60 protein-coding genes and 1 tRNA gene (2 of these 61 running past the window's edge) are annotated in these 54,266 nt (G+C 62.2%); 41 read left to right on the top strand and 20 right to left on the bottom strand.

Going from position 1 to position 54,266, the window contains the following annotated elements; translation table 11 throughout:
- Positions 1–717, bottom strand: partial view of a hypothetical protein gene (locus NO932_RS17830; protein WP_309208727.1) — the 5' portion only. 24 nt of this gene lie to the left of the window's left edge; only the first 717 of its 741 coding nucleotides appear in the window; it begins with the start codon at positions 715–717; the stop codon falls past the left edge of the window.
- A 372-nt stretch (positions 718–1,089) separates the two neighbouring features.
- Here NO932_RS17830 and NO932_RS17825 point away from each other — a divergent pair, with 372 nt between their 5' ends.
- From NO932_RS17825 to NO932_RS17805, 5 genes are all read left to right on the top strand, one after another.
- On the top strand, positions 1,090–3,384 hold the full coding sequence (locus NO932_RS17825) for an EAL domain-containing protein (protein WP_309208726.1): 2,295 nt from the start codon (positions 1,090–1,092) through the stop codon (positions 3,382–3,384).
- Positions 3,385–3,493: 109 nt separating this feature from the next.
- Positions 3,494–3,784, top strand: coding sequence for an STAS domain-containing protein (locus tag NO932_RS17820; protein ID WP_309208725.1), 291 nt, complete (start codon positions 3,494–3,496; stop codon positions 3,782–3,784).
- 7 nt (positions 3,785–3,791) lie between these two features.
- On the top strand, positions 3,792–4,151 hold the full coding sequence (locus NO932_RS17815) for a response regulator (protein ID WP_309159775.1): 360 nt from the start codon (positions 3,792–3,794) through the stop codon (positions 4,149–4,151).
- 39 nt (positions 4,152–4,190) lie between these two features.
- Positions 4,191–6,371 (top strand): chemotaxis protein CheA, encoded by a 2,181-nt coding sequence (locus tag NO932_RS17810; RefSeq protein ID WP_309208724.1) that lies wholly within the window; start codon positions 4,191–4,193, stop codon positions 6,369–6,371.
- A gap of 41 nt (positions 6,372–6,412) precedes the next feature.
- Positions 6,413–6,901 carry a chemotaxis protein CheW gene (locus NO932_RS17805; RefSeq protein ID WP_309159777.1) on the top strand — a complete coding sequence of 163 codons (489 nt, stop codon included), beginning with the start codon at positions 6,413–6,415 and terminating at the stop codon, positions 6,899–6,901.
- Between the two features lie 69 nt (positions 6,902–6,970).
- Here NO932_RS17805 and NO932_RS17800 read toward each other — a convergent pair whose 3' ends face one another.
- Positions 6,971–7,324: a hypothetical protein gene (locus NO932_RS17800; RefSeq protein ID WP_309208723.1), complete on the bottom strand. Its 354-nt coding sequence runs from the start codon at positions 7,322–7,324 to the stop codon at positions 6,971–6,973.
- A 269-nt stretch (positions 7,325–7,593) separates the two neighbouring features.
- Between NO932_RS17800 and NO932_RS17795 the strand changes: the two genes are divergently transcribed.
- The 10 genes from NO932_RS17795 to NO932_RS17750 all read left to right on the top strand — a co-directional run bounded on the left by NO932_RS17795 (position 7,594) and on the right by NO932_RS17750 (position 16,572).
- The gene (locus NO932_RS17795) at positions 7,594–8,109 is read left to right on the top strand and encodes a chemotaxis protein CheD (protein ID WP_309208722.1); all 516 of its coding nucleotides are present in this window, start codon (positions 7,594–7,596) and stop codon (positions 8,107–8,109) included.
- A 95-nt stretch (positions 8,110–8,204) separates the two neighbouring features.
- On the top strand, positions 8,205–9,791 hold the full coding sequence (locus tag NO932_RS17790) for a methyl-accepting chemotaxis protein (RefSeq protein ID WP_309208721.1): 1,587 nt from the start codon (positions 8,205–8,207) through the stop codon (positions 9,789–9,791).
- A 64-nt stretch (positions 9,792–9,855) separates the two neighbouring features.
- Complete coding sequence (locus tag NO932_RS17785) at positions 9,856–10,698, top strand: protein-glutamate O-methyltransferase CheR (RefSeq protein WP_309208720.1); 843 nt, start codon at positions 9,856–9,858, stop codon at positions 10,696–10,698.
- Complete coding sequence (locus tag NO932_RS17780) at positions 10,695–11,747, top strand: chemotaxis response regulator protein-glutamate methylesterase (protein WP_309208719.1); 1,053 nt, start codon at positions 10,695–10,697, stop codon at positions 11,745–11,747. The genes NO932_RS17785 and NO932_RS17780 overlap by 4 nt, the downstream gene beginning before the upstream one ends.
- Positions 11,748–11,839: 92 nt before the next feature.
- Positions 11,840–12,229: a response regulator gene (locus tag NO932_RS17775; protein WP_309159783.1), complete on the top strand. Its 390-nt coding sequence runs from the start codon at positions 11,840–11,842 to the stop codon at positions 12,227–12,229.
- 110 nt (positions 12,230–12,339) lie between these two features.
- A complete protein-coding gene (locus NO932_RS17770) occupies positions 12,340–12,708 on the top strand; it encodes a methylglyoxal synthase (protein ID WP_309159784.1) in 369 nt (122 codons plus the stop codon).
- Between the two features lie 94 nt (positions 12,709–12,802).
- A complete protein-coding gene (locus NO932_RS17765) occupies positions 12,803–13,588 on the top strand; it encodes an ABC transporter ATP-binding protein (protein ID WP_309208718.1) in 786 nt (261 codons plus the stop codon).
- On the top strand, positions 13,585–14,289 hold the full coding sequence (locus NO932_RS17760; RefSeq protein WP_309208717.1) for an ABC transporter ATP-binding protein: 705 nt from the start codon (positions 13,585–13,587) through the stop codon (positions 14,287–14,289). The genes NO932_RS17765 and NO932_RS17760 overlap by 4 nt, the downstream gene beginning before the upstream one ends.
- Before the next feature lie 4 nt (positions 14,290–14,293).
- On the top strand, positions 14,294–15,292 hold the full coding sequence (locus NO932_RS17755; protein ID WP_309208716.1) for a branched-chain amino acid ABC transporter permease: 999 nt from the start codon (positions 14,294–14,296) through the stop codon (positions 15,290–15,292).
- On the top strand, positions 15,289–16,572 hold the full coding sequence (locus NO932_RS17750; RefSeq protein ID WP_309208715.1) for a branched-chain amino acid ABC transporter permease: 1,284 nt from the start codon (positions 15,289–15,291) through the stop codon (positions 16,570–16,572). Before NO932_RS17755 ends, NO932_RS17750 begins: the two co-directional genes overlap by 4 nt.
- 75 nt (positions 16,573–16,647) lie before the next feature.
- Here NO932_RS17750 and NO932_RS17745 read toward each other — a convergent pair whose 3' ends face one another.
- Entirely contained in the window at positions 16,648–17,856 is a 1,209-nt protein-coding gene (locus tag NO932_RS17745; protein WP_309208714.1) for an ABC transporter substrate-binding protein, read from the bottom strand.
- A 239-nt stretch (positions 17,857–18,095) separates the two neighbouring features.
- On the opposite strand from NO932_RS17745, the gene NO932_RS17740 reads away from it, so the two are divergent.
- The 4 genes from NO932_RS17740 (at position 18,096) to pyc (ending at position 24,997) form a co-directional block, all read left to right on the top strand.
- The gene (locus NO932_RS17740) at positions 18,096–19,163 is read left to right on the top strand and encodes a glycine betaine ABC transporter substrate-binding protein (RefSeq protein ID WP_309208713.1); all 1,068 of its coding nucleotides are present in this window, start codon (positions 18,096–18,098) and stop codon (positions 19,161–19,163) included.
- 192 nt (positions 19,164–19,355) lie between these two features.
- A complete protein-coding gene (locus NO932_RS17735; RefSeq protein ID WP_309208712.1) occupies positions 19,356–20,885 on the top strand; it encodes an EAL domain-containing protein in 1,530 nt (509 codons plus the stop codon).
- Positions 20,886–20,991: 106 nt separating this feature from the next.
- Positions 20,992–21,414 carry a TIGR01244 family sulfur transferase gene (locus NO932_RS17730; RefSeq protein WP_309208711.1) on the top strand — a complete coding sequence of 141 codons (423 nt, stop codon included), beginning with the start codon at positions 20,992–20,994 and terminating at the stop codon, positions 21,412–21,414.
- A gap of 142 nt (positions 21,415–21,556) precedes the next feature.
- Positions 21,557–24,997 (top strand): pyruvate carboxylase, encoded by a 3,441-nt coding sequence (gene pyc / locus NO932_RS17725; protein ID WP_309208710.1) that lies wholly within the window; start codon positions 21,557–21,559, stop codon positions 24,995–24,997.
- Positions 24,998–25,102: 105 nt separating this feature from the next.
- On the opposite strand, the gene NO932_RS17720 is transcribed toward pyc, so the two are convergent.
- Both NO932_RS17720 and NO932_RS17715 read right to left on the bottom strand, forming a co-directional pair.
- A complete protein-coding gene (locus NO932_RS17720; protein WP_309159794.1) occupies positions 25,103–25,264 on the bottom strand; it encodes a DUF3309 family protein in 162 nt (53 codons plus the stop codon).
- A gap of 81 nt (positions 25,265–25,345) precedes the next feature.
- Entirely contained in the window at positions 25,346–25,654 is a 309-nt protein-coding gene (locus NO932_RS17715; protein ID WP_309159795.1) for a DUF1232 domain-containing protein, read from the bottom strand.
- A gap of 114 nt (positions 25,655–25,768) precedes the next feature.
- Between NO932_RS17715 and ispG the strand changes: the two genes are divergently transcribed.
- The gene (gene ispG, locus NO932_RS17710) at positions 25,769–27,013 is read left to right on the top strand and encodes a flavodoxin-dependent (E)-4-hydroxy-3-methylbut-2-enyl-diphosphate synthase (RefSeq protein ID WP_309159796.1); all 1,245 of its coding nucleotides are present in this window, start codon (positions 25,769–25,771) and stop codon (positions 27,011–27,013) included.
- Entirely contained in the window at positions 27,014–27,448 is a 435-nt protein-coding gene (locus NO932_RS17705) for an NUDIX domain-containing protein (protein ID WP_309208709.1), read from the top strand. It abuts the gene before it with no gap.
- Here the strand turns inward: NO932_RS17705 and NO932_RS17700 are convergent.
- Together NO932_RS17700 and NO932_RS17695 are read right to left on the bottom strand one after the other, a co-directional pair.
- Complete coding sequence (locus tag NO932_RS17700; RefSeq protein WP_309208708.1) at positions 27,421–27,969, bottom strand: GNAT family N-acetyltransferase; 549 nt, start codon at positions 27,967–27,969, stop codon at positions 27,421–27,423. The genes NO932_RS17705 and NO932_RS17700 overlap by 28 nt on opposite strands.
- Positions 27,970–27,971: 2 nt before the next feature.
- Entirely contained in the window at positions 27,972–28,862 is an 891-nt protein-coding gene (locus NO932_RS17695) for a farnesyl diphosphate synthase (RefSeq protein ID WP_309208707.1), read from the bottom strand.
- A 121-nt stretch (positions 28,863–28,983) separates the two neighbouring features.
- On the opposite strand from NO932_RS17695, the gene NO932_RS17690 reads away from it, so the two are divergent.
- From NO932_RS17690 to NO932_RS17675, 4 genes are all read left to right on the top strand, one after another.
- Positions 28,984–29,643, top strand: a complete 660-nt coding sequence (locus tag NO932_RS17690) for a biosynthetic peptidoglycan transglycosylase (protein ID WP_375142896.1) — start codon at positions 28,984–28,986, stop codon at positions 29,641–29,643.
- Between the two features lie 158 nt (positions 29,644–29,801).
- On the top strand, positions 29,802–29,984 hold the full coding sequence (rpmF, locus tag NO932_RS17685) for a 50S ribosomal protein L32 (RefSeq protein WP_309159801.1): 183 nt from the start codon (positions 29,802–29,804) through the stop codon (positions 29,982–29,984).
- Positions 29,985–30,101: 117 nt separating this feature from the next.
- On the top strand, positions 30,102–31,502 hold the full coding sequence (gene fumC / locus NO932_RS17680; protein ID WP_309208705.1) for a class II fumarate hydratase: 1,401 nt from the start codon (positions 30,102–30,104) through the stop codon (positions 31,500–31,502).
- 101 nt (positions 31,503–31,603) lie between these two features.
- Complete coding sequence (locus tag NO932_RS17675) at positions 31,604–32,008, top strand: hypothetical protein (protein WP_375142781.1); 405 nt, start codon at positions 31,604–31,606, stop codon at positions 32,006–32,008.
- A gap of 1 nt (position 32,009) precedes the next feature.
- Here the strand turns inward: NO932_RS17675 and NO932_RS17670 are convergent, their stop codons facing one another.
- Positions 32,010–32,186 (bottom strand): hypothetical protein, encoded by a 177-nt coding sequence (locus tag NO932_RS17670; protein WP_309159803.1) that lies wholly within the window; start codon positions 32,184–32,186, stop codon positions 32,010–32,012.
- A 303-nt stretch (positions 32,187–32,489) separates the two neighbouring features.
- Here NO932_RS17670 and NO932_RS17665 point away from each other — a divergent pair, with 303 nt between their 5' ends.
- A complete protein-coding gene (locus NO932_RS17665) occupies positions 32,490–32,975 on the top strand; it encodes a CAP domain-containing protein (RefSeq protein ID WP_309159804.1) in 486 nt (161 codons plus the stop codon).
- Here the strand turns inward: NO932_RS17665 and NO932_RS17660 are convergent.
- Positions 32,956–33,618, bottom strand: coding sequence for a PilZ domain-containing protein (locus NO932_RS17660; protein WP_309208704.1), 663 nt, complete (start codon positions 33,616–33,618; stop codon positions 32,956–32,958). The two genes, NO932_RS17665 and NO932_RS17660, sit on opposite strands and share 20 nt — an antisense overlap.
- Before the next feature lie 129 nt (positions 33,619–33,747).
- On the opposite strand from NO932_RS17660, the gene NO932_RS17655 reads away from it, so the two are divergent.
- Positions 33,748–34,008, top strand: coding sequence for a sulfurtransferase TusA family protein (locus NO932_RS17655; protein WP_309208703.1), 261 nt, complete (start codon positions 33,748–33,750; stop codon positions 34,006–34,008).
- Here NO932_RS17655 and NO932_RS17650 read toward each other — a convergent pair.
- Positions 34,005–35,126, bottom strand: a complete 1,122-nt coding sequence (locus tag NO932_RS17650; protein WP_309208702.1) for a D-alanyl-D-alanine carboxypeptidase family protein — start codon at positions 35,124–35,126, stop codon at positions 34,005–34,007. The genes NO932_RS17655 and NO932_RS17650 overlap by 4 nt on opposite strands.
- 209 nt (positions 35,127–35,335) lie before the next feature.
- Here NO932_RS17650 and NO932_RS17645 point away from each other — a divergent pair, with 209 nt between their 5' ends.
- Positions 35,336–35,728 carry a helix-turn-helix domain-containing protein gene (locus NO932_RS17645; protein WP_309159808.1) on the top strand — a complete coding sequence of 131 codons (393 nt, stop codon included), beginning with the start codon at positions 35,336–35,338 and terminating at the stop codon, positions 35,726–35,728.
- A gap of 7 nt (positions 35,729–35,735) precedes the next feature.
- Here NO932_RS17645 and NO932_RS17640 read toward each other — a convergent pair whose 3' ends face one another.
- Positions 35,736–36,650 carry a hypothetical protein gene (locus NO932_RS17640; protein ID WP_309208701.1) on the bottom strand — a complete coding sequence of 305 codons (915 nt, stop codon included), beginning with the start codon at positions 36,648–36,650 and terminating at the stop codon, positions 35,736–35,738.
- Positions 36,589–37,338: a GNAT family N-acetyltransferase gene (locus NO932_RS17635; RefSeq protein ID WP_309208700.1), complete on the bottom strand. Its 750-nt coding sequence runs from the start codon at positions 37,336–37,338 to the stop codon at positions 36,589–36,591. The genes NO932_RS17640 and NO932_RS17635 overlap by 62 nt, the downstream gene beginning before the upstream one ends.
- A 139-nt stretch (positions 37,339–37,477) precedes the next feature.
- Between NO932_RS17635 and NO932_RS17630 the strand changes: the two genes are divergently transcribed.
- A complete protein-coding gene (locus tag NO932_RS17630) occupies positions 37,478–38,926 on the top strand; it encodes a CHAD domain-containing protein (protein ID WP_309208699.1) in 1,449 nt (482 codons plus the stop codon).
- A 9-nt stretch (positions 38,927–38,935) separates the two neighbouring features.
- Here the strand turns inward: NO932_RS17630 and NO932_RS17625 are convergent, their stop codons facing one another.
- Both NO932_RS17625 and NO932_RS17620 read right to left on the bottom strand, forming a co-directional pair.
- Positions 38,936–39,544, bottom strand: a complete 609-nt coding sequence (locus tag NO932_RS17625; protein ID WP_309208698.1) for a DedA family protein — start codon at positions 39,542–39,544, stop codon at positions 38,936–38,938.
- Between the two features lie 37 nt (positions 39,545–39,581).
- A tRNA-Leu gene (locus NO932_RS17620) sits at positions 39,582–39,668 on the bottom strand.
- A 162-nt stretch (positions 39,669–39,830) separates the two neighbouring features.
- On the opposite strand from NO932_RS17620, the gene NO932_RS17615 reads away from it, so the two are divergent.
- Positions 39,831–40,343: a disulfide bond formation protein B gene (locus NO932_RS17615; RefSeq protein WP_309208697.1), complete on the top strand. Its 513-nt coding sequence runs from the start codon at positions 39,831–39,833 to the stop codon at positions 40,341–40,343.
- A gap of 5 nt (positions 40,344–40,348) precedes the next feature.
- On the opposite strand, the gene NO932_RS17610 is transcribed toward NO932_RS17615, so the two are convergent.
- From NO932_RS17610 to NO932_RS17600, 3 genes are all read right to left on the bottom strand, one after another.
- Positions 40,349–40,906: an HNH endonuclease gene (locus NO932_RS17610; protein WP_309208696.1), complete on the bottom strand. Its 558-nt coding sequence runs from the start codon at positions 40,904–40,906 to the stop codon at positions 40,349–40,351.
- 156 nt (positions 40,907–41,062) lie between these two features.
- On the bottom strand, positions 41,063–41,728 hold the full coding sequence (locus NO932_RS17605; RefSeq protein WP_309208695.1) for a prolyl oligopeptidase family serine peptidase: 666 nt from the start codon (positions 41,726–41,728) through the stop codon (positions 41,063–41,065).
- 24 nt (positions 41,729–41,752) lie between these two features.
- The gene (locus NO932_RS17600; RefSeq protein WP_309208694.1) at positions 41,753–42,442 is read right to left on the bottom strand and encodes a DNA-3-methyladenine glycosylase; all 690 of its coding nucleotides are present in this window, start codon (positions 42,440–42,442) and stop codon (positions 41,753–41,755) included.
- Here NO932_RS17600 and gluQRS point away from each other — a divergent pair.
- On the top strand, positions 42,441–43,298 hold the full coding sequence (gluQRS, locus tag NO932_RS17595) for a tRNA glutamyl-Q(34) synthetase GluQRS (RefSeq protein ID WP_309208693.1): 858 nt from the start codon (positions 42,441–42,443) through the stop codon (positions 43,296–43,298). The two genes, NO932_RS17600 and gluQRS, sit on opposite strands and share 2 nt — an antisense overlap.
- Here the strand turns inward: gluQRS and NO932_RS17590 are convergent.
- Positions 43,295–44,236, bottom strand: coding sequence for an NAD-dependent epimerase/dehydratase family protein (locus NO932_RS17590; RefSeq protein ID WP_309208692.1), 942 nt, complete (start codon positions 44,234–44,236; stop codon positions 43,295–43,297). The two genes, gluQRS and NO932_RS17590, sit on opposite strands and share 4 nt — an antisense overlap.
- Positions 44,237–44,354: 118 nt before the next feature.
- Here NO932_RS17590 and NO932_RS17585 point away from each other — a divergent pair, with 118 nt between their 5' ends.
- The 3 genes from NO932_RS17585 to NO932_RS17575 all read left to right on the top strand — a co-directional run bounded on the left by NO932_RS17585 (position 44,355) and on the right by NO932_RS17575 (position 46,426).
- Positions 44,355–45,287 (top strand): LysR family transcriptional regulator, encoded by a 933-nt coding sequence (locus tag NO932_RS17585; protein WP_309208691.1) that lies wholly within the window; start codon positions 44,355–44,357, stop codon positions 45,285–45,287.
- Between the two features lie 36 nt (positions 45,288–45,323).
- Positions 45,324–45,533 (top strand): twin transmembrane helix small protein, encoded by a 210-nt coding sequence (locus NO932_RS17580; protein WP_309208690.1) that lies wholly within the window; start codon positions 45,324–45,326, stop codon positions 45,531–45,533.
- 299 nt (positions 45,534–45,832) lie between these two features.
- On the top strand, positions 45,833–46,426 hold the full coding sequence (locus NO932_RS17575; RefSeq protein ID WP_309208689.1) for a cob(I)yrinic acid a,c-diamide adenosyltransferase: 594 nt from the start codon (positions 45,833–45,835) through the stop codon (positions 46,424–46,426).
- Positions 46,427–46,646: 220 nt separating this feature from the next.
- Here NO932_RS17575 and NO932_RS17570 read toward each other — a convergent pair whose 3' ends face one another.
- A complete protein-coding gene (locus NO932_RS17570) occupies positions 46,647–48,107 on the bottom strand; it encodes an ATP-binding protein (protein WP_309208688.1) in 1,461 nt (486 codons plus the stop codon).
- A gap of 157 nt (positions 48,108–48,264) precedes the next feature.
- A complete protein-coding gene (locus NO932_RS17565) occupies positions 48,265–49,410 on the bottom strand; it encodes an FAD-dependent oxidoreductase (RefSeq protein WP_309208687.1) in 1,146 nt (381 codons plus the stop codon).
- Positions 49,411–49,506: 96 nt separating this feature from the next.
- Here NO932_RS17565 and NO932_RS17560 point away from each other — a divergent pair, with 96 nt between their 5' ends.
- The 7 genes from NO932_RS17560 to NO932_RS17530 form a co-directional block, all read left to right on the top strand.
- A complete protein-coding gene (locus tag NO932_RS17560) occupies positions 49,507–50,064 on the top strand; it encodes a TetR family transcriptional regulator (RefSeq protein WP_309208686.1) in 558 nt (185 codons plus the stop codon).
- A 393-nt stretch (positions 50,065–50,457) separates the two neighbouring features.
- Complete coding sequence (locus NO932_RS17555) at positions 50,458–51,102, top strand: outer membrane beta-barrel protein (RefSeq protein ID WP_309208685.1); 645 nt, start codon at positions 50,458–50,460, stop codon at positions 51,100–51,102.
- Positions 51,103–51,218: 116 nt separating this feature from the next.
- Positions 51,219–51,851, top strand: a complete 633-nt coding sequence (locus NO932_RS17550) for a cysteine hydrolase (protein ID WP_309208684.1) — start codon at positions 51,219–51,221, stop codon at positions 51,849–51,851.
- Positions 51,852–51,915: 64 nt separating this feature from the next.
- Positions 51,916–52,596: a rhomboid family intramembrane serine protease gene (locus NO932_RS17545; RefSeq protein WP_309208683.1), complete on the top strand. Its 681-nt coding sequence runs from the start codon at positions 51,916–51,918 to the stop codon at positions 52,594–52,596.
- Positions 52,597–52,660: 64 nt separating this feature from the next.
- Entirely contained in the window at positions 52,661–52,849 is a 189-nt protein-coding gene (locus tag NO932_RS17540; protein WP_309159829.1) for a putative motility protein, read from the top strand.
- Positions 52,850–52,852: 3 nt separating this feature from the next.
- Positions 52,853–53,044 carry a hypothetical protein gene (locus NO932_RS17535; RefSeq protein WP_309208682.1) on the top strand — a complete coding sequence of 64 codons (192 nt, stop codon included), beginning with the start codon at positions 52,853–52,855 and terminating at the stop codon, positions 53,042–53,044.
- 109 nt (positions 53,045–53,153) lie between these two features.
- Positions 53,154–54,266, top strand: the 5' portion of a protein-coding gene (locus NO932_RS17530; protein WP_309208681.1) for a GNAT family N-acetyltransferase. The gene runs 81 nt beyond the window's last position; 1,113 of the gene's 1,194 nt are visible here — the first part of the coding sequence; its start codon is at positions 53,154–53,156; the stop codon falls past the right edge of the window.

The following is a 54,266-nucleotide window of genomic DNA, read 5'->3' as shown; positions in this document are numbered from 1 at the left end:
ATTGCGGGCTGCCGCTGCCGCAGCCAGGGCGCCCAGCGGAACCGAAGCCATGCCGAAGAGAGTGTCGAGCTCCTCGGCCGTGGTGCGCATGAAAGGATAGCGGGCGACGACGCTTTCGCGCACGGCGCAATAGTTTATGCCCATGAGGCTGAGCTGCTTGTTCATGCCATGGTAGACGCGGGGCGGACACAAGGGCCGCAGGCCGAACAGGCGCTTGTAGAATGCCTGGTGCTCGAGCCGTACCGAGGCAAGCCCCAGATCGGCGGCGTAATATTCAGACGCCAGGAAGCCCAGCCGCGCTGTGACATAGGGCAGTTCGGGATGACGCCCACTCATGGCCGGATGCACCGCGAACCGGGTGGGATCGACGATGGTGCTGCCCTTGTCGATCTCGGGCATCAGCATTTCGGGAAAGGCATCGACCGTCGGTGAGTGAGCCATGCCGGGGCTGGCGACGTGCACCCGGATGGTGCTGGCGATTTCGCCATCCATGTAGATGCCGAAGACATGGACGTTGTCCATCTCGTCATAGGCATCGGTCAGCCGCTTTTCGAAGGCGATGGAGATCATCCCCTCGCGGACATAGGCTTCATATCGCAGGTTGAATGCCTGCTCGCGCTCGGCCGGCTCTTCGAGGCGGCGATATTCGATCCTGTCAAGAAAATCGATCAGACGTTGTGAAAACGAGACCCCCGAACCGGGTGCAACGGAACTCATGGCTTGCCCTCCAAACCGTATAAGGGCAATTTTTAATTAAAATTTAACCAAGGTCAATTGTCTTCGGCACGTCTTCTGCGCCGAAGTATTATTCGTTAACGTTTTAGTAATCGTTTAGATCTTTGTTTCTTGAAACGTTCATATTTCAGCAACCATAAAGGTAAACACAATGTGGGCGTGGTGGTCGCTGGCAGGCCTTGCGTGCATTATGCTGGCGGAAGGATTTGTGCCTCTTTGGACGCGCGCGCTTGCCGGCTAATCATTTGCAAACGATCTGCTAAGCGCTGCTCTCAAAGTTGAAGAGGTTAAAAGAATACATTTTAAGTTTTTGCCGTCTATAAAGCAGACTGCCTCATGTTAGACAGAGTGGCCATGCGTCCGCAGTCTCGGGAAAATACGCCGAATTTGCCGGCAGAAGTCTACATTTCCTCGGTGACCGCCCTTTATAAGGACCGGCGCTCGCTGTTTTCGGGTACGGGCAGCGCCATTGCAGCGGCACTGGTCACCGGCTGGATGAGCGGCTCGATGTGGATCGCGGGCTGCGCCATTCCCTTGGGCCTCACCGGGTTCGTGCGCTGGATGGACATGAACGCCTATGAGCGCGCCATGCCCGGGCCCCAGGCGCTGGCCGAGGCGCGGCGCTGGGAGAAGCGCTACATCCTGGGGTCGAGCACCTTTGCGGTGTTTTTGAGCCTCTGGTGCTTCCTCACCTTTCTTCTCACCCAGGATCCTGCGGTTCATCTTGTGAGCTTTGCGGTGTGCCTGGCCTATATGATCGGCATTACGGGCCGCAACTACGCCTCCGACCAGCTCGTGACCTTCACCACCATAACGGCCGCTGTGCCCATGGTGGCGGGGCTGCTTCTGCAATACGAATTCGCCTATGTGTTTCTCGCGCTGCTGCTCGTGCCCTTCTTCATGAGCGTAAGAAACATTGCGACGCGCTTGCGCCATACCCTGTTCGACGCCGTGGTCGCGTCCCATGACCTGCGGGCGCTGGCCTCCCATTTCGATACCGCCGTCAACAACATGCCGCACGGGTTGTGCATGTTCGATGCCGACCAGCGCTTCGTGGTCTGCAACGAGCGCTTCCTCACGCTTTTAGGTTTGCCGACCGGGGGCCGCTGGAAAGGGCGCAAGGCCGTGACCCTGCTCGCGCGCACGCTCGAAGCCAATTCGGTGCCCAAGGAAGGGCGGCAAAAGGTGATCGAATCCTTCCAGGACTGGTTCGCCGCCGGATGCAGCGGGGCTCTCGTGCTCGAAGCGGCGGGCGAGAAGATCCTGGAGCTGACCTTCCAGCCCATCGAGGCGGGCGGCTGCGTGATGCTGGTCGAAGACATCAGCGAAAAGCGGAGGGCCGAGGCGCGGATCGAGCATCTGGCGCGCTATGATGCGCTGACCGGCCTGCCCAACCGCAGCTATTTCCAGGAGCAGTTCGAAGCCGTCGCCGCCCGCGGGCAGGCATGCGCGCTGCTGTTTATCGATCTCGACCAGTTCAAGGTGGTGAACGACACCTTGGGCCACCCATGCGGCGATGCGCTGCTGTGCCAGGTCGCCGCCCGGCTGCGCCGCGTTCTGCGGCCGTCCGACGTGATTGCCCGTTTCGGCGGTGACGAATTCGTGGTCCTGCGGCCCTTGCGGGGTGGCGATGCCAAGGAGGCGAGCCTTACTGCCCGCCGGATCGTCAGCGCGCTCAGTGAAGTGTTCACGGTCGAAGGGCACCAGATCGTCATTGGAGCCAGCATCGGCATTGCCATCGAGCCCACGGATGGCGAGACGTTCGATCAGGTGCTCAAGAATGCCGATCTGGCGCTCTATTGCGCCAAGTCCGACGGGCGCGGGGTGTGGCGGTTCTTCGAACCGGACATGGATGTGCGGGCCCAGGACCGGCGGGCTCTGGAAATCGCCGTTCGCGACGCGCTCGAAAACGGCAATTTCGAAGTGTTCTTCCAGCCCATCATCAACCTCAAGACCGGCCAGACCACCGTATGCGAGGCGTTGGTGCGCTGGCGGCATGCCGAGCGGGGCATGATCTCGCCGGCCGAATTCATCCCCCTGGCAGAGGAAACCAACGTCATCATCGAGCTTGGCGACTGGATCCTGCATGAGGCGTGCCGGCAGTGCGCGTCCTGGCCGGGAGAGGTCGGGGTTGCCGTCAACATCTCGCCCATCCAGTTCCGGCGCGGGGATGTGGTGCGCTCGGTGATCTCGGCCTTGGAGCGTTCGGGCCTGCCCGCGCACCGGTTGGAGCTCGAGATCACCGAATCGGTGCTCATGGAAAACACCGAAGTGACCCGGACCGTGCTCGAAAACCTCAAGCGGTTGGGGGTGCGGATATCGCTCGACGATTTCGGCACCGGTTATGCGAGCTTGAGCTATCTGCATCATTTCCCGCTCGACAAGGTCAAGATCGACCGCTCGTTCCTTCAGGACGTCGAGGCGGACAGCCGCTCGCGCAAGCTTTTGGTGGGCGTGGCGCGGCTGACGGCGGATCTGGGCATGTCGGTGGTTGTCGAAGGGGTCGAGACCCGGCCGCAACTGACGCTGCTGATGCGCCAATCGAGCATCGAAGAGGTGCAGGGATTCCTCTTTTCACCTCCGCGTCCCGCCAAGGACATCCCGAGCCTGCTCGAAGCGGGCAAGATCGATTTCGATCAGGTTGCCTGAGGTCCGAACCGGCCCATTTTTATATGGCGCCACCTGCGCTTAGGACTTCTTAAACGCTTGGCAGACAAACTCCCGCCACTGCAATCAATGGGCGGGGAAACGGCCTCAAATGCCAAAATCGCAAGCTCAGTCCGTGGCCTTGCCGCGGGTTGTCGATCTCGATGCGCTCGATGAGATCCGCGAAACCTTGCTCGATGCACTCCATGCCGGTCCGGTCGATGTCGATGGCTCGGCCGTCGACCGTGTCTCGACCAATGCGCTGTTCATGCTCCTGAGTGCCTCGGAAACGGCGAAAAAAGCCGGTTTCTCCTTCACAATTTCGGATGCGAGCACGGTGGTTACCGGCGCAATCGAAAAGCTCGGACTCGGTCCGGTCTTTAAACCCGTTCTCAAGGGATAATCCTCTTATGCGCGTTCTGACAGTCGATGATTCGCGAACCATCCTCGCCATGCTGCACCACACCCTCACCAATGCGGGTTTTGAGGTGCTGCAGGCCGAAAACGGACAGGTCGGGCTCGACGTTCTGGGCCGCGAGGATGTCGATGTGGTGATCACCGATATCAACATGCCGGTGATGGACGGGATCGAGTTCATCAAACAAGTGCGTTCGACCGGCAAGCATCAGAGCTTGCCGATCCTCATCCTCACCACCGAAACCAGCCAGGACAAGCGCGACCAGGGGCGCGCTGCCGGCGGGACGGGCTGGATCGTCAAACCGTTCGATCCCGAAAAGCTTATCAGCGTCATCAACAAGGTCGTCCACTAGACATCTCGGGCGCGCGCACAGGGGGCTGTGGCTGGCAAAATGAGTGACCTCGACGAATTCAAGGCCACATATTTCGATGAATGTTCCGAATTGCTGCTCGAACTCGAGGAGCAGTTTTCGGCGATCCAGGAGGGCGACAGAAGCCCCGATCGCCTGAACGCGGTGTTCCGCGCCATTCATTCGATCAAGGGCGGGGGCGGGGCTTTCGGGTTCGATGCGCTGGTGCGCTTCGCCCACAGCTTCGAGACGCTGCTCGACTATGTCCGGGACGGACGAGTGGAGCTCGGCGAGGACGTGGTCGTCCTCTGCATCCGTTCGGTCGACATCGTTGCCGATTTCGTCGCCGCGGCACGCAATGGCGAGACGCTGGCTGCCGATTATGGCGCCGTGGAAAAGGCGCAGTTCGACGCGCTCAGCCGCGGCGATGCGGTCGAATTGGCCCAGCCCGAGGATGGCGAGGAAGCGATGGATGAATTCGATATCGATTTCACCCCCGTCGTGGTGAACCTCGATGCGGCCCCGTCCACGGTTCAAGCCGCTGGCGGCGCGACCGTCTGGACCATCCGGTTTACGCCCTTTGCCACTCTCTATGAGCGCGCCAACGATCCGCTGCTGCTGTTCCGAGAACTAGGGCTGCTGGGCACGATGACGGTGACGCCAGAGCTTGCGAAAATGCCGCTCCTGGCCGATTTCGATCCTTTCGGGGTCTATTGTTCCTGGACCATCGAACTGGTCTCGGACAGGGCAAGCGAAGAGGCGATCCGCGAAGTCTTCGAATTCGTCGATGGCGATTGCGCCATTTCGATCGAAAGGAGCGAGGCCGCGCCCCTGGCGATGGACGAGGAGATGCCGAGCTTTGCCGCGCTGGCCGAAGAGGCCAAGGCGGAGCGCAAATTCGTGCCGACCGGTGAGCCCGACGACCTGATGGCCGAACTCGAACCTGCTTTCGCGGCACCGGCCGTTCGCGCTCAAGAGGCGGCCCCGGTCGCGCCGTCCTCCACCACGAGCGAGGCTGCCGAGGAGACCGCCGGCCGGCCTATCGGGATGTCTTCGATCCGGGTCGATCTCGACAAGGTCGATCGCGTCGTCAATATGGTGGGCGAACTGGTCATCACCCAGTCCATGCTGACCCAGCAGATGGATGACGCCATCCGCGACCGCTACCAGGAGCTGGTGCGCGGCATCGAGGTTCTGGCCCAGACCACGCGCGGCCTGCAGGACGCGGTGATGGCGATCCGCGCGCAACCGGTCAAATCGGTGTTCTCGCGCATGCCGCGTCTGGTTCGCGAGCTGGCGGCCAAAACCGGCAAGAAGATCAAGCTCGACACCATCGGGGAAGCCACCGAGATCGACAAGACGGTGATCGAGCAGCTTTCCGATCCCCTTACCCACATGGTGCGCAATTCGGCCGATCACGGCATCGAAAGCCCCGAAAAGCGCCTCGCAGCGGGCAAGCCCGAAATGGGTACCATCAGGCTCTCGGCCGAGCAGGCCGGCGGCAACATCCTTATCGTCGTGGAAGACGATGGAGCCGGCATCAACCGCGACCGCGTTCTACAGATCGCGCGCGAGCGCGGCGTCGTTGGCCCCGACCAGCAATTGACCGATGAGCAGATCGACAACCTGATCTTTGCCCCCGGCTTTTCGACGGCGAGCGAGGTTTCCGACATCTCGGGCCGCGGCGTGGGGATGGACGTGGTCCTTTCCAACATCAAGAAGATCGGCGGTTCGGTCCACGTGCGCTCCTGGACCGGCAAGGGCACGCGCATGACGCTGCGCCTGCCGCTGACGCTGGCCGTGCTCGATGTCATGCTGGTCAAGGTGGCCGGCAGCCCCTACGTCATCCCGCTCTCTTCCATCGTTGAGACCATCCAGAACGCACGCGCCGATTTCGGGCATATGCCCTCGGGCGGGAAAGTGCTGCAGGTGCGCGGTGATTACGTGCAGGTCGTCGATCTCGCCCAGCGCTTCGGCCTGGCTTCCACCCAGTCCGAGGACAGCCGGTTCGTGGTGTTGTGCGAGGCCGAGGGCAATTCCAAGATCGCGCTGGTGGTCGATGACATCATCGGCCAGCAGCAGGTGGTGATCAAATCGCTCGAAGAGAATTTCGAGCGCATCGACGGCATCGCCGGGGGCACGATCCTTGGCGATGGTAACGTTGCGTTGATTGTTGATGTGCAATCTCTCAAATCGACAAATGCCCATCAGAATGCGGCATAGAACGCCAATGGGAGCCAGGACGGCTAGGTAAGGGGCACGACATGGAAGCGCTTGGACTTCGCGACGACTATTCGGACACAACGGCGGGAGCGAGCCAGAACTCGCTGCAGCTCATCGCCTTTTCGATCGACGAACAGATCTATGGCGTCGAGATCACCACGGTGCGCGAGATCCGCGCGTGGAACGGGGCGACCCCGCTGCCCAACACGCGCGAATATGTGCGTGGAGTGATCAATCTGCGCGGCACGATCGTCCCGATCTTCGACCTGCGCGCCCGCTTCGGCGACGGCCAGACCAACCCCACCAAGAACCACGTCGTCGTCGTGATGAGCGTGGGGGAAAAGTGGATCGGCATCCTGGTCGATGCGGTGTCCGATATCCTCACCGTTTCCAAGGACGATATCCACGCTGTGCCGGAAGGCAATTCGGGCGACACCGAACTTCTCAACGGCATCGTCACCCATGACGGCCGCATGGTGGGCCTGATCGATCTCGCCGCGGTGGTCTCGGGCGCCAAGACCGACGTCTGATCGGCTCGATCAAGGTTGCAGAGTCCGCCTCCACGAGGGGCGGGCTTTTTCGTTCGAGGCCAGTGCGGCCTAGAAGAACTCGACTTCGCCCGAATTGGTGCGGGCGGCGATGCCCGAGAGGGATTCGTCGCGCAATTCATCCAGGGTCAGCGAAGACCACACCGCTTCATTGGCCTGGGCATCGGAGCCTTCGGGAAGCTCTGCCATCCTGCGGGCGGCTTCGGCCATGTTGCGGCAGCGCTGCTCGATGCGGTCCTGCATCTGCAAGGCGACGACGATCTGGCGGATGGCGGTCGAGCGGGCCGTGGTGCAATCGATCGAGGTGTCGCCCAGGACCAACAGGCTGGCCGTGATGCCATCGACCATTTCCGCGGTCTGGCGCGCGGTTTCTTCCAGCTCTCTGGCCAGTTTGTGCAAGCCCATGCACTGCCCCCGATTTCCGATCCGGCAATCATAATGGCAAAGTGCTGAACCGATACTTGCATCTTGTGCCGACTGTTACACATCCCCGGTTAGGGTTAGCAAACGGCTAACGAATCCGGGGTTAGGGTCGGAAAAAATCGCATTCGGCTCCTCACCGTCCATCCATGGCCGAAGCAGCGTTACAGGGAAGCGGCAATGCCGTTATATTTGGTTTGATGCCCGATAATTTCACGCGCGGTGTGGTCACAACGATCCACCAGGGCGATTGCATGGTTTCCGGCAAACCCGAGATCACCTTTTCGACAGTTCTGGGGTCGTGCATCTCGGCCTGCGTGCGCGATCGCGCGGCGCAGGTGGGGGGCATGAACCATTTCCTTTTGGCCAGCCAGGGGGAAAGCTCTAAAGACCGCTTTGGGGAATCGGCACGCTATGGGGCCTTTGCCATGGAGCAGCTCATCAACATGGTGCTGAGCAAGGGCACCGGCCGGAAGCACAATCTCGAATTCAAGGTGTTCGGCGGCGGCAACATCTATGCGGGCATGAACGATGTGGGACTTAAAAACATCGAATTCGTGCATGAATTCCTGGGCAATGAAGGTTATGTGGTTGCCAGCCAGGATCTGGGGGGCACGTTCGCGCGGCGCGTGATGTTCCAGCCCCATACGGGGCGGGCCTTCGTCAAGCGCCTCGATAGCACCGACAGCGCGCGGCTGGTGCACGAGGAACTGGCGATCGCGCGGCGGCAGGTCAAAAAGCCCGCCGCCGACGATATCGAGTTGTTCTAGCCTGCCGCTCTCTCGCGGCGGGCATCGATCACCAAGCATTAACCATAGCGCCTTAGGGTGGTGGAAACTTTGTTTCTTGCCCAAGGTATTTTCGATTGTCCCGCATCCGGCTGGTTTCCGCGCTGCTTGCGCTGTGGTCTGCGACCGTTGCGGTCTGCGTTTGGCTGGGCGTCAATTTTTCGTCTGCGTCCTGGTGGGCGATGGCAGTGGCTGGGGTATGGTTTGCCGCCATCGGCGTGAGTTTTTTGGCCGTGCTCATTGTGGAGCGCGCCCAGCGCCGGGCCTTGTCCGATCTCGGAGAGGCGGTGGGAAGCGGGCCGATCGGGAGGGCTTCCGAACTCGAACATATGCGGGCGATCACCGCTAATCTGTGCCAGAGGCTCGAACGGGCCATGACCTATATGACGGCCTTCGAAACCCTCGATAGGCCCGCCATGCTGGCCGATGGGCAGGGGGTGATCGTCAAGATGAGCAAGGGTTTGGCCGCGCTCGCCCCCGAATGCGCCGAAACGGATACGGCGTCGGCCCTGCTGGGCATCGAGGCCGAGTTCGCGGAAGAAGAATGCGAGCATGCTCTGATCCTGGGCGACCGTCGCTATCGCGCGCGCGTTTCCCCTCTGGGGCATGACCGCTGGCTGATCGAGCTGGAGCGTCCTGGCCGTGTGGTTTGCGCGCGGGTGCTTTCCGATCTCGGCCAGGCGCTGGCGGGCGGGGACACGGGCTACAGGATAAGTGCGCAAGACATCGCCGAAACGCCCGAACTCGAGACGATCAACGCCGGTCTGGGGACGCTCGATGCGGCCGCGGAGCGGCTCGATGCTCTGGCCGAAGGTCTGCTGCCCGACCAGAGCGGCGGCAATGACCGGATGTCGGCGCGTGTGGATACGCTGATCGGCCAGATCGCCGAGCTCGATGCGGAGCGGACGGCGGCGATGGAAGGGCGGCAGCGCATGCGGGTCCGGCTGGAAAAGGTGGGCGCGCTCGTCGAGATCTGCCGTGGAACGGCGCAGGCATTGACGGCATCGGCTGCGGACGCCCGTGCGCATCTGGAAAAGGCGCGTGGCGCGATCGAGAGCGGGCGCGGCGTGGCCGGGCAGGCGAGGGAAGACGCGAGCGCGATCGCCGGCGAGATCGAGCGGGCGCGGGCTTCCGCCGAGCAGACGCGCGGGCGCGTCGCGGCGGTCAACGAACTGGTGACGCGGATCGATGCCCTGGTGGCAAGCATCGAGGATGTTGCCTTCCGCACCAACCTATTGGCGCTCAACGCGGCGGTCGAAGCGGCACGGGCCGGAGAAAAGGGCGCCGGCTTTGCGGTGGTTGCCAGCGAAGTCCGTGAAATGGCCAAGGCGAGCGCGAAATCGTCCAAGGACATCAGGGCGCTGGTCAAGGCCGGGCTCGGCGATGTCGAGGCCGGGACGGCGGAGGCCGAAGCGCTGGCCCAAACCATCGGATCGGTCACGGTCCATTTACGCAATTTAAGTGAGCAGACGGCCATGATCGGCTCGGATCTCGACAACACCGGCGTGGCACTGGCCGCGGCCCATGGCGAGGTCGAGGTGATGGACGATCAGGCACGGCGGCAGGCCGGCGCGCTTGCGCCTGAGCCGGATATGAAAGCGGCCGCCAAGCCGCTTGCGGGGCGCGAAAAAACAAGAACCGGGATCGTTTCGGCGCATCGGTGAAGCGATAAAGATCAACGATCCGGCATCGGGGGGCGGAAGCCACATGGACAGCGGCGAGTTTCGCTTGAGCGAAAGGGAGTTTTCGCGCATCCGGGAGCGGGTCTACCGTATTGCGGGCATCTCTCTTTCGGACGCCAAGCGCACCCTTGTCGTCTCGCGCCTTTCCAAGATCGTCCGCGCCCTGGGGCTTTCCGGCTTCGACGCCTATATCGACTATCTCGAAATGCGGGGGCGCCCCGAGGACGATCAGGATTTCGTCAATGCGCTCACCACCAACCTCACGCGGTTCTTTCGTGAGGATCATCATTTCGAGCATCTTTCGAGCTTTGTTGGCACGCTCATTTCCAAGCCGCGCCGCATGGGCAAGGGGGGGCGCCCGCGCCTGCGCATCTGGTCGGCGGGATGCTCGACCGGGCAGGAGCCCTATACCATCGCGCTGAGCCTGCTTGCGGCCTATCCCGAGCTCAAGCGCTGGGATTTCCGCATTCTGGCCACCGACATAGATTCCAACGTCATTTCCAGAGCGGCAACCGGCATCTATCCGGCGGGCGAGCTCAACGGACTTTCGGCGCAGCGGACCATGCTGTTCGAAAAGGCCGGGCCGGGCGAAATACGCATCCCGCAGGAAGCGCGTGAGCTGGTCGCCTTCAAGCTCTTGAACCTCATCGAGCCCTGGCCGGTGAGCGGGCCATTCGACGCCATCTTCTGCCGCAATGTCGCAATCTATTTCGACAAGCCAACCCAGGGCATGCTTTTCGATCGGCTCGGCCAGGTGCTGGCGCCCGACGGGTTCCTCTATATCGGGCATTCGGAAAACCTGCAGGCCGTATCGAAGGGCTACAGGCTCGTGGGCAAGACGATCTACCAGCGCAAAACCGATTCCGACACCAGGGATGCAGCAGCATGAGTTCGATCATCAGGGTCCTCGTCGTCGATGATTCAGCGCTCATTCGTGATGTCTTGAGCCGGCTGCTGGCCCAGGAGGGCGATATCGCGGTTGTGGGAACCGCCAACGATCCTCTCGACGCCCGCGACAAGATCAAGGCGCTCAATCCCCATGTGGTGACGCTCGACATCGAAATGCCCAATATGAACGGGCTGGCCTTCCTGCAAAAGATCATGCGGTTGCGGCCCATGCCCGTAGTCATGGTTTCGACCCTCACCACCAAGGGTGCCTCCGAAACCATGCTGGCGCTGGAGTTGGGCGCTGTCGATTTCGTCGCCAAGCCCGGCGCCGAGATGGCCGGTGGCCTTGAAGCGTTCGGAGCGACACTGCGCGAGAAGGTGAGGCTTGCCGCCCATAGCGATGTCCAGGCGCGCGCTCATCGCGCGCCTGCCCCTGATCTGCCACTCAAGAGCGCGGCGGCGCCGCAAGGGGCGCTGATCGCCATCGGGGCTTCGACCGGCGGGGTGGAAGCGATCCGGCAGGTTCTGGCAACGATCCCGACCGATTGCCCGCCTATCGTGATCGCCCAGCATATGCCCAAGGGCTTTACCGGGCGCTTTGCCGCCCGGCTCGATGAGTTGGTGCCGGTCAAGGTGGTCGAGGCCGAGGACCGCATGCCGCTCGCCAATGGCACCGCTTATGTGGCGCCGGGAGATTTCCATCTCCGGGTGGAAAGAACCTCTGGGCAGATGAAATGCCGCGTCACCCAGGACGAGGCCACCTCCGGGCACCGGCCGAGCGTCGATGTGCTGTTTTCCTCGGTGGCCAAGGTGGTGGGGTCCAAGGCGGTGGGGGCGATCCTGACGGGAATGGGGCGCGATGGAGCGGCGGGCCTCAAGGCCATGCGCGAGGCGGGCGCCTTCACTATTGGGCAGTCGCGGGGCTCGGCGCTGATCTACGGCATGCCCAAGGCCGCTTTCGAGATCGGAGCGGTGGTCGAGGAAGCGCCTGTCGAAAAGATCGCCGGGCGGTTGGTCGCGGCGCTGCTCAAGCTCAAATCGGCAGCCTGAACCTTTCCCATTGAGACTATCGTAACGGTTGCCGCCTATTTTTGTCGGCCAGACTTCCCGGAAGAACTCCGGGCGCATCAGGCGGAGAATCCATGCCAAAGGCCAGCGCAGTCAGCGTTCTCATCGTTGATGACCAGCAGTCCATGCGGGGCATCTGCAAGTACATCCTCACCCAGCTCGGGTTCAAGGACATCATCGAGGCCAAATCGGGCCGCGATGCCCTGACCAAGCTTGAAAAGACCAATGTCGACCTCATCATTTCCGACTGGAACATGGACGATGTCGACGGGCTGACGCTTCTGAAGGTCATCCGCAAGCATCCGCGGACCCAGAGCATGCCCTTCATCATGGCGACCGGACGCTCCGACAAGGAGCAGGTCAAGGAAGCCATCGAATGCGGCGTCAACAACTACATCATCAAGCCGTTCGACGCCGCGACCATGAAAAAGCGTATCGAGGCGGTGATCGGCGCGCTGTCCTGACCGGCGCGATCTGATGGACACGGGGCGTCCGGCAGGGCGCCCTTGGCGTTTGCGGCTTGGCAACGGGAAGGCCGCATGGTTGAAGGAATTAACCGGACCGGAGGCGCGCCATGGCAACCAAGACGATCGGGCTCGTCGCCCATGACGAGAAAAAGGACGACATGGTCGCCTTTGCGGCCTCGCACAAGGCGCGGTTGAGCCAGTTCGACCTGGTGGGAACGGGCACCACGGGCGGGCGCGTGGCCCAGGAAACGGGGCTTGCCGTGCTCGCCCTCAAGAGCGGCCCATTGGGCGGGGACGCGCAATTGGGGGCGATGATCGCCGAGGGGCGGCTCGACGCGCTGATCTTTTTCATCGACCCCATGAGCGCGCTGCCCCATGACGTGGACGTCAAGGCACTGACGCGGCTGGCGACGCTCTATGACATTCCCGTCGCCTACAACAAGTCCACAGCCGAAGCGGTGCTCGCCGCGCTTTGAGTTGACCTGAGCAAGCGCTTGTGAGCAGATGCCGCGATTTTGGGGCAGAACGGCATCTGCCCCGCGACAAAACACAAGGGGCTAAGGGTAAGGCGTGGCGCTTGACGCGGTAATCGAGGTCCGCAACGTATCGAAACGTTTTGGCGGGCTTTTGGCTGTCTCGAACTGCTCGCTCGAAGTCGAGCGCGGTTCGATCACGGGATTGATCGGGCCGAACGGGGCCGGCAAATCCACACTGTTCAATATGGTGGCGGGCAATTTCCCGCCGACCAGCGGGCAGATCGTCTTCGACAAGCAGGACATCACGGGGCTCAAGCCCCATGAACTGTTCAAGCTGGGCATGCTGCGCACCTTCCAGATCGCGCATGAATTCTCCCATATGACGGCGCTCGAGAACCTGATGATGGTTCCTGGCGACCAGCCGGGGGAAAGTCTTGCGACGCTCTGGCTGCAGCCGGGCAAGGTTGCGTCGCGCGAAGCGCAAGTGCGCCAGAAGGCCCTCGAAGTCATCGATTTTTTAAAGCTCGGGCACGTCAAGGACGAGCTGGCCGGCAATCTTTCGGGCGGGCAGAAAAAGCTGCTCGAGCTGGGCCGCACCATGATGGTGGACGCCAAGGTGGTGCTGCTCGATGAAGTGGCGGCCGGCGTCAACAAGACGCTGCTCAACGACCTAGCCTCCAATATCGAGCGCATGAACCGCGAACTGGGCTACACCTTCTTTGTCATCGAGCATGACATGGACCTCATCGCCCGTCTCTGCGACCCGGTGATCGTGATGGCCCAGGGCGAGGTGATCGCCAAGGGCAATATGGAAGAGCTGCGCGCTAATCCGATGATCGTCGAAGCCTATTTCGGCGGTCCGGTGGAGGCGGCGCAATGAGTTTGATCGATCTTAAGAACGTCGTCGCCGGTTATGGCGGCGCGCCGATTCTCAATGGCGTCAACATAGCCATCAATACCAGCGACATCGGGGTGATCGTAGGCCCCAACGGAGCCGGGAAATCGACGACCCTCAAGGCAATTTTCGGGCTTCTGACCGTCACGGAAGGCACCGTCACCTTCGCAGGCGAAGACGTCACCAACCAAGAGGCCGACCGGCTGGTGCCTATGGGGCTGAGCTTCGTGCCCCAGGAACATAACGTCTTTACCTCGATGTCGGTGCACGAAAACCTCGAAATGGGGGCGTTCGTCAGGCGTGACGATTATTCGGACACGCTCGAGCAAGTCTATGAAATGTTTCCCGATTTGAAGGCCAAGCGCCGCCAGCCAGCCGGCGAGCTTTCAGGCGGGCAGCGCCAGATGGTCGCCATGGGCCGGGCGCTGATGAGCAAGCCCAAGCTCCTGATGCTCGACGAGCCCTCGGCGGGCCTTTCGCCCCGCTACATGATGGAAATCTTCGAGCAGGTGGTCAAAATCAACGCCGCTGGCGTGGGCATCCTGATGGTCGAACAGAACGCGCGCCAGGCGCTGGCGTTTGCCACCAAGGGTTTCGTTTTGACCAACGGGCAGAACAGGTTCACCGGAACCGGGCAGGAATTGCTCGATGATCCGGAAGTGGCCAAGAGCTTCTTGGGCGGATAATCACATGAACGATCTTATCTTCTTTATCAATCAGGCGGTGATCGGCGGGCTGGTGCTCGGCTCGATCTACGCGCTGGGCGCCGTCGGCGTCACGCTCATCTTTGGCATCCTGCGGTTCGCCCATTTCGCCCATGGCGACATGATGACCATGGGGGCTTTCATCACTTTCGTTCTGGCGGGGATTTTCGCTGCAACCGGCGTTGTCCTGCCGCTGCCCACCGGTTTCATCGTCGTGCCGATCGCCATGGTGCTTGCCGCCGTGATCGCGCTGGGAATCGATAAGGGCTTCTATGCGCCGCTACGGGCACGGGGCGCCAAGCCGGTGACGCTGCTGATCGCCTCGATCGGCGTCACCATGATGATCCAGGGGCTGGTGCGGCTGACCTTCGGGGTCGGAACCTATTCGTTCTTCGACACCGAACCCAAGGAGATCTTCCGGATCGTGCTGCCGTTCGAGGACGTCACGCGGCCCATCACCATCACCGAGCCGCAGATTCTCTTGATCGTTTCGACGGCAGTGGCGGTGATCGCGCTGCATTATTTCCTTACCCGCTCACGGTTGGGCAAGGCCATGCGCGCCATGGCAGACAATCCCGACCTTGCCAAGGTTTCGGGGATCAACACCAAGCTGGTCGTCCGCGTCACATGGGTGATCGCCGGCGCGCTCGCTTGCCTTGCGGGCACCATGCTGGCGCTCGACGTGTCGCTCAAGCCTGACCTGGCCTTCAACATCGTATTGCCGATCTTTGCCGCCGCCATTCTGGGCGGGCTGGGCCATGCCTATGGCGCCATCGCCGGCGGGTTCGTGCTCGGATTTGCCGAGACGCTGGCGGTGTTCAACTGGTCGGTGCTGCTGCGCCCGTTCCGTGATGTCTTGTGGTTCGAAATTCCCGGCACGCTGACGCTGGTGCAGTCCGAATACAAACTCACCGTCGCTTTCGTCATCCTCGTCGTGGTGCTGCTGGTGCGGCCTACCGGGATCTTCAAGGGAGCTTCGACATGACCGCGCGCTATATCGGGCTTTTCGGGGCGCTGTTCGTCCTGATCGTCGGGGTGGGTGTCCTGATGGGCACGCCGTTCACGGTGCGCCTGCTGGTTGAAGCCTTCGCCTTTGCGCTGATCGCCATGGGATTGAACATTCAGTGGGGCTTTGGCGGGCTGTTCAATTTCGGCATCCTGGGGATGCTGATGGTGGGCGGCTTTGCCGTCACCTTCATCTCCTACCCGGTCAACATGGACTTCTGGGCCTCCGAAGGTCCGCTCCATATCGGGCGCACCCTGGTTGCGGCGGCGATCGGAGCGGTGCTGATCTTTTTCGCCCATCGCGTGCAGCGGCTCGGGATCACGGGCAAATGGCGCGGGGCGGTGATCGTCCTTGCCTGGTTCATCGCCTATGTGATCTTCCGCAGCCAGATGGACCCGGCGGCCAGCTACATAACCTCCACCGCCGGCTGGATCGGCGGACTGGGGCTGCCGGTCCTCCTCGGCTGGGTGTTCGGCGGCGTTCTCGCCGGGCTGATCGGCTATCTGGTGGGCAAGGTGAGCCTGGGGCTGCGGGCCGACTATCTCGCCATCGCCACCATCGGCATTGCCGAGATCCTGCGCGCGGTCATCAAGAACCTCGAATGGCTGACGCGCGGCACGCTGACCGTCTCGCCCATTCCCTGGCCGGTGCCCAATCCGCAGGCCTATCAGGCTGCCGGACATGATGCTACGACCAGTTTCATCCTGGCGCGCGGCGGGTTTCTGGCGGTGGTCGTGGTGGTCGTTCTGATCGCGCTGTTTTTGATCCACAGGGCATATCTGGGACCCTGGGGCCGCATGATGCGCGCCATTCGCGACAACTACATCGCCGCCGGCTCAATGGGCAAGGACGTCACCGGCCGCCAGCTCGAGATCTTCGTTTTCGGCTCGGTGCTCATGGGTATCGGCGGGGCGATCCTGGTTTCGTTCGTGCAGATCTATGACCCCTCCAGCTACCAGCCGATCAACCACACCTTCATCATCTGGGTGATGCTCATCGTGGGCGGGGCCGGCAACAATTTCGGCGCCCTGTTCGGTGGGCTGTTCATCTATATCGTCTGGATGCTGTCCGAGCCCCTGGCTCAGGCATTGTTCGGGGGACTGTCGAATTTCTCGTCCGACATGGGCTGGGGCGCCATTCCCGATATCGAAAGCCGCGCGGTGCAGATGCGCGTTTTCGTGATGGGACTGATCGTTACGATCGCGCTGCGCTTTGCGCCGCAAGGGCTGCTGCCCGAGGTTCTCAGCCGCAAGAGTTGAGCCTAATGGTCCAGCCAAAAGGAAAGGCCCGGGAGCATGCTCCCGGGCCTTCGCTTTAATGAGATTTTGTAACGATTACTCGATGACGCCGACTTCGTTGAACTCGCCGCCTTGGACGGCCAGCTCGACGATCACGCCTTCGATGTCACCGGCTTCGTCAAAGTCGAGATTGCCGCCAGCACCCATGTAGTCGATGTCGGTGCCTGCAGCGATCAATTCCTTGGCTTTCTCCCATTCGCCGGGCAGGATCACCTCACCGGGAGCGGAAGCCACTTCCCGCAGGGCGGCCGAGAGGCCTTCGCGATCAGCCGAACCGTTCTTTTCAATGGCCAGGGCGAGAAGGAAGGCGGCGTCATAGGCCTGGGGAGCATAGACCGCATCGGCGGCAACGCCGGCTTCGGTGGCGAGGTCAGAGAACACGGTAGCCGATTCACCTTCGAACGCGCCGGCGCGGGTAATGATCATGCCTTCGAGAGCCGAAGCATCGACGCCGGTGAACAGGTCATCGCCAACCATGCCGTCGCCACCCACGAAGGTGATGAAGTTGCCCGATTCCAAGGCCTGGCGCAGCAGGGTTTGGCCGGAGGACGAGGCATAGGCGAGAACAACGAGCGTTTCGCTGCCCGAGGAGGCGAGATTGCCCAGCTCGGCACGATAGTCGGCCTTGAGGTCTTCATGGGCGAGATTGGCCGAGATGGTGCCGCCGCCCGCTTCATAGGCAGCGGTGAAGGCTTCGGCGAGGCCCACGCCATAGTCGTTGTTGACATAGGTCAGGGCGACGTCCTGGATGTCTTTGGAGAGCAGGAGCTGGGCGAGCTTTTCGCCCTGGAATGCGTCGGATGGGGTGGTGCGGAAGACGAGATCGTTGTCTTCGAGCGTGGTAAGCGAAGGCGCGGTCGAGGCGGGCGAAACCATCACCACGCCGCCCGGAATACCGGCAGACTGCGCGCCACCGATGGTTTCACCAGTACAAAGGCCGCCCACGATGGCCGTGACATTGTCGGTGTTGACCAGCCGGTCGGCAGCGTTGGCACCACCGGTCGCATCGCAGGCGCTGTCAGCGGTGATCATGTCGAACGTGCCGCCATCGAGGATGCCGCCCTGGGCGTTCACCTGGTCCACCGCGAGCTGGGCGCCGGCGACGATCCCCGGAGCCATGGATTCGATCGGGCCGGTCAAACCGCCCAGAAAACCGATCGAAACGTCCTGCGAAAGGGCAGGGCTGGCTGCGGCGAGAACGCTCGCAGCGACCGCAAGGGTCAAAGACTTTTTGATGTGACGCATGATATCCCTCAAATGTTTGGTCGTGCCGCGTCCGTCCCGTGCCGCAGCGCCGCGGTCTCTTGGTGTCGGACAGCCCACTGAGACGGGCCCACTCGCTGAACCCGTCGACATGGTAACATTGCACAAGAACATTTGCCGAGTCATCAGGTTTCGGAACGAATTTTCGTGTCCGGCCAGTTGCTTAACGGAATTGGTTTTGCGACTTTTTGTTTGAACCGCCAAATGGAGGCCGCAGGCTCATGCGTATCGATGCCGCCCGTGTCGTTGTCGCCTTGGTAGCGCTGAGCGCCACCCCGGCTGCGGCGCAATTTCAGGTGCTCGATCCTGTCGCGCCAGGCCAAGAGGCGCCATCGGGGCCGCCGGAGGGAGAACCGGCGCCCTGCGGCACCGAGGAAATCACGATTGCGGAAATGGGTTGGCCGTCCGCCGCCATCCTTGCCAATATCCACGCAACGATCCTGAGGACGGAGTTCGGCTGCACGGTGCGGCTGGTGCCGGGGGAGCCCGAAGCGACGCTGTCGTCAATGGCGACGACGCAACAACCCGCCGTGGCGCCTGAATTGTGGGTTTCCCGTCAGGCCGAGGTTTGGAACGGCGCCATGCAGGCGGCTAGCGCCCGGGCGGCGGCGCCCAGCTTTGCCGAGGGACCGCTGGAGGCCTGGTTCGTCCCTGCCTATGTGCTGGAGAGCAATCCGGGGCTCGAAGGCACCGACGATATCCTCGATCATTGGCAGGTGTTCGTTCCCGAGGGCCATGAGCGGGCCGAACTTTTGTCCTGCCCTGCCGATTGGGCCTGCGCCATCATCAACAGGAACATGGCGGCCGGGCTGGGGCTTGATGAGCGGTTCGATGTCGTCGAGCCTGAGGACCGTTTCGCCATGGATGCGGCGCTCACACAGGCGGTATCCCGCAGAGAGCCGGTCCTGACCTATTACTGGCAGCCCAACGCGCTGATCGATCGGCTTGATCTCGTGCCGCTGGACATGGGCGGGTTCGATCCGGGCCACGCCCAATGCATGGCGATCCGCGATTGCGTGCCGTTCGGTAATTCCGGCTTTGCGCCCGATACCGTGGTGATCGCGGTAGCCGAGTGGGTTTTCACCGATGTACCCGACGTCGCCGATTATCTGGCGCGCGCTTCGATGCCGATTTCGGAAATGAATGGACTTTTGGCCTGGCAGGCCGAGGAGGAAGCGAGCGCCGAAGCCGTCGCCCAGCATTTCCTTATCACAGGCGGCGATATCTGGCGCCAATGGGTAGGCGAGGATGCGCAGGCGGAAGGCGTGCCTCGGGACGCGATCGAATAAGTGTTCGGCAACCATAAGCTGCGACATCCTGCCCGCTGTCGCATGGCTGTAATAAAACGGGACGACAACGTCGGCGCGGGCGCCGTGCGTTCTGACGGTATAATGTTGATCTCATTAATTATTTTGGCAAAATTCACGGCACGTTAAAGCGTGGCACAATAGGTTCGGTCGACCCAGAACGGATCGACGTCCATGCGCACCGAACTTTCGCTTACAAACATCCTCACCGTTTACCGTGGTTCGGCTGTTGCCGCCGGCATCGTCGCTACCGCGGTCATCGGTGCGGCGGGGGTGGGACTGATCGGCATCGCGCTGGGCCAAGACAATGCCTTTCTCGCCCTTTCGACCGCCGCCCTGGCCGGGGTAGCGCTGCTGGTCATCGTGGTCATGGGATATTTTTCGCTCCGCCGCGCTTTGGTCTTGGCTGAAGATCGGCGCCGGGACCTTTTGGCTTCGCTCAACCGGGACGCCCTGACCGGGGTCTTCACACGCAAATACTTTCTCGATCGATTGCGCGAATTCGTGCGTCAATCCGACCGCATGCCTGTCGCCTATGTGCAGGTGGATATGGACCATCTCAAAACCATCAATGACGGCAATGGCCATGCCGCCGGTGACCAGGCGCTCGTGCGTCTAGTCCGCACACTCGAGGAGCTGGTGCCCGGCGCCGTGATCGGGCGGCTGGGGGGCGACGAGTTCGCGCTCGCTCTGCCCGGCATCAACTCTAAAGCCGCTTTGAAGCGCCTTGGAGACCGCTTGCTCGAGGAGCTCGACCGCCCCCGCCCGCTCGCCGGACGCGACATGCGGCTTTCGGCAACCCTGGGGATTGCCGTTGCCCCCGAAGATGCGGGTGACGCCGATACGCTGATCTCCAAGGCCGATCTGGCGCTCTACAAGGGCAAGAACAACGGCCGGGGTACCGTCGTCGCTTTCGAGCGCGAGCTTTTGACCGAGGAGCGCTACCAGCGTTTCATTGAGCGCGAACTGCGCGCGGCAATTTTGATGGAAGAGCTCGAACTCTACTATCAGCCCGTTCAGACCGCCGACGGGGCGCTCAAATCGGTGGAGGCTCTGGTTCGCTGGCGCCATTCGGTGCGTGGCATGATTTCGCCGGCCGCGTTCGTGCCGATCGCCGAGCAATCGGACCTCATTGCAAAGCTCGGCCAATGGGTGCTGCGCAGAGCTTGCGCCGATTTTCCGCGCCTGGGCGTGCCCGCCGTCGCCATCAACGTTTCGGCCGCCGAATTGCGCAATCCCGATTATGCCGCTCACTTCGCCGACGAACTCGCCGCCGCCGGGCTGTCGGGTGAAAGCTTCATTGTTGAAATCACTGAAACAGTGCCGCTGCAGAAGAATTCGGCCGAGCGCAAGAACCTCGAATTCCTGCGCGCCTTGGGTGTGAGGATTGCCGTGGACGATTTCGGCGCCGGCCATGCCAGCCTCGGCTATTTGCGCGATCTCTCCTTCGATATCCTCAAGATCGACAGGGCCTATGTGGCCGAGATCACCTCGCGCCCCGTAGATTCGATGATCGTGCAGTCGATCTGCCGCATTGCGGCAAGCCTTGGGGTGATGGTCGTCGCCGAAGGCATAGAAACCCCCGAGCAGCACGCGGTTCTGGTTGAACTCGGCTGCACCGCGTTCCAGGGCTACCTATTGGGCCGCCCCGAACCGCTCGACGCGATCGAAGCGCGCAACGGCCAGGTGACTGTGGCAGCCTAGCCTCGGCGCCTTGTTGCGCGATCCCTGACTTGATGGCTATAAGACAGGCATGTGAGGCGCGTCCCAAGGGCTCGAGCCCGCCATTCCTTGCTGCTGGAGACAGGTTTTGGATATCAAGAAGATCAATGACCGCATGAGCGTTTCGGGACAGATCCAGCCCGAGGACGTCCAGACCATCAAACAAGCGGGCTTTGTTTCGATCATCAACAACCGCCCCGATGGCGAAGCGCCGGATCAGCCTTCAAGCGCTGAAATCGGAGAGGCGGCACGCGCGGCAGGCCTTGGCTATTATGAAATCCCCATGGGCCGCGAAGGCGTTACCCCCGAAATGGTAGCCGCAACCAGCGCCGCGCTCGAAGAAAGCGATGGGCCGGTCTTTGCCTTCTGCCGCTCGGGCACCCGCTCGACCACCCTTTGGGCCTTGAGCCAGGCCGGCAAGGAGAGGGCGGATGCGATTATCGATTCCGCCGCCAAGGCGGGCTACGACATGAGCCACCTCGCCGCGCATCTGGACAAACCCCTGTCCTGATCTCCGCGCGCAGCGTCTCGCCCGCAAGCGGGAGACTTCAGGGCGGAGATTTTGTCCCGGGCCGGCATCCCGGGTTGCGACGACGCATGCCGAGGGCGCAATGCGCCCTCCGTTTCCAAGGCACACCAAGGGGTCTCAATCCATGCCCATTTCCAAGATTCTGGTCGCCAACCGCTCCGAGATCGCGATCCGCGTGTTTCGGGCCGCCAACGAGTTGGGGCTCAAAACGGTGGCGGTGTTTGCCGAAGAGGACAAGCTGGCACTGCATCGGTTCAAGGCGGACGAAGCCTATCTGATCGGACAGGGCAAGGGACCGGTCGAAGCCTATCTCCAGATCGACGAATATATCCGCGTGGCCCGGATTTCGGGAGCTGATGCCATCCATCCAGGCTATGGGTTGCTTTCGGAGAGCCCTGAATTTGCCGATGCGTGCGCCGATGCGGGGATCACCTTCATCGGGCCCAAGGCGCAGACCATGCGTGACCTGGGCAACAAGGTCGCGGCGCGCAACATGGCGATCAAGGCAGGCGTGCCGGTGGTTCCGGCCACCGAACCTTTGCCCGACGATCTCGACGAGGTCGAGAAGATGGCCGAGGCGATCGGCTATCCGCTGATGCTCAAGGCAAGCTGGGGCGGTGGCGGGCGCGGCATGCGGCGCATCACCGATCCCAAGCAGCTTCGCAACGAGGTTTCAGAGGGTAAGCGCGAGGCCAAGGCTGCGTTCGGCAAGGACGAGATGTACCTCGAAAAGCTGGTCGAAAAGGCGCGCCACGTCGAAGTGCAGTTGCTCGGCGACGATCACGGCAATCTCGTCCATCTTTTTGAGCGCGACTGCTCGGTTCAGCGCCGCAATCAGAAGGTGGTCGAGCGCGCCCCTGCGCCATACCTAAACGATGCGACCCGCAAGGCCTTGACCGATGCCGCACTACGGCTGGGCAAGGCTGCGAATTATCGCTGCGCGGGAACCGTCGAATTCCTGATGGATGCCGAGACCGATGAATTCTATTTCATCGAGGTCAATCCGCGCATTCAGGTCGAGCATACGGTCACCGAGGAGGTGACCGGCATCGATATCGTCAAGGCGCAGATCCATGTAATGGACGGGGCAGTCATCGGCACTCCGGAATCGGGTGTGCCGAAACAGGAGTACATCGCGCTTCACGGGCACGCGCTGCAATGCCGGGTCACGACCGAAGACCCGGAAGAAAATTTCATCCCCGATTATGGCCGCATCACCGCCTATCGCGGGGCGACGGGGTTCGGTGTGCGGCTCGATGGCGGCACCGCCTATTCCGGAGCGGTGATCACCCGTTATTACGATCCGCTGCTCGAAAAGGTGACCTGCTGGGCGCCGACGCCCGAGGAAGCCATTGCGCGCATGGACCGTGCGTTGCGCGAGTTCCGCATCCGTGGGGTGTCGACCAATCTCGCCTTCCTCGAAAACATCATCTCGCACCCCAAATTCCGCGATAACACTTACACCACCCGGTTCATCGACACGACGCCGGAATTGTTCGATATCGAGCGGCGCAAGGACAGGGCAACAAAGCTTCTGACCTATATCGCCGACGTCACCGTCAATGGGCATCCCGAGGTGCGCGACCGGCCGAAGCCGCCGGCCAACGCAGCCGAGCCGGTGGTCCCGGACTACCCGGCGCTTGCGGCCGTTGAAGGGAGTCGGCAGGTTCTCGAGCGCGATGGCGCAAAGGGTCTGGCCGAGTGGATGAAGGCGCAAAGCCGGGTGCTCTTTACCGACACCACCATGCGTGACGGACATCAGAGCCTGCTGGCCACCCGCATGCGCACCTTCGACATGGACAGGATCGCGCGGGCCTATTCGCGCGGTCTGCCGAACCTCTTTTCGCTCGAATGCTGGGGCGGGGCGACCTTTGACGTCTCCATGCGGTTTCTGAACGAAGACCCGTGGGAGCGGCTGGCCAGAATTCGTGAGGGCGCGCCCAACATTTTAACACAGATGCTGCTGCGCGGCGCCAATGGGGTGGGCTACACCAACTATCCTGACAATGTGGTGCGGTTCTTCGTGAAAAAGGCCGCCGAAGGCGGAATCGATATTTTCCGTGTCTTTGACTGCCTCAACTGGGTCGAGAACATGCGCGTTTCCATGGACGCGGTGATCGAAAGCGGCAAGGTGTGCGAGGGCGTGGTCTGCTACACGGGCGACATGCTCGACCCCGATCGGGCCAAGTACGACCTCAAATATTATGTCGGTCTGGCCAAGGAACTCGAAGCTGCCGGCGCCCAGGTGCTGGGCATCAAGGACATGGCCGGGCTGATGAAACCGGCGGCGGCCAAAAAGCTCATCGGAACGCTCAAGGAAGAAATCGGCCTGCCGATCCACTTCCACACCCACGACACCTCGGGTGCTGCCGCTGCAACGGTGCTGGCCGCCTGCGAAGCGGGCGTCGATGCGGTGGACGCGGCAATGGATTCGTTTTCGGGCACGACCAGCCAGCCGACGCTCGGTTCGCTGGTGGCGGCGCTGAAGGGCGGGGAGCGCGATCCCGAACTCGATGCAAAGGCGATCCGCGAAATCTCCTTCTACTGGGAAGCGGTGCGCACCCAATATCGGGCCTTCGAATCAGATTTGAAGGGCGGGGCTTCGGAGGTCTATCTTCACGAAATGCCCGGCGGCCAGTTCACCAATCTCAAGGAACAGGCCCGCTCGATGGGGCTGGAGACGCGCTGGCACGAGGTCGCCCAGACCTATGCCGACGTCAACCAGATGTTTGGCGATATTGTAAAGGTCACGCCAAGCTCCAAGGTGGTGGGTGACATGGCGCTGGCCATGGTCTCCTCGGGCCTCACCCGCGCCGATGTGGAAAATCCCGACAAGGAAATCGCCTTTCCCGATTCCGTTGTCGGGTTCTTTGCCGGCGATCTCGGCCAGCCGCCAGGCGGCTTTCCCGAGGCGCTGCAGAAGAAGGTCTTGAAGGGCCGCACGCCGATGTCCGAGCGTCCCGGCTCCTATCTCGCGCCGGCCGATCTGGAAGCGGAACGCAAGAAGGCCGAGGAAGCGGCGGGAATGCCCATCGACGATTTCCGTCTTGCCTCTTACCTCATGTATCCCAAGGTGTTCGTGGAATTCGCCAAGGCGCAGGAGCTTTACGGTCCGACCGAGGTGCTGCCCACGCCGGTCTATTTCTACGGCCTCGCGCCGGCCGACGAGATCATGGTCGATCTTGAGAAGGGCAAGACCATGGTGGTCCAGTTCCTCGGCCAGTCCGAGGCCAACGAAAAGGGCATGGTCCGGGTGTTCTTCGATCTCAACGGCCAGCCCCGCTCGGTCTCGGTGCCCGACAGGCTCAAGGCCGGCGAGATCGTCGTGCGACCCAAGGCCACCCAGGGCGATCCCAAGCAGATCGGTGCGCCCATGCCCGGCGTCATCTCGACGCTGGCGGTGCAGGCAGGCCAGAAGATCGAAGCGGGCGACGTATTGCTTTCGATCGAAGCGATGAAAATGGAAACCGCCCTCCATGCGGAAGTGGCGGGCGTTGTCGCCGAGGTGTTGGTCAGGCCTGGCGACCAGATCGATGCCAAGGATCTGCTGATCCGGATTGAATGATCCAAAAGAAAGGACGGTGCGGATCAAACCGAACCGTCCGAAAGGGAGGAGATCAATCGAGAAGCGGCCCGCGCCGAAAGGTGCGCGGGCCGGAAGAAGCACGTGTCAGGTGATGATGCCCATCAACATCAGGATCAGCACGACGACGAGGATCACGCCCAGAATACCGGTGGGGCCATAACCCCAACTGCGCGAATAGCCCCATGTCGGCAGCGCACCGATAAGAAGCAAAATCAGAATAATAATGAGAATGGTGGAAAGGCCCATTTTACAAATCCCTCACAGTGACCATTATGCGGCTATAAATCGACTAAACCGCTTATGGTTCCCTCTACGGCCTTTCCAACGCTAAACCCGGCGTGCGGTTCCATCGATGATGGGGCCGTCGCGGTGCATGGGGGCCTTCTGGCCGGGGAGCCGCGAGACGATCCAGGAGACGATGAGCGGCACGATAACCACGTCGTCCACCCAGCCGGCGAGCGGGATGATATCGGGCAGGATATCGGCGGGCCAAACCAGGTAGAACGCGGCCAGGACGGTCGCGGCCTTGAGATAGAACGGGGTGCCCGGAGCCCAGAAGGCTTTCCAGAGCAGGACCACTTCCTTGCGAAAGCGCAGGAAGCGAGGCAGCAGGAGGGAAGCAAAGCTCTTGATCATGGAAAAATAGATAGGAAGGGGCGAACGCGGTTCAAGAGCACATCGTCACACCTGCGAAACGTTGCGGAAATTGGCTCGAAGGCTTATGTGTGGCCGCAAGAAATGAGGTCGGCAATGGCAGGTCCAGCGCAGCGTAAGAGAACGGTCGGAGTCGATGTGGGAGGCGTTACGGTGGGCGGCGGCGCACCCATCGTCGTCCAGTCGATGACCAATACCGATACCGCCGATATCGAGGCGACCGTCGCGCAAGTGGCGGCGCTGGCGCGGGCGGGCTCGGAGATCGTCCGCATCACCGTCGATCGCGATGAGGCCGCCGCTGCGGTGCCCTATATCCGCGACCGGCTGATGCTGCGCGGCATCAACGTGCCGCTGGTTGGCGATTTCCACTATATCGGACACAAGCTCTTGTCCGATCATCCCGCTTGCGCCGAAGCGCTGGCCAAATACCGCATCAATCCGGGCAATGTGGGGTTCAAGGACAAGCGCGACAAGCAATTCTCCCAGATGATCGAGATCGCCAACCGGTATCAAAAACCGGTTCGCATCGGGGTCAATTGGGGTTCGCTCGACCAGGAACTGCTGACCGCGCTGATGGACGAGAACGCCGCGCGTGAAAATCCCTGGAGCGCGGCCCATGTGCAGCGCGAGGCGATCATACGCTCCGCTATCCTTTCGGCCGAACGCGCCGAGGAATTGGGCATGGGGCGCGACCGGATCATCCTCTCCACCAAGGTTTCCGACGTCCAGCAACTGATCGCCGTCTATCAGGAGCTCGCCGAGCGCTGCGATTATGCGCTCCATCTCGGGCTCACCGAAGCGGGCATGGGCTCCAAGGGCATCGTCGCCTCTTCGGCGGCGCTGGGTATTCTGCTGCAACAAGGAATCGGCGACACAATCCGCATTTCGCTGACTCCCGAGCCGGGCGGCGACCGCACGCTCGAGGTCAAGGTCGCCCAGGAACTGCTCCAGACCATGGGCTTTCGGCAATTCGTGCCGGTGGTGGCAGCTTGTCCGGGGTGCGGACGGACTACCTCGACAACCTTCCAGACGCTGGCCAAGGAAATCCAGGATCATCTCTCCTCGTCCATGCCCGAATGGCGCGAGAAATATCCCGGCGTCGAGGCGATGAGCGTTGCGGTGATGGGGTGCATCGTCAATGGGCCGGGCGAATCCAAGCACGCCGATATCGGCATTTCCCTGCCCGGTACGGGCGAAACGCCGTCGGCGCCGGTCTTTATCGAAGGCCAGAAGGTCACAACGCTCAAGGGCGTTGATGTCGCCGATCAGTTCAAGCAGATGGTCGCCGACTATATCGAAAACCGGTTCGGCGCCGGCCGCGCTAAGCCTGCGGCGGAGTAGGTGGCCATCCTCAAGGTGTGCCCGGCGGTGCTGCGCTGGGCGAACGGGGCGCGGGAGATACTGGTCTTCACCCATCCCCTCGCCGGGGTCCAAGTGGTCAAGGGAACAATCGAAGCCGGCGAGGATGTCGAAGCGGCTGGCCGGCGGGAGCTCTCCGAGGAAGCGGGAGTGGAAGGCCTGCCCCTGCTGGGGACGCTTGCGGCGAGTTATCGGATCGCACCCGGCCAGCTATGGCATTTTCTACTGCTGTCCGGTGAGGGACTACCCGAACGCTGGGCGCATCATTGTGCCGACGATGGTGGGCACGATTTCGCATTCTTCTGGCATCGCCTTGACTACAGCCCCGACGATAGATGGCATGAAATCTTCAAGCACGCCCTTGCCCATATCAAGGCCGGAGCGGCCGATCAGCCGCCATTCGCCGGTCGCACATAAACCGGCGTGTCGCCGCCCATATAGTGCGCGTTGTGGCTGAACCGGTAGCCGAGCTTTTCGCCCACCCGGATCGAGCCGGCGTTGTCGGGGTGGAATATGCAGAAGGTGCCGCTGTCGCCGAAATTGGCGTCGCCCCATTCCAAGGCCGCGCGGGCCGCTTCGGTCGCATAGCCCTTGCCTTGGTGATGGGGCATCAGCACCCAGCCGATTTCCGGCTCGCCTGAGACCGGAGGGGCCATGTCGCGTTTGAGCTTGCCAAAGCCCACATCTCCGACGAAATCTCCGGTATCGCGTTCGCTGACGCACCAATAGCCAAAGCCATATGCCGCCCAATGGCCGATATAGCGCAGAAGCCGCATCTGGGATTCCATTTCGGTCGAGGGATGGCCGGTGATGAACTTGGCGACTTCTGGGGAGCGCCAGAGCCGATGGACGTTGTCGAAATCTTCCGGTGTGTGGCCACGCATGATCAGCCGCTCGGTTTCGAGCACCGGAACGGGCGGAAGGGTCGTGGCCAGCATGCTCAGTAACTCCTCTTGGCGAAATGGCGGATCAAAGCGCGCAGCGGATCGGCCCTTTCATCGAAATCCTTGAGCGCACCGAGCCCCTGGTCGACGGCGTGGTCGAGTATCTCGCGGGCCCCATCGAGGCCACGCAGTCCCACGATCGTCGATTTGTTCTGTGCCACATCCTTGCCGGCAGTTTTGCCAAGCGCATCGGAGGTGGCGGTGACGTCGAGAATGTCGTCGGCAAGTTGGAAAGCAAGACCGGCAGAAATCCCATAAAGCACCAGCGCTGCCCGCTCCTCATGGCCGGCCTTGCCCAGAATTGCGCCGATTTCCGCACTGGCCCTGATCAGCGCGCCGGTCTTTTTCGCATGTATTTGAAAAATGCCGTCCTCATCGAGCGGGGTGGTTTCCCCTTCGATATCGAGCACCTGACCGCCCACCATGCCGGCCGAACCGGCCGCCAGCGCCAGCGTGGCGACGAGATCGGAGCGGATCGCCGGGTCCTGATGCGTGTGCGGATCGGCTATCAGCGCGAACGCCTCGGTCAGGAGCGCATCGCCAGCCAGGATCGCCAGGGCCGGATCGAATGCCTTCCAGACGGTGGGCTTGCCGCGGCGCAATTCGTCATTATCCATCTCGGGCAGATCGTCATGGATCAGCGAATAGCAATGGACCATTTCAAGCGCCGCGCCGGCAGAGAGACTGTCCTGGACCGGAACGCCGAACAGGGCGGCCGAAAGCCGCACGAGCAGAGGCCGCAGGCGCTTGCCGCCACCAAGTGCACCGTGGCGCATGGCGGCCAGCAGGCGCGGCGGCGCGGCAATCGTGTCGAGCCTCTTGCTGAGGAAGGCTTCGATATCGGCAGCGCAAGCGGAGAGTTCAGTCTCGAATTCATGTTCGCTCATAGCAGGGTTTGCTAAAGCCTCTCGCGTCATTCTACAAGCGCGGGCAGCGCGAAGGACGAAAGGGGCCGGCTTGGCGGGACGCAAAAAACGCGGGTGGACATTCTGGCTGGCCTTGCCGCTGATGCTGATCGCGGCCGTGATCGGTCTCGTCTTGGTCCTGGTGCCTCTTTATTGGGTGGTGCCGCCGGTCTCGACTCTGATGCTCTCCCGCTACGCCACGGGTCAGCCGGTCGTCCGTGAATGGCGCGATATCGACCAGATCTCCGACCGGCTCAAAACCGCCGTGGTGCTGTCCGAAGACGGGCAGTTTTGCTCGCACCATGGCGTGGATGTCGCAGCGCTCAGAGCAGAGATCGATAATTTCCTGGCCGGGCAAGAGGCGCGCGGCGCCTCGACCATCACCATGCAAGTGGCGCGCAATCTGTTTCTCTGGAACGACCGGTCGGTGATCCGCAAGGCGCTCGAAGTGCCGTTGGCAATCTATATCGATCTGGTTCTGCCCAAGCGGCGGATCATGGAGATCTATCTCAATATCGCCGAATGGGGACCAGACGGCCAATTCGGTGTCGAAGCCGGGGCCCAGGCGGCGTATGGCACAAGCGCTGAAAATTTCACCTGGCAGCGGGCGGCGCTTCTCACCGTCGCTCTGCCCAATCCGCATGTCCGCCGCCCGGGTAACCCCACCGCAGGGCTGATGAGCGTGGCCGGTATCGTTGAAGCCCGGGCCCGGCGGTTTTCCGCCAATGCCTCATGCTTGTTCAATGGGCGGCCCGAGCTGTGACGGGTTACGATTTTCGTATGTCCGAGACTAGCCAAGCGCTTGCCGATCCTGTATAGAGCGCCCCAATCCGAACACGGTATGACGGTTTTAAGCGTAACCGGCGCGGCAGGACCTCTTTGTCCCTCGTGGGTTGCGCGGCAAGAATGGAGTAGATGGAAATGGCAGTTCCCAAGAGGAAGACGACGCCGATGAAGCGCGGTTTCCGCCGCTCGGCCGACGCGCTCAAGGCCGCAGCTTATGTCGAGGACAAGGACAGCGGTGAGCTTCGCCGTCCGCACCATGTGGACCTCAAGTCGGGCATGTATCGCGGCCGTCAGATTCTCGAGCCCAAGAGCAACTAACGCTTTTGCGCTTCGCGCTTAGACCAAAGCGCCATTGACGGGGCTACCCGTCGAGATTACGGCCAGTCCTTGAAAAAGGGCTGGCCTTTTTGTTGGCCATCGCATGGAGGATTTTTGATGAGCACGCGGACCGAAACCGACTCGATGGGGCCAATCGAGGTTCCCAACGAGAAATATTACGGTGCCCAGACCGCGCGTTCCTTGATGAATTTCGATATCGGCGGCGAAAGGATGCCGCTCGAAATCGTCCATGCTTTCGGCATCCTCAAAAAGGCCGCAGCCATTTCCAACACCCGTCTGGGGTTGATGGACGAGGCGACCCGCGACCTGATCGTTGCCGCCGCCGATGAAGTGATCGCCGGCAAGCTCGACGATCATTTCCCCCTGGTCGTCTGGCAGACCGGCTCGGGCACCCAATCCAACATGAACGTCAACGAGGTGATCTCCAACCGCGCCATCGAGATGGCTGGCGGCGAGATGGGCAGTAAGAAGCCCGTCCATCCCAACGACCACGTCAATATGAGCCAGTCGTCCAACGACACCTATCCCACCGCCATGCACATTGCGGCGGTAACGGTGGTCGAGGACAAACTGTTCCCCAAGGTCAAGCTGTTGCGCGACACGCTGGCGAAAAAGTCCGAAGAGTTCATGGAGGTGGTCAAGATCGGCCGCACCCATCTCCAGGACGCAACGCCCTTGACGCTGGGCCAGGAAATCTCGGGCTGGGTGGCGCAGATCGATCTTGCGCTTAAGGCGGTCGAAGCCACGCTCCCCCAACTCCGCGAGCTGGCGCTGGGCGGCACGGCCGTGGGGACCGGCCTCAACACCCATCCCGATTATGCCGCGACGGTGGCCGGGGAAATCTCCAAGCTGTCCGGCCACCAGTTCGTGACGGCGCCAAACAAATTTGCCGTCCTGGCGGGGCACGATGCCTTTGTGGGAGCCTCGGGCGCGCTCAAGCAGCTCGCCGCCGCGCTGATGAAGGTCGCCAATGACGTCCGTTGGCTGGCCTCGGGCCCACGGTCGGGACTTGGCGAGATCACCATTCCTGAAAATGAGCCCGGCTCATCGATCATGCCGGGCAAGGTCAATCCGACCCAGTCGGAAGCCATGACCATGGTCGTCGCCCAGGTCATGGGCAATGACGCGACCATCGGCTTTGCGGCGAGCCAGGGTAATTTCGAGCTCAACGTCTTCAAGCCCGTGATTGCCTACAATTTCATCCAGTCGGTGCGGCTCCTCGCCGATGCCGCGAAATCGTTCAACGACAATTGCGCTGTCGGCATCGAACCCGATCGCAAGAAGATCACCGAGCATTTGAACAATTCGCTGATGCTGGTGACGGCGCTCAACCGCAAGATCGGCTATGACAACGCCGCCAAGATCGCCAAGACGGCGCATAGGAACGGCACGACATTGCGCGAGGAAGCCATCAATCTGGGGCTTCTGACCGGCGAAGAGTTCGATGCCGAAGTAAGGCCGGAAAAAATGGTGGGGCCGCTGCCGGTCAAAAAGTAAAGCACGAGGGGACCGGCGCGACCGGCCCCTTTTCTCTGGCCAATCGACACCCAATAGGGCAGTCTCCCGCCATGCCGAACCCTATTCGTCCGAGACCCGCCATGTTCGTCCCGCCGCTTCTGGCTCTGCCGCTGATCGTTTATAACGTCATGGCCTTGTTCGGCTTCTCCAATGGCGAAGCCTGGGCCGCGCCGATCGCGACCATTACCATGGTATCGGGCGGGGTATGGGATTTGAGCGTCGGCGACATCTTCATCGTCGTCTCGCTCGTGCTGCTGTTCGGTGAGATTCTCAAGGCCACGCGGTTCGGCAACGCCTCGGTCGTCGACCACATGCTCTCGACGTTGGTCTTTGTCATCTGCCTGGTTGAATTCCTGCTGGTCGGTTTTGCCGCCACCTCCGTATTCTTCATTCTCATGGTGATGGCGCTCATCGATGTGATCGCGGGCTTTACCGTTTCCATCCGGGCGGCGGCGCGCGACGTGCAGTTCGGCGGCGTTGAGTAGGCTAGGCCGATACCGATTTGCGATAGCCCATGGGCAAGCGCCGTTTGTCACTCGCTTCAGCCAGACGGTAGCGCTCGGCGGCGTGCGGCTGGTGGGTGATGACACTTGATCCTAAAAGCTGAGTGATGAACGCCGCCTGGACCGCCGGCCGTGGAGCACGCGGGAGCGGCAGGCTCATCGGCAGGCGATGTGCCGAAACAGTTCGGTTTTTTGCGCCGTTGCTATCCACTATCTTACCCGCTCCAGGACGGGACACTTCGTCCCAATCTGGCACGCTTTTGCCGCGAGCCTACCCAAGATGTCGCAATCGCCATGCCAGTTGGCAACGATTTGTTAACGATTGCCACAGCGTCAGCGTTGCATGGTTAACGGGGAGAGGATGACGGCGTTAACGGAGCGGTAACAGACGCGCCGCAATTTCGCGGCTTTGTTGCGGTTTGGAGGGAAAACGTTTCCGGACCAGACCCAAGAGGCCGATCCCATGATTTCCGATTTCGCTCCCGCCCGCCTGTCCCGTTTTGCCTTTGCCGCTCTGTGCGTCGGCGCACTCGCCGCATGCAGCGGAGCGCCCAACACGGGCGGCGCCCTTGCACCGGGGCTGGTGGCGCAAATCGCGTCTCCAGGAGCGCAGATGGATCGGCAGGCGGCTCTCGGGATCATCAATCAATATCGTGCAACGCGCGGGGTGGCGCCGCTCGCCGCCGATGCGGCGCTCGACGCCCAGGCCCAGGCCATCGCCGCCCAATATGCCAGCAGCGGCAATCCTCCGGCCATGCCGGCCGGTGCGGCCGCCATGAGGCTTTCAGCGGGATACACCAATTTCGCGGAAACTTTCTCGGGTTGGCGCAACAGCCCGGCCGATGCCAATGTTCTGGCCCAGAGCGATGCGCGGCGTGCCGGCTTTGCGGCGGTCTACGACCCCAACTCGGCTTATGGCACCCATTGGGTCATGCTGCTGGGACGCTAGCCTTTGGCCGATTCCGGGACTGGCCGGCTGCCTGAATGTGCTTGCGCAGATCAGGCGCCAGCTGGTCAATGGAGCGGATCAGACGCCGCTCGAGATCGGCCGATGGGATCGTCTCGGTGAACTGAATGGCAAATCCGGGATCGAGCCGACGCACGACGCGCCCGACGACTGTCCCCAATGCCAGCGGCATGCCGATTTTGACCTCGATATCAGCCGAGACCGCAGCCCCCGAGCTCGAAATATCAATCACAAAGCACGACACGAGGCTGGCATCGGGCAGCACCAGCGTCGACTGCGGGTTGGTCGGAACGATCCGGGTATGGCGGCGGGTATCCGATACCGCGAAATTCTGGAACTTCTCGAGCCAGACGATTTTCTCGAGTATTCTGCGGCGCGCTTGTTCGTCCAGGTCGAGCGACATCACAAAGCCAAAGCCCAATCGGCGCTGGATTTGGCCGCGCAATCGGCCCAATTCGTTGAACTGGGCCACCACCCAGTCGCCGATCTCGCCCGAGACGGGTGCGTTCATCAGTATGGTGGCCGGGGAGAGCCGCTGAATGCGGCAGGCGAACAGGGAAACCTTGCGGTCCGGTGCGTGCTGCCATTTTTCGAGATGGTAGCGGCCTCGCATATTGACGAGCACCCGCGTGCGGTCGTCTAAGGAAGCCGTGCCTGGGGAAACGTCGTCCCGCTTATCCATCCGGTGCCCCCGCCCTGGAAGCCCCATACGTATCATTACTTGGTAAACGAGCCGTTTTCCTGGAGGATGCTGATGAATTTCGACTATGAGGCTCGCCGCGCTCTCCTTCTGGACGCCAGGGGGCTCAAATGTCCGTTGCCGGTCCTTAAGCTCGAAAAAGCGCTCGCCAACGCACCGGCCGGAGCCCAGGTGACCGTTCTGGCTACCGATCCGGTGGCCAAAATCGATATCCCGCTCTTTTGCCGGCAGCAGGGGCATGTGGTGGCGGTAGAGCCGGAGTCCGATGGGGCCACCCGCTTCCTGGTAACCAAAAGCCTTGGAAACCGGGATTAGTTGCCCGCGATCCCGGCATTGGGTGTCAGCGACATGATCGATGAATCGCCAAAGCCGATATTGTCATTGGCAGCACCGGCGGCCACAGCCGGTGCGCCGCCGAAGCCCATATCGGGGCGCGGGCGGGGCAGGGGAACGTCGGCAAGCCGCCCAAGGGTAGAGATCGTGTGGGTAGGCGGAACGATGGTGTCGGTCAGGTAGGAGATCTGCCCGTCCAGTCCGGCCGAAAAGATTTCCATACGCTGCTCGGCATAGGTTTCGGCGCCTGCGCCGCAGATGTTGGCGCGCATGTCGACCGGGGCGATGCCGGCTTGGTTGGGGATGTTGACCACGTTCACACCGGTGCCGCGATAGCCGCCGGCAAAGCCTGAAAACAGCATCTGAGCGGTCATTTCGCCGCGCTCGCGGGTCGAGTTGGCGCCCAGCGTCACGGCCATGAGCTGCCGGCCTCCGCGCGTGACGGTGGCGACGATATTGAGCCCGGACGAACAGACATAGCCCGTCTTCATGCCGTCGGTTCCGGCAAAGCCGGTCAAAAGCTCATTATTGGAATGCGAGCGGGACTCCCCGAAGGCCACGGTGCGCGTCGAGAACATCGAATCATACTGGGGAAAGCGCGCCTTGATCGTGAGGGCGATCATGGCGATATCACGGGCGGTGGTCACCTGGGCGGGATCGTGCAGGCCGTGGGGATTGACGAAGTGAGTTCCGGTCAATCCCATCATGGCGGCGCGCGCGTTCATCATCTGGACAAAGGCTGGCTCGCTTCCTGCGATGGTTTCCCCGATCGCCACGGCGATGTCGTTGGCGGATTTGACGATCAGAAGATAGAGCGCATCTTCGAGCGTGATGGCCGTGCCTTCCGGGAAACCCATCTTGGAGGGCGGGACCGACAGAGCGTTGGCCGAGGAAATGACCGGGGTCGAAAGCGAGGCCTGACCGGTTTCAATGGCCTCGAAGGCGATGAGCGCGGTCATGAGTTTGGTGAGCGAGGCGGGATGCCAGGGCGCGCCCGCATCGTTCTGATAGAGCACCTCGTTGGTGCGCATGTCGATCAGAAGCTGGGGCAGGGCAAAGGCAGGGGCAATGGATCCCACCAGCGTCGCAAGAGCGATCACGCAAAGGGACAGCAATCGCCTAACAGGGGTTTCCACCATGGCTTCGCAATCGACTGTTAATGGGACGGAACCTGCATAACAGGGCAAATTTGGCAGAACAATGCCCGTAGCCCGGCTATGCCCATCTTGCTCGGTCCGGGATGGGGGTTTCCATCGGAAGGATGCGCGCCTATATCTTTGCCAGCCCGCAAGCGAGGAGGCTTCCGGCCATGACCGATGAATCCGAGGAAACTGAAGTCTGCGCCGCGATGGGGGATATCCTCAACCGGATCGGTGACAAATGGAGCGTCATGGTGGTCGATCGGCTCAAGGACGGTACCATGCGCTTTTCCGAATTGCGCCGGGCGATCGATGGCGTTTCCCAGCGCATGCTGACGCTTACGCTCCGCAACCTCGAGCGCGACGGGTTGGTGACGCGAACTGTCTATCCCGAAATACCGCCGCGCGTCGAATATGAGCTTACCGAACTGGGCTTTACCTTAACCGGCCCCATCAGCGCGCTCTGGGATTGGGCTGCCGCCCACCAGCATGCCGTCGCCAAGGCACGCACGGCCTACGACCGGGCGCAGGCTCACGACATCTCCGAGCGCAGAAGCGCCTGACGTGGTTCTACTGCGCGACGGCCACGTGCAGGTGGTCCTGATGTAGCGTGTCGGTAAACGAGCGCCCACCATACCCATCCAGGGCCCAGGGTGATCCGATCTGGCGGATTTCCGGCTGGTCGTAGAGCCATTTGACGATATCGTGGGTGAACGAACCGGAGGCCCGGTCGTCGATCACCAGCGTATTGCCCAGCCTGTAGATATCGACGGCACGGCCACGGGTATGATCGGACTGCCGGTCGGTGCCGAACACTTCATAGGGATGTCCCTGGGAGAGCGTGGTGACCCCGTAGGGCGTGCGTTCGGCCAGTCGGGCCATTACCGTCAGCAGATTGGTCGAAATATTCCCCGATAGAATGTCCCACCGGGCCGAATCCGGCATCTCGATGCGCGGGTCGTTGAGTACCGTGAGCGCGATCTGGGGAACTGGGCCGGTCGGCATAATCTGTGTTCCGCCTTCGGAAGCCAGCCGCGCGAAATGCCAGGAGCCCTCGACAAGCGCCAGCCTGACGTCGAGCGTGCGGATAAAGACGCGCACGCCGTCTGGCGTCCCAACCATTTGCTCGGTGACCACCAGCACCGAAGCAGCCTCTTCGCCCAATCCGCCCAGTTGGGGATAAAGAATCCGCCCCTGCGACCAGGCGCCGGGGAAATGAAACGCCTCCGCCAATTGGACGGCAGTACCGGCGCTTGCAAAGCTCACCCGCTCCGCAATATCGGCGGCCGATTCATTGGCGCTGTAATTGGTCAGCGCCAATGCGACTTCGCTTGCGAGCCGCTTAGCGTTGGGATGGGTTTCGTTGGGGGAAACCGGCTCGGCCCCGTTCTGATGGGGCCCGAGCGGGATGATGGCCGGTGCTTCAGTGCCGGTGGGCGGAGACAGGATGGATTGGGCGGAGCCTGTTGGGATAGGCGTGCACAACAGTAAAATTGCCCCGATCGCTGCCCAATTCCTCATAAGCGCCTGCCTCGTCCAGTATCATCCTGTATTCGCGCAACACGGCGCCGTCCTGCCCCGTGCGCCGGGCAATCAGCCTGCAGCCGAGTTTTTCGAAAAACGGCGTTCCCAATCCACCCTCTTCGGTGACAAGGGAAGCACGATGCACGCCGGTGGCGCTGGCGCGGGCCTTGAATTCCTCGACCAGTCCGCGTCCCACACCACGCCGCCGGGCGGCGGCGGCGGTGACGATATGGCTGAGGACCGAAAGCGTGTTCGGTCCGCCGTTTCGGGGTGCCGGCGTGGGCAACAGCCCGATATGCCGGGCAATGCCGCGGCTATAGCGTCCGAGGCGGGTGCGGGCGAAATCCAGCGCTACGTGTGGACGCGACAGCAGGGCGCCTCCGCCTGCCACCGCAAGCTGCGGTCCGAAATGGCGGGTGACCCAGCGATAGTGTTCGGCATTGGAGGTGGTGCCGAATAGGGCGCCAATCACCTCGTCATCGGAGCGGGCGACAAGCGCGATCCCATAGGGGGAACGCGCGAAGCTCTCCTGATAAAGACCGAGAAAGTGCCTCCCCAATCGCGGGAACAGGCCAAGATGCAGGTTCTGCCGGTGCAGCATCGCCGTTGCCGGTATGTCGGCGGGGTGGAGAGGCTCGATGGAAAGCATGGCTGCGGTCCCTTGGAGAGGCGTTAACCTTGATTGCGGAAAGGTTAATGCACTGGCCGTCTCTGTGTTCCGCAGTTGGCGCTTTGAGCGTTGAGTGTTTACCTTGGCAAGCCGGGAGGGACAGCGAAGGGACGGTGACATGGGCGAGGAAGCCGAACTCAAATTGCAGGTTGCGGCGGAGGATGCGGAGCGGCTCACCGATTGGGCAAAGGCGCAGGGCGAGGTCAAAACCCTGCCGCTGCGGGCCATCTATTTCGATACGCCGGGACGCGCCTTGGGCAAGGCCGGCATGTCGCTGCGCGTGCGCCATGACGGCACGGGCTGGGTGCAGACGATCAAAGCCAACGGCCAGACGAGCGCCGGGTTTTTCGTCCGTGACGAATGGGAAAAGCCGGTTTCCGGGCCAGCGCTCCAGATCGGCGAGGATACGCCGCTGATCGGCCTGCCACCTCAGACCCTCAATGCACTGGAGCCGATATTCGAGGTGCTGGTCGAGCGCCGCGTACTGCAGATCGCGCGGGAAAACACCAGCATCGAAGCGGCGATCGACAGCGGGGAAGTGGTGGCCGAAGATCGGCGCAGCACGTTCTGCGAGGCCGAACTGGAGCTTGAAAGCGGGGATCCGCATGCGCTCTTTTCCCTGGCGCGGGAGATCGATGCGGTCGCTCCCACACGGCTTGGGGCGTTAAGCAAGGTCGAGCGGGGCCAGCGGCTGCTCGAGGCGGTGGCCCGGAGCTTTAAGGCCGATCCCATACCGTTGTCCTCCTCCGATACGGTCGAGGACGCGATGAGAGCGATAGCAGCCGGCTGTCTGCGCCAGTATCGTCTCAACGAGGATATTCTGCTCAGGCGCCGGGCGCCGGACGCCCTGCATCAAGCCCGTGTGGCCCTGCGGCGGCTGCGTTCTGCAATATCGATCTTCAGGGACATTGCCGAGGACGAGCGTGGCGAGCGATTGCGCGACGAGCTCAAATGGCTGGCTGGGGAACTGGGCGAAGCGCGCGATCTCGATGTCCTGTTCAAAACCGCGCACACCGACGATCTGCGCCAGGCCTTGATGGAGGAAAGCGCGTCCAGCTATGAGGCGGTCGAGCAGACGCTTTCAGATGTCCGATCCCGCACGCTGATGCTCGATCTCGCCCAGTGGCTGGCAATGGGGGGCTGGCGGGAGCGCTCCGGAAATAAGGATGCGCGCAACGCCAAGGTCTCCGATTTTTCTGCAATGGCGCTCACCAAGCTTTTCAAGCGCTTCAAAAAGCAAAGCGCCGGCCTCGAGAAACTCAGCGATGCCGAGCGCCACGAGGCACGCAAGCTCGCCAAGAAACTGCGCTATGGCACCGAGTTCTTTGCCGGGCTCTATGCTTCGGGCCGAACCGGCAAGCGTTACGAGCAGTTCCTCAAGCGCTTGGAGGCAGTTCAGGAGGCGTTGGGCGATCTCAACGACCTTGCCGCCAGGCCCATGCTTTTGGACCGGCACGGCTTGACCGATGCGGAGGCCGGAAGCCAGCAAGGCGACATGGACGAACTCATCAGACGCGCCGCATCGGCGTGCGACGCGCTGATCGGCACCCGGCCGTTCTGGAAATAGGCCTTCGCCTCAACCGATATCCTTGATCGGCTTCCAGGTGATGAAGCGATAGATGTAGATCACCACGGCCAGGATGACGACGGCGGTGGACACCGGGTCCACCCAGGCTTCGACGATATGGTAGCCCTCATGCAGCACGAAGCCTGCGCCGGTGAGCAAGCCCGTCCAGATCGTGGTGCCGACCAGCGAGATGGCGAGAAACTTCCATACCGGCATAGCGGCGAGCCCGGCCGGCACAGAGATCAAGGTGCGGATGGCGGGGATGAGGCGGCCCAAAAGCACCGCCCAGGTGCCATAGCGGTCGAACCAATGGACGGCCATGTCGATGTCGCGCTCATTGATGGTCGCGACGCGGCCGAACCAATTGCACAGACGCCGGAAGCGGTCGATGCCCAGCAGGCGGGCGGCGATGTACCAGACGCTGGTCCCCAGCAGCGAACCTGCGACGCCGGCGATCATCACCCCCAAGGTGTTCAACTGGCCGGTGGCGGCGACATAGCCGGCAAAGGGCATGATCAATTCGGACGGGATGGGCGGGAAGACGTTTTCGATCAGCATCAGCATGAAGATGCCGAAATAGCCCCAATCGGTGATTGTACCGATGATCCAGTCGCTCATTGATGAGGGTCCCTTGGTCGGTTGGCGGCCGAGGAGATGGTGCGGGCGGTCGGAATCGAACCGACACTCTGTTTCCAGAACCAGATTTTGAGTCTGGCGCGTCTACCAGTTCCGCCACGCCCGCGACGGTAGGCCGCCCGAAGCGACGCGCCGGACTATAGGCAAACCGGGCGAGGCGTCAATCGCTGATTTTCGGCGCTGGCGATCACGCAGATTTGCAGGCTGGCGGCGACGCCGATATTGCTCTAGAGACCGGTAAAGCCAAGGTTATTTGATGGACGAACCAATGCTTGACGCAATGAGCACGGAACGCAAGGGCGCCGGCGCCGCCTTCATCCTGGGGCTTGCCGCCATTCTGGGGGCGCTCGCCTTCCAATATATCGGCGGGCTTTATCCTTGCGAGCTCTGCTTCACCCAGCGCTGGCCCTATTATATCGGCCTGCCGCTCATCGCTCTTGCGCTGATTGTTTGGCATAAGCTGCCCCTGCCGGTGCGCCTTGGGCTTTTGGGCGTCGCGGCTGCGCTCTTTGCCTGGGGCACCTATATGGGGGTCTACCACGCCGGGGTGGAATGGGGCTGGTGGCCTGGCCCGCAAAGCTGCACCGGGGTGGGCGACGACAGCGTCATGAGCCTGGATTCCCTCTCGAACCTGAACGATGTGCGGATCGTGCCGTGCGACGCCGTGCAGTGGGAGATGTTCGGGGTTTCGCTGGCGGGCTTCAATGCCCTGATTTCGGCGGCGATTTTCATCCTGCTGATCGCCAGCATCGTCGGGCAGACCCGGCGCAACAAGGCCTGATTGGCTTAAGGCTCCAGTTCGATATCCCAGTAGAGATAGTCGAGCCAGCTATCGTGCAGGTAGTTGGGCGGGAAGGCGCGACCGTTGTTGTGCAGGTCGTGAACCGTGGGCTGGAACGGCATCTGGCGCGGCATCATGCCGATTTCCTTGGGCGTGCGGTTGGCCTTGCGCAGATTGCAGGGCGAACAGGCGGCAACGATGTTTTCCCAGGTGGTGCGCCCGCCCTTGGAGCGCGGAATGACGTGGTCGAAGGTCAGATCGTGCCGCGAGCCGCAATACTGGCACTGAAATCTGTCGCGCAGGAAAACGTTGAAGCGGGTGAAGGCGGGGTATTTGGCGGGCTGGACATAGTCCTTGAGCGAAATCACGCTCGGCAGGCGCATCTCGAAGCTCGGACTTCGAACGATCTTGTCGTATTCGGAAACGATGTGTACGCGTTCGAGACAGACTGCCTTGATGGCGTCCTGCCAGCTCCAGAGCGACAGGGGATAATAGCTGAGCGGCCGGTAATCGGCGTTCAGAACGAGCGCGGGGCAGGCCTGGGGTGACACGTGAATTGTCACTGAACCCTCCGGGGTATGGATCACTCATCCCCGTCGCGCTCCCAAACTCGATTGCGCTCTCACCGCTTGCCGGAAGCGCTCCGGCGATTCCATTGCAATACTCTACGCCTCTTGTGACAGGCCTGTGAAGAACTTTGTTGAAAAGGTGTGGGGATATCAGATGCCTAAGCGTTCCCTGAGGAATGCCGTGGCGGCATCGAGCCCGTCCTGGGCGATGGAGTGGCCGGTGCCCTGGGAAATGTGCAGTTTGGCCTCAATTCCCAGGTCGAGAAGGATGGGAAGCGCCACTTCGCTGCCCATCACGGGAACCACATCGTCTATATCGCCATGGATCAAAAGAACCGGCGGCCTGGAGGCGATTTCGTTTCCGAGCTTTTCGGGGGCGACCACAAGACCCGAGCAAGAGACGATGCCCAGAAGTGATTCGGGCAGCCGCAGCCCGGCATAGAGCGCCATCATGGCGCCTTGGGAGAAGCCGCCCAGGATTGTCTGGCCGGGCGTGAGGCCTGTCTGTGCCCAGAGGTCGTTGAGGAAGGAGGTGACGACCGGAGCTGCGGTTTCGGCGCCGACCAGCCGCGAAAGATCGCGGTCGCGCTCGAGATCGAGCGGAAACCATTGATAACCGAAAGGGTTGCCGCCGCACACTTCCGGAGCATTAGGGGCCACGAACAGCGTGTCGGGGAAGCTGTCGCGCCAGAACTGGCCCAGCGAAATCAGGTCACGCCCATCCGAGCCATAGCCATGAAGAAGAACCACGGCGCTTTTCGCGTGCCCGGAAGCGGGCGGCAGCATGGGGCCGGAGAGTTTGACGGGCGTGGTCATCGATTGTCCTTGTGGTTCAAGAGCCTAGAGGGCGTCCCAGGCGTTGGAATTCTTCATGGCGGAGAAATAGCGCCAGAACATGATGGCCGCCGCGCCGCGATGGGGCGACCAGGTGGCGGCGAGGGGGATCAGCTCTTTGGGAAGCGGGCGCGCGGGAAGCGAGAAGGCGTGCTCGACGGCCTTTTGCAGCGCGAGGTCACCGGCGGGGAAAACGTCTGGATGACCGGCGCAGAAGAGAAGGTAGATTTCTGCGGTCCAGGGGCCGATGCCCTTGAGCTTGGTGAGCGTTGCGATGGCCGCTTCGGCGTCCATGACCTCGACGGCGGAAAAGTCCAGCCCGCCTTCGGTGACGGTGAGCGCGAGGGAGCGGATGGTCTCGTATTTGCTGCGCGAAAGCCCAGCATTCCTGAGGGTTTGCTCATCGAATGCGAGGTAGGCCGCGGGGGTTACCGCGCCGAGATCCTCCAGGCGCCCCCACATGGCGCGGGCCGAGGCGACCGAAACCTGCTGGCCGCAGATGATGCGGGACATGCCTGCAAAGCCCCGAGGCGCGGTGCGCGGCGCGATCTCGCCGGCCCGGGCGATGGCGGCGGCGAGACGTTCGTCGAGGCGGCCCAGGCACTCGAGGTGGAAGGCCAGCGCCTCTTGCGAATCGAGCCGGGGTGGAGCGGCGGGCGCGTGCGTGATAGGGGCTTTAAGTGAGGTTGTGGGCATGTCTCTTTCATCTCTACCGATTTTCCGCTTCGCGCCAAGCCCGAACGGGCTTCTGCATCTGGGGCATGCTTATTCGGCGCTCTATACCGCGCGTTGGGCCAAGGCGATGGGCGGGGTGATGCTGCTGCGGATCGAGGACATCGATACGGTGCGGTGTCGACCCGAATTTGTCGCGGCGGTGTTTGAGGATCTCAAATGGCTGGGGCTTTCATGGCCCGAGCCGGTGCGCATTCAATCGCAGCATTTCGACGATTACAGGGCGGCGGCCGATCAGCTTCGGGCCAAGGGCTTGATTTATCCGTGCTTTTGCTCGCGGGCCGAGATCCGGGCGGCGAGCGGGAGGCGGACCGATCCGGATGGGGCGCCGCTTTATCCGGGGACGTGCCGGCATCTTTCCGCCGATCAGAAGATGGAGAATCTGCGGGCCGGACGGCCAGTGCAATGGCGGCTTGATATGAATCAAGCCATTGAAAAAACAAAAGAAATTTCAATTTTCGAGGCGATGCCGACCCCTAAGGATAAACCCGTATTCCGACCGGCCGATCCGGGGCGGTGGGGAGATGTGGTGATCGTACGCAAGGACACGCCCACCAGCTACCACCTGTCGGTCGTCATCGATGACGCGATACAGGGCGTAACGCATGTGACGCGCGGCATGGACCTTTATGCCGCCACCGACATCCACGTGCTGCTCCAGGCGCTGCTCAAGATGGAAAGCCCGATCTACACCCACCACACGCTCATTGTGGGGGAAGACGCCGAAAAGCTCTCCAAATCGCGGGGATCGGAGAGCCTTGCCAGCTTGCGGGCCCTTGGCATCACGCCGGAGGATATTCGCGCCCAGCTCGGCTTTTAAGCCGCCTTGCTGGCGAAATAGGGCCGCACCACTTCGGCGATCGCCTGCTCGTGCGTCGTGCCGAAATTTTCGCCCAGGATGTTTTCGAGCCTTTCGTCCTTCAAGCCGATTTCGTTGTCCCAAATATACCGCATCTCGACCAGGCCGTGGATAAGTGGATTGAAGAGGCCGATGGCCTTGAGCAGCGGCCAAGGATAGCTGGTCTGCTTGAGCCGGCGGTCGGGCACCGCTTTTTGCACCGCGGCGAAGGTCTGGTTGGGCGTCGCCAGATGTCCGGCGAAGTGAAAAGTCTCAAAATTTCCAAAGTCTTGCCGGCGCTCGGCCAGGGCGACGAAGGCCTTGGCAATGTCGGGCAGATAGGCCCAGGCATTGGCGGTTTCGCGCCTGGAATTGAGGCAGATGCGGTTCTTTTCGGCCTCGCGCAGGATGAGATGAGCGAAGAAATCGCCGCCGAAAGGATGGCCGTAGAAGTTGCCGGCGCGCAGGATGATGGCCTGCAGATCGCCTGATTTTGCTGCCGATTCGAGCATGGCTTCCATGCGCTGCCGGATCTCGCCGCGATAGGTCTGGGGGCGTTGGGGGGTGGTGGGGGCGATGATGCGGTCGGTAGCGGCGTAATTGTAGATATTGCCGGGAAAAAGCATTGTTTTTCCAGCACTTGCGGCGATGACGCGGGAGAGGAGATTTTCGGCGGCGCCGTTGCCCCATTGGTGGTAGGGGAGATTGAGGCCGTTGAGGACGACGTCCGAACCGGCGGTGGCGGCTTTGAGATCGTCGAGGCTTTCCGTGTTTCCGGCAATAAATTCAATGCCTTGGATGGGGTGGCGGTTGGCGCGGGCAAAGCCTTTGACGCGCCAGCCGGCTTTGAGAAAGGCCTGGGCGGAGGCGTAACCGATGCCGCCCGTGATGCCCAGGATGGTTATGGTATTGAACGGCATGTTGAGGCTCCTGTTGGCGAATGTGTTTATGCTTGCCGACACGCTTGTGCGTGACGGCAATCTCGTCCATTCATATTCAGATGACGATTAGCAAAACGCGTGTACGGGATATTCAGAAATGAATACGATGACCGATTGGACCCTGTGGCGCAGTTTTGCGGCGGTGGCCGAGCATGGATCGCTGTCGAAAGCGGCGCGGGCGCTCGGCTCCTCCCAGCCCACGATCGGGCGGCATATCGAGGCGCTCGAATTCACGCTCGGGACCAAGCTGTTCGAGCGCGGCGTGGCCGGACTGACCCCGACCGAATTGGGGCTCGCCGCCTACGAGCCGATCCGGCGGGCGGTCGAAGCGATCGCGGAGGCGGAACTGCATGTGGCGGGAACCTCGAGCGAATTGTCGGGGAGCGTCAGGATCACGGCGAGCGTGATCATCGCCCATTACGTGCTGCCCCGGATGCTGCGGGTCTTGCGGATCGAATTCCCGGCCATCGATTTCGAGATCGTGCCCACCGATTCGGCGGGGAACCTGTTGCTGCGCGAAGCCGATATCGCGGTGCGCATGTTCCGGCCCACGCAAGGGGATCTGATCACCCGCAAGCTGGGGGAGACGGCGATCGTGGCTTGCGCGCATCAAGGCTATTTGAAACGGCGGGGGACGCCCAGGACGGTGGAGGACCTGCTGGAGCACGATCTTATCGGGTTCGACCGATCCGAGCTTTTGATCGCTGCGGCGCAGCGGCTGGGGTTCAACCTCAAGCGCTCCGATTTCGCGTTCCGCTGCGACAGCCAGAGCGCCACCTGGGAGATGATGCGGGCCGGGCTGGGGATCGGTTTCGCGCAGGCAAACATTATCCGCCAGACCGACGGCATGATGCCGATCGCGCTCAACCTCGCCATCCCGCCGCTCGAAGTGTGGCTCACCTGCCATCGCGAACTGCACACGGCGCGGCGCATCAGGGCGGTTTACGACCGGCTGGGGGAACTGATGGGCAACTGGCTGAAAAAGAGCGCGCGGCGAAATGCGGCAAATGCCAATTCCCGTTCGGGCTGATAGAACAGGCTGAACGAAAAAGACGAAAGCGGTGCCATGCAAGCGGCAACAAACATCCTCATCATTCTCGCCATTGGGGCCACGACGGTCATCCTGTTCATGGGGCTGTGGAACATGTTCAAGGGCGGATCGGGGAACACGAGCCAGAAGCTGATGCGGGCGCGGGTGATCATGCAGGCGATCGCGGTGGCGTTGCTGATGGCGGCGCTGTTCTTCTTTGGGCCCCAAGGTGGCAGTGGCGGTTGACGTTGGGAGAGTTCATGCTCCGGCTGGTGCCGATAGGCTGAGCCCCCCTCATCCCCGGCCCTTCTCCCACCAGGGGAGAAGGGGGCTCTTGTGGGGAGCGCTGTAATTAAGCTCAACGCTGCCAAGGGACCCACCCTTTTCCCCTGGTGGGAGACTTCGAGCCGTCCTTTGGCCAATCGTGCCGGTGGCACGATTGGAGGCAAGAAGGCCATGAGAGTTATACTCGAATGACGGGCCGGCGAAGCCGGGTCGGATGAGGGGTGCGCTGAGGCGGCCCAAAGCAGAAACGTGGTTGTGAGATGGTCAAGCTCAACAAGATTTACACAAAGACCGGCGATGACGGGACGACGGGGCTGGTGGATGGGCCGCGGCGGGCAAAGGACGATTTGCGCGTCGAGGCCTATGGCACCGTGGACGAGGCCAATGCGGCGATCGGGCTGGCGCGGCTGCACAGCAAGGACATGGCGCGGGTGGACCACGCGCTGGCGCGCATCCAGAACGATCTTTTCGATCTGGGGTCGGACCTCGCGACGCCGGGAAGCGACGAGGGGCGGGCCTATAAGGCGCTGAGGATCACGCCGGCGCAGGTCGAATGGCTGGAAGGGCAGATCGACAGGTTCAACGAGGCGCTCGAACCGCTCAAATCCTTCGTCCTCCCCGGCGGCACCCCGCTTTCGGCGGCGCTGCACCTGGCGCGGACCATTACGCGGCGGGCCGAGCGGGTGTGCGTGAGCCTCAAACGCGCCGAGCCCGAACTGGGGCCGGAAACCATCCGCTACCTCAACCGGCTCTCGGATCTGCTGTTCGTGCTCGGCCGGGTGGCCAACGGGAATGGGGCCAAGGACGTGCTCTGGGAGCCGGGGAAGAATACGGGGGCGAGCAAGGAGGGGTAAGGGGCGGCGGGGGGGGGAAACGGGCAGGTTAGGCCAAGAGGGCAGTATTCTGGGTGTCAGACCGCTAGAGGTTAAGCGCTGCGAGTGAGCCTCAGAACGTCGATCAAAACCCGATCAAGAAATTTTCTCTGGATTCGACCTGCTTAACGCTTTGAAAAACAACAACTTATCTATCGCGAGTATGTGCGGATTTAGATGGAAATCAATACCCGATCAAGAATCAAGCCCAGTATGGAACATAGCCTGAACGAGGGTGTTCCAAGTCCGCAGGTTTAATCAACCCCTGCTGAATAGCTAAATTTATCACCTGTGAGGCCTGCGCTGCGTTTTGTTTGGCAATGCCAAAGCGGTCACAGAGGGAGGCGTTTTTCATGCGCTCGCCGCTAATAAACTTAAGGACAGCATGTTGATAGCAGGCGCGCACACGCTCGTCTGGGGTCATCTGGGCGAAGGTTCTGGGTCCATAGAGTACAACTTGCAGGGAATCGTCGCTGGCTCTAAAAAGCGGGGCGGGCAATTGAAAAATTTCGGCCTCGGCAATGACCTTGTCTAGTCCGCTCCCCTGTTCTTCGCAAAGCCCCATTCGGCGCATCAATGACGCCATGGCCTCATTGCGCGACCGGGGTGGTAAGTCGATCATGCGCTCAGGCATAACCAAAGGCGCGCCAGGATTTGTGATCTCAATTCGATCCGAAAACATCTCTATCTGCGGTCCCGCGCCGGTAATTGTCAAATCCTGATGAATCAGGGCGTTCGCCACGAGCTCACGAATTGCCAATTCCGGAAACAAGGGATGTTCCACGCGCAACGCCTGTCCGATATGCTCGTTCCGCGGCAGAAGACCGTTTATATAGCTGATCAATCCCTCAAATCCAGCGGCATACCCGCGCTTGCCGTCCTGCCTGTGGCTGACCGGAGTTGCCTTGTTCGTCCCGCCATAGCCAATAAAGCGCACTCCCTTGCGCGCAAGCGACTGAGAGAACTGCGTCAAGTCCACCGCGAACAGAATCGCGCCTAGATTAGTAATGTTCCATCGGCCACCCACATCCTCGGCTATGAGCTGATCGGCTTTCAATCGGTCAAGTATCCCCATCCTATTGTCTGGCAGTGGCTGCTTCGTCAGACGAAAATACTGTGCGTAGTCTAGCAGGTTAAATACGTCGTCTGATGTGACGTACTGAAGCGCGATGCCGTGTTCCCAAGCGTAGGGGCGCAGTGCACTGAGTAGCGACTGATATCGCTCCGGGTAATCAGTTAGCTTAGGGGTAGCGCTGCCGATCCGCAGATAGGCAACATTCTTGAACGCCACTGGCGCCGAAGTCGCAGCCGGTATCTCCAACACGACTACTTCTCCGTCGGGATGCCTAACCCTGTGGAACTGAAATGCTATTGAAGGGACGAGCTGTCGGGCCAACCAGAACGAAAGAACCTGATTACCAACGCAGTCACTCTCAGGGTTGAAAGTTGTTCCAACGACCTTGGCAGGCGCATCGGAAATACCCCACAACATAAATCCGGTCTGCTGTCCGGCTAGGCGTGCGGCATTCGAAATCGCTGCAATCCTAGGCCCTATCATCTCGGGATCGGCATTGTTCAGCTTGAATTCAACCCATGAGACTTCACCCTTCCTAATTAGGTCGTCGATCAGATCGATGAGGCGTTGCGGGTTTGCCGGATTCATAAATCACCTTCGCACTTCCCATGAGCGAGAAGTGTCGAAGAGACATACTCAAAATTCCGCTAGAGGCAAATAGATCTGGCCTGGTCGGACGCCTCACCAAAGTGGATCGACGTAGTGTTCCGCCGACCTGACAGCGATTAATGGCAACGCAGTTCCCTCACTCAAACCCCGCCAACGTCCGTGCCGCGCGTGATCGAACCGCCGGCAATGCCCCGGCGGCCCCGATCAGGCGGTTGCGGAGCCAGCGCAATGTTGGGTTGGAGAGGGTGGCGATGCGGGTGAGGCGGTCGGTCAGGTCGAGGACGCGGGAGGCGGCGGGGCGGCGGGTGGAGCTGTAGGTTTCGAGGGGGGATGCCGAGCCGGATTGGAGGGCGTCGGCAAGGGCCTGGCCCAGGGCGACGGCGTCGCGCAGGCCAAGGTTCATGCCCTGGCCGCCGGCGGGGCTGTGGACGTGGGCGGCATCGCCCACCAGCAGTACCGGGCCCTTGTGGAAGGTGTCGGCGAGCTTGTGGTGGACCTTGAAGCGCGAGCCCCAGAGGAGTTCGCGCAATTTTACGCCCGAGCGGGGGCCGCGGGCGGCGATGACGGCTTGGACATCGGCCAGGGTGGGCACGGAAGGGGCGTCGGGCAATTGGGCGACGACGCGGTAGCGATCGTTCGACATGGGAGCGACGACCAGGGTGCCGGCGCCCGAAAAGAACAGCGTCACCTCTGATTTTGCGATCGGCCAATCCATGCGCATATCGGCCAGGAGGAACGAGCCATAGGTGTGGCCGGGGAAATCGATGCCGGCGGCGCTGCGCACCAGGCTCTTTTCGCCATCGGCGCCAACGACGTAGCGCGCCGCGATCTCCAGTTCGCCATCGGCGGTTTGGCAGGTGGCGCGGACTCCGTCCGCTGCGATATCCAGCGCGGTGAGGCGGGCGGGGCGGCGGACGGCGTGGCCGAGTTCGGCAAGGCGGGCGATGAGGATCTGTTCGCTCTCGTCCTGGGGGATCATCAGGGCATAGGGTGTGGGGGTGGAGAGGCGCGAGAAATCGGTGGCGAGCAGCACGCTGTCGCGGTCGCGGACGCGGAAATGGGGCACCTTGATGCCCTGGGCGACCAGCGTTTCGGTGACGCCGAGGGCGCGAGCGGCCTCGAGCGTGGCGGCGTGGATGACGGCGGCGCGGGAGGTGTTCTGAGCTTGCGGCAGGGCATCGACGATCAGAAAATCGATGCCGCGCTGGGCTAGGCCAATGGCCGTGGCAAGGCCAGCCGGGCCGGCGCCGACGATCAGCACGTCCGTGGAGAGGGAAGGCATCGGGGGTGGTTTCCCTTGTCAGTTTGTAAGCAAGCGTTTACTTATGTCGCGTGACGGCATAAGTCAACACATGTTTACATGATGGCGGGAGATGTGATGGGGCGCGATGCACAGGCGACGCGGGCGCGGCTGGTGGCGGCGGCGCGGCAGGCCTTTTCCGAGCATGGCTATGAGCGTACCACGGTGCGCCAGATCGCGGCGGAGGCGGGGGTGAACCAGGCGCTGATCAACCGCTATTTCGGCGGCAAGGAGCAGCTTTTCGCCGAGGCGGTGTCGATCGATCTCGAGTTGCCCGATCTCGCCGGGGTTGAGCGGGCGGAGGTGGGGCAGGCGCTGGCGGCGCACTTCTTCCGCCGCTGGGAGGGAGAGGAGACCGACGATCTGCTGCGGGTGCTGATCCGCACCGCGGCGACCAATGCGGAGGCGGCGGCGCGCATCCGTTCGATCTTCGCCGGGCAGATCTTGCGGGCGGTTGAAAGCATCGCGGGGGCGGAGCGGGCGCGCGAGCGCGCGGCGCTGATCGCGACGCAGATCCTGGGGCTGGCCTATGCGCGCTATGTGCTGGGGCTGACGGGGGAGCATATCTCACGCGAGACGATCCGGGCGATGGTGGGGGGGACGCTGGAGCGGTATCTGTTCGATCCGCTGCCTTAGGATTTGTTGGCTGGTGCTGTTGCCGGATTTTTGGGGGTGAATTCCGGGATGATAGAGGGGTGGGGCGAGGTGCATCTCCTCGCCGTCGTCATTGTCGGGCTTGACCCGACAATCCGCAGCGTTGCCCGGTGTGCGGGAGAGGTTTGGGGACGCACTTCCGATGCGGGTGGGGGAGCCTTGCGGGTCTCCGGGTCAAGCCCGAAGACGACGAAGGGAGGGTGGTGCTCTCCGAAAGAACGCCATAGCCGGGGAAGTGCTGCTCGCCGGGGACGAAGACGACGAGGGGGCGGCGAGCGATGCAAAAAGGTCACGGCCGTATTGAGGCGTCGGAGCCGCAATCTTGCCGCAATGGAGATGGGCGAAACCGGGGGCGGTTAAAAATGGAGTTCTCCGATGAATAAGCTTGCTGCCCTTTCCGCCATTGCGCTTTTCGCCGCCGCCGGGCCGGCGATGGCTGCCGATCCGATCGGCGTGCCGGCCCCTGCGCCCACCCCATACGTTCCCGTGGTCGACAATTCGAGCGTCTGGGACGGGTTCTATGCCGGTATCAATGGCGGCTATGGCTGGGGTGAATTCGACGCCGGGGCCATCGACAGCGATGAACTCGAAGGCTGGCTGGGCGGCGCCCAGGTCGGCTACAACTGGAATGCCGGCGGCATGATTGTCGGTGTGGAAGGCGACTACCAGTTCTCCGACATCAAGTGGGACGAGACTGTGGGTGGCGTCGACGTCGATGCCGGTCTCAACCATTTCGGCACCGTGCGGGCTCGCCTGGGCGCCGATATGGGCACTTTCATGCCTTATGTCACGGCCGGTGTCGCTTTCGGCGAGCTGGGCTATGAGCTCGATGGGGGTGAAGAGGAGACCGAATATGGCGTGGGCCTGGCCGCCGGCGCGGGCGTGGAAGCCATGGTCACCGACAATATCTCGCTGCGCGGCGAATATCTTTATGTCGGGTTCTCCGATGTCGAGGTCGGCGCCTATGACGTGGACAGCGACATCCACACGGTGCGCGCGGGCCTCAACTTCCACTTCTAGAAGCGGTCCCGTTTAGCGGAAATGATAGGGCCCGGCGGTTGCCGGGCCCTTTTTCGTGGGGCCATATCTCTGTCGTCAATTGCTTTTAAGCAGGTGGCGAGCAGGAGGACATGGCCATGACCAATCATCCCGACATTCCCCTATCGCTGGGCGATCTCTGCCGGCCCGAGCGCATGGCGCTGGTGGTCTATGACATGCAGGTGGGGATCGTGCGCCAGCTTGGTGACGGGGGCGCGGTGGTCGAGCGGGTGGGGACGGTGCTGGAGGCGGCGCGGAGCAATGGCTTTCCGGTGATCTTCCTGCGGCACCTTTCGATGCCTAGGGAATTGATGGGGATCTATCAGTTGCGCCAGGCGATGGCCTGGCAGCGCAAATCGAGCCCCGATGAGGTCCAGCCCTGGTTCCTGCGCGGCTCCCCCGGTTTCGAGATCGTTCCAGAGCTGGCGCCGCGGGAGAACGAAGCGGTGCTCGACAAGATCACCTTTTCGGCCTTCGAGGGGACGCCGCTTTCGATCATCCTGCGCGACCGCGGGCTGACCGGCTTTGCCATCTGCGGGGTGGCGACCGAAATCGGCATCGAGCCCTCGGTGCGGCATGGGGCGGATCTGTGCCTTTTGCCGGTCGTGGTCGAGGACGCCTGCGGATCGGGGCACAAGGAAGCCGGGGAACGCAGCCTTGCCAATATCGCGTATATGGGCGATGCGATCATGACCGATGTGGCCGGGATCACGGCGGCGATGACGCGCTGATCGAAAGGCTCGCCTCGGGCAGCGAAATGATGTTGAGTGGCTGGCTCGGACCCCAGGAGGCCCCATGTTCCTGCCGCTCTATGACAGCAACAAGATCGCCCATATCGAGTTTCCCTTCGTCAATTACGGGCTGCTGGGGGTGACCGTATTGGTGTTCTTGCTGCAGGTCGCGGGCGGGCCAGAGGGGCTTTACCAGGCGCATATCACCTATGGGATGATCCCGGTGGTGGTGACCGGGTCGGTCGATGGGCCGGCGGCGTGGCTGCCGGACCAGACCGGGGTTGTCACCTATATGTTCCTCCATGCGGACTGGCTGCATCTTCTGACCAACATGCTGTTTCTCTGGGTGTTCGGGGACAATGTGGAAGATGCCATGGGGCATTTTCGCTATCTCGTCTTTTATCTTTTGTGCGGGGTGCTGTCGGGTCTGGCGCATCTGTGGCTCAACCTCGAAAGTTATGGGCCGCTGGTGGGGGCTTCGGGCGCGGTGGCGGGGGTGATCGGGGCCTATCTGGTGCTCTACCCGCGCGTGCGGGTGTTCGTGCTCAACCGGCTGATCATCACCTTTCCCCTGGCGCTGCCGGCCTGGGCGGTGCTGGGAGCGTGGATCGGGATGCAACTCTTTTACGTCGCCATGGGTGGCGAGGACGGGGTGGCCTGGTGGGCCCATATCGGCGGGGTGGCGGCGGGAGCGCTGCTGGTCGTTGTGTTCAAGCGGCGGGAAGTGCCGGTCTGGGGCGGTTAACGGGCGGTAAGGGATTTTTCGCTAGGTCCGGCGATACGCAGAACGCGGGAAGGAGCCGGTCCAGATGAGCGATATCGCAGCCACGGCAGTCGCCATGCAGAGCGCCCAGACCCAGCACACCGCGCAGATCCTCATGGTCAAGCAGCAGCACCAGATGGAGATGAACCTGGTCAACATGCTGACCCAGGCGGTGGAAAGCGCGCCGCCTCCGGCGCCGGCCGGGATGGGGACGCGGGTCGACAAGAGCGCGTAATCCATGCTCATCCAGCACTCGCCCACGATCGTGATCCACCGGCTGGCGAGCGTGGAAGCGCAGAGCCTGGAAGCACGCGGGGCGCTGGTGGCCAAGCACCGGGGCGAGGTGATGATCCGGCAGGCGATCGAGCGGCTCGATGCGCCCGAGCCCATTGCGATGGCCGATGACGGCAGGGTCGATCGGACGGCGTGAACGCGTCCGGCGACAAAAGCCCATTAAACATGTTGCGATGTCATCCCGCCAAAGCGCGGGCGGTTGTGGCATGGTCGCTGCGGTGCGGAAGCCGGGAGTCTCGTATCGCATGATCGAATTTGCCGATGCGGCGATGAGCCTTGTGGGCGCGCTGGCCTGGCAGCGGCCGGCCGAGCTGATGCTGCCCTGCCGGGTCGAGATGCTGGATGCGACAGGGCTCAGATCCATCGATGCGGAGCAGTGGGATGGGCTGGCCTCCGATGCGCTCGAGGACAATCCCTGGCTGAGCCGGCAGATGGTGCTGGCCGGGCTTGATGCGTTCGGGGCCGAGGTCGGGCTGAGGGCGCTGGCGCTCTACCGGCATGGCAGTGACCAATTGATCGGGCTGTTGCCGTTCCGGGTGCGCGGGGCCGGAGCGATGGGCGTGGGCAAAGTGGCGCTCAATATCTATCAGGTGGCCGGAACCCCGCTTGTGGCGCGTGAGCATGCGCAATTGGCGATGATGGGGCTGTTCGGCGTCATGGCACAGGCACCCGGATTGCCGCGCCATTGGGTGTTTCCCCATGTTGCGGCCGAGAGCGCGTTCATCGAGATGGCGCGCACCAAGGCGCGGCGGCTGGGGCTCGAACTGGGCATGGCGGCGACCTATCGGCGCCCCGTGCTGACGCGGGCGGCGGGGGATTTCGCCGGGCATGTGGCGGGGGTGATCGGCAGGAAACGCGCCAAGGACATCGAGCGCAATCTGCGCCGGCTCGCCAAGGAGGGCGAGGTGCGGTTCGAGCGGGTGAACGAGCCCGCGCCGGTCGCGCAGCGGGTCGAGGACTTCCTAGCTATCGAGGCGGCGGGCTGGAAAGGGAAACGCGGGACGGCGCTGCTCTCGTGTCCGGCCGATGCGGATTTTGCGCGCCGGGCTTTTGGCGGGCGTGGGGCCGGGCAGGGGCTGGCTTCGGTCGATAGCCTGCTGCTCGATGGGATGCCGATCGCGGTTTCGGTCAATATCGCGGCGGGGGCTACGCTGTTTACGCCCAAATGCGCGTTCGATGAGCGTTACCGCAAGTTCGGGCCGGGGATGGCGCTCGAATACATGGTGATCGAGGCGTTTTTTGCCGGGGACCGGTACGAGCGCATGGATGCGGCGACGACCGTTGACGGGCATGTGATCGGCGGGCTCTGGGGCGAGACGCGGACCATGGGCACGCTGGTGGTGGGGCCGGCGGGGATG

The organism is Pelagibacterium sp. 26DY04, assembly GCF_031202305.1.
GTDB lineage: Bacteria > Pseudomonadota > Alphaproteobacteria > Rhizobiales > Devosiaceae > Pelagibacterium.
Note: the sequence above shows the minus strand (reverse complement) of the source record. Positions and strands in the feature narration are given on the sequence as shown.

Excerpts from the sequence above, each read along its gene's own strand:
- NO932_RS17825 (WP_309208726.1), top strand. The coding sequence starts at position 1,090 with ATGCGTCCGCAGTCTCGGGAAAATACGCCGAATTTGCCGGCAGAAGTC.
- NO932_RS17820 (WP_309208725.1), top strand. The coding sequence starts at position 3,494 with ATGCCAAAATCGCAAGCTCAGTCCGTGGCCTTGCCGCGGGTTGTCGAT.
- NO932_RS17815 (WP_309159775.1), top strand. The coding sequence starts at position 3,792 with ATGCGCGTTCTGACAGTCGATGATTCGCGAACCATCCTCGCCATGCTG.
- NO932_RS17810 (WP_309208724.1), top strand. The coding sequence starts at position 4,191 with ATGAGTGACCTCGACGAATTCAAGGCCACATATTTCGATGAATGTTCC.
- NO932_RS17805 (WP_309159777.1), top strand. The coding sequence starts at position 6,413 with ATGGAAGCGCTTGGACTTCGCGACGACTATTCGGACACAACGGCGGGA.
- NO932_RS17800 (WP_309208723.1), bottom strand. The coding sequence starts at position 7,324 with ATGGGCTTGCACAAACTGGCCAGAGAGCTGGAAGAAACCGCGCGCCAG.
- NO932_RS17795 (WP_309208722.1), top strand. The coding sequence starts at position 7,594 with ATGGTTTCCGGCAAACCCGAGATCACCTTTTCGACAGTTCTGGGGTCG.
- NO932_RS17780 (WP_309208719.1), top strand. The coding sequence starts at position 10,695 with ATGAGTTCGATCATCAGGGTCCTCGTCGTCGATGATTCAGCGCTCATT.
- NO932_RS17775 (WP_309159783.1), top strand. The coding sequence starts at position 11,840 with ATGCCAAAGGCCAGCGCAGTCAGCGTTCTCATCGTTGATGACCAGCAG.
- NO932_RS17770 (WP_309159784.1), top strand. The coding sequence starts at position 12,340 with ATGGCAACCAAGACGATCGGGCTCGTCGCCCATGACGAGAAAAAGGAC.
- NO932_RS17760 (WP_309208717.1), top strand. The coding sequence starts at position 13,585 with ATGAGTTTGATCGATCTTAAGAACGTCGTCGCCGGTTATGGCGGCGCG.
- NO932_RS17755 (WP_309208716.1), top strand. The coding sequence starts at position 14,294 with ATGAACGATCTTATCTTCTTTATCAATCAGGCGGTGATCGGCGGGCTG.
- NO932_RS17750 (WP_309208715.1), top strand. The coding sequence starts at position 15,289 with ATGACCGCGCGCTATATCGGGCTTTTCGGGGCGCTGTTCGTCCTGATC.
- NO932_RS17745 (WP_309208714.1), bottom strand. The coding sequence starts at position 17,856 with ATGCGTCACATCAAAAAGTCTTTGACCCTTGCGGTCGCTGCGAGCGTT.
- NO932_RS17740 (WP_309208713.1), top strand. The coding sequence starts at position 18,096 with ATGCGTATCGATGCCGCCCGTGTCGTTGTCGCCTTGGTAGCGCTGAGC.
- NO932_RS17735 (WP_309208712.1), top strand. The coding sequence starts at position 19,356 with ATGCGCACCGAACTTTCGCTTACAAACATCCTCACCGTTTACCGTGGT.
- pyc (WP_309208710.1), top strand. The coding sequence starts at position 21,557 with ATGCCCATTTCCAAGATTCTGGTCGCCAACCGCTCCGAGATCGCGATC.
- NO932_RS17720 (WP_309159794.1), bottom strand. The coding sequence starts at position 25,264 with ATGGGCCTTTCCACCATTCTCATTATTATTCTGATTTTGCTTCTTATC.
- NO932_RS17715 (WP_309159795.1), bottom strand. The coding sequence starts at position 25,654 with ATGATCAAGAGCTTTGCTTCCCTCCTGCTGCCTCGCTTCCTGCGCTTT.
- ispG (WP_309159796.1), top strand. The coding sequence starts at position 25,769 with ATGGCAGGTCCAGCGCAGCGTAAGAGAACGGTCGGAGTCGATGTGGGA.
- NO932_RS17700 (WP_309208708.1), bottom strand. The coding sequence starts at position 27,969 with ATGCTGGCCACGACCCTTCCGCCCGTTCCGGTGCTCGAAACCGAGCGG.
- NO932_RS17695 (WP_309208707.1), bottom strand. The coding sequence starts at position 28,862 with ATGAGCGAACATGAATTCGAGACTGAACTCTCCGCTTGCGCTGCCGAT.
- NO932_RS17690 (WP_375142896.1), top strand. The coding sequence starts at position 28,984 with ATGCTGATCGCGGCCGTGATCGGTCTCGTCTTGGTCCTGGTGCCTCTT.
- rpmF (WP_309159801.1), top strand. The coding sequence starts at position 29,802 with ATGGCAGTTCCCAAGAGGAAGACGACGCCGATGAAGCGCGGTTTCCGC.
- fumC (WP_309208705.1), top strand. The coding sequence starts at position 30,102 with ATGAGCACGCGGACCGAAACCGACTCGATGGGGCCAATCGAGGTTCCC.
- NO932_RS17675 (WP_375142781.1), top strand. The coding sequence starts at position 31,604 with ATGTTCGTCCCGCCGCTTCTGGCTCTGCCGCTGATCGTTTATAACGTC.
- NO932_RS17670 (WP_309159803.1), bottom strand. The coding sequence starts at position 32,186 with ATGAGCCTGCCGCTCCCGCGTGCTCCACGGCCGGCGGTCCAGGCGGCG.
- NO932_RS17665 (WP_309159804.1), top strand. The coding sequence starts at position 32,490 with ATGATTTCCGATTTCGCTCCCGCCCGCCTGTCCCGTTTTGCCTTTGCC.
- NO932_RS17655 (WP_309208703.1), top strand. The coding sequence starts at position 33,748 with ATGAATTTCGACTATGAGGCTCGCCGCGCTCTCCTTCTGGACGCCAGG.
- NO932_RS17645 (WP_309159808.1), top strand. The coding sequence starts at position 35,336 with ATGACCGATGAATCCGAGGAAACTGAAGTCTGCGCCGCGATGGGGGAT.
- NO932_RS17635 (WP_309208700.1), bottom strand. The coding sequence starts at position 37,338 with ATGCTTTCCATCGAGCCTCTCCACCCCGCCGACATACCGGCAACGGCG.
- NO932_RS17630 (WP_309208699.1), top strand. The coding sequence starts at position 37,478 with ATGGGCGAGGAAGCCGAACTCAAATTGCAGGTTGCGGCGGAGGATGCG.
- NO932_RS17625 (WP_309208698.1), bottom strand. The coding sequence starts at position 39,544 with ATGAGCGACTGGATCATCGGTACAATCACCGATTGGGGCTATTTCGGC.
- NO932_RS17615 (WP_309208697.1), top strand. The coding sequence starts at position 39,831 with ATGCTTGACGCAATGAGCACGGAACGCAAGGGCGCCGGCGCCGCCTTC.
- NO932_RS17605 (WP_309208695.1), bottom strand. The coding sequence starts at position 41,728 with ATGACCACGCCCGTCAAACTCTCCGGCCCCATGCTGCCGCCCGCTTCC.
- gluQRS (WP_309208693.1), top strand. The coding sequence starts at position 42,441 with ATGTCTCTTTCATCTCTACCGATTTTCCGCTTCGCGCCAAGCCCGAAC.
- NO932_RS17600 (WP_309208694.1), bottom strand. The coding sequence starts at position 42,442 with ATGCCCACAACCTCACTTAAAGCCCCTATCACGCACGCGCCCGCCGCT.
- NO932_RS17590 (WP_309208692.1), bottom strand. The coding sequence starts at position 44,236 with ATGCCGTTCAATACCATAACCATCCTGGGCATCACGGGCGGCATCGGT.
- NO932_RS17585 (WP_309208691.1), top strand. The coding sequence starts at position 44,355 with ATGAATACGATGACCGATTGGACCCTGTGGCGCAGTTTTGCGGCGGTG.
- NO932_RS17580 (WP_309208690.1), top strand. The coding sequence starts at position 45,324 with ATGCAAGCGGCAACAAACATCCTCATCATTCTCGCCATTGGGGCCACG.
- NO932_RS17575 (WP_309208689.1), top strand. The coding sequence starts at position 45,833 with ATGGTCAAGCTCAACAAGATTTACACAAAGACCGGCGATGACGGGACG.
- NO932_RS17570 (WP_309208688.1), bottom strand. The coding sequence starts at position 48,107 with ATGAATCCGGCAAACCCGCAACGCCTCATCGATCTGATCGACGACCTA.
- NO932_RS17565 (WP_309208687.1), bottom strand. The coding sequence starts at position 49,410 with ATGCCTTCCCTCTCCACGGACGTGCTGATCGTCGGCGCCGGCCCGGCT.
- NO932_RS17560 (WP_309208686.1), top strand. The coding sequence starts at position 49,507 with ATGGGGCGCGATGCACAGGCGACGCGGGCGCGGCTGGTGGCGGCGGCG.
- NO932_RS17555 (WP_309208685.1), top strand. The coding sequence starts at position 50,458 with ATGAATAAGCTTGCTGCCCTTTCCGCCATTGCGCTTTTCGCCGCCGCC.
- NO932_RS17550 (WP_309208684.1), top strand. The coding sequence starts at position 51,219 with ATGACCAATCATCCCGACATTCCCCTATCGCTGGGCGATCTCTGCCGG.
- NO932_RS17545 (WP_309208683.1), top strand. The coding sequence starts at position 51,916 with ATGTTCCTGCCGCTCTATGACAGCAACAAGATCGCCCATATCGAGTTT.
- NO932_RS17540 (WP_309159829.1), top strand. The coding sequence starts at position 52,661 with ATGAGCGATATCGCAGCCACGGCAGTCGCCATGCAGAGCGCCCAGACC.
- NO932_RS17535 (WP_309208682.1), top strand. The coding sequence starts at position 52,853 with ATGCTCATCCAGCACTCGCCCACGATCGTGATCCACCGGCTGGCGAGC.